The sequence below is a fragment of the Candidatus Moraniibacteriota bacterium genome (assembly GCA_016699875.1).
Classification (GTDB): Bacteria; Patescibacteriota; Minisyncoccia; order Moranbacterales; family UBA1568.
This window is the reverse complement of record CP064989.1, coordinates 692,058-749,728: the sequence shown is the minus strand read 5'-3', so window position 1 is coordinate 749,728 and position 57,671 is coordinate 692,058. Positions and strand designations below refer to the sequence as shown.

Annotated in this window: 43 protein-coding genes, 1 tRNA gene and 1 pseudogene (2 of these 45 cut by a window edge); 17 read left to right on the top strand and 28 right to left on the bottom strand. The window is 48.6% G+C overall.

All coding sequences use genetic code 11. The features are described from left to right. On the bottom strand, positions 1 to 5,380 hold the 5' portion of the coding sequence (locus IPK84_03665) for a hypothetical protein (protein QQS15441.1). The gene continues 563 nt to the left of window position 1, outside the view; 5,380 of the gene's 5,943 nt are visible here — the first part of the coding sequence; the start codon lies at positions 5,378 to 5,380; its stop codon lies beyond the left edge, outside the window. Between the two features lie 360 nt (positions 5,381 to 5,740). Next, entirely contained in the window at positions 5,741 to 6,502 is a 762-nt protein-coding gene (locus IPK84_03660) for a fibronectin type III domain-containing protein (GenBank protein ID QQS15440.1), read from the bottom strand. A 174-nt stretch (positions 6,503 to 6,676) separates the two neighbouring features. Between IPK84_03660 and IPK84_03655 the strand changes: the two genes are divergently transcribed. Next, a complete protein-coding gene (locus IPK84_03655) occupies positions 6,677 to 7,801 on the top strand; it encodes a mannose-1-phosphate guanylyltransferase (GenBank protein ID QQS15439.1) in 1,125 nt (374 codons plus the stop codon). 56 nt (positions 7,802 to 7,857) lie between these two features. Here the strand turns inward: IPK84_03655 and IPK84_03650 are convergent, their stop codons facing one another. From IPK84_03650 to IPK84_03640, 3 genes are all read right to left on the bottom strand, one after another. After that, positions 7,858 to 9,021 (bottom strand): ParB/RepB/Spo0J family partition protein, encoded by a 1,164-nt coding sequence (locus IPK84_03650; protein QQS15438.1) that lies wholly within the window; start codon positions 9,019 to 9,021, stop codon positions 7,858 to 7,860. 172 nt (positions 9,022 to 9,193) lie between these two features. Further along, positions 9,194 to 12,433 carry a fibronectin type III domain-containing protein gene (locus IPK84_03645; GenBank protein QQS15437.1) on the bottom strand — a complete coding sequence of 1,080 codons (3,240 nt, stop codon included), beginning with the start codon at positions 12,431 to 12,433 and terminating at the stop codon, positions 9,194 to 9,196. Between the two features lie 17 nt (positions 12,434 to 12,450). Further along, positions 12,451 to 13,878, bottom strand: coding sequence for a LamG domain-containing protein (locus tag IPK84_03640; protein QQS15436.1), 1,428 nt, complete (start codon positions 13,876 to 13,878; stop codon positions 12,451 to 12,453). A 102-nt stretch (positions 13,879 to 13,980) separates the two neighbouring features. Between IPK84_03640 and IPK84_03635 the strand changes: the two genes are divergently transcribed. Then, complete coding sequence (locus IPK84_03635) at positions 13,981 to 14,277, top strand: hypothetical protein (GenBank protein ID QQS15435.1); 297 nt, start codon at positions 13,981 to 13,983, stop codon at positions 14,275 to 14,277. A 72-nt stretch (positions 14,278 to 14,349) separates the two neighbouring features. Here IPK84_03635 and recQ read toward each other — a convergent pair whose 3' ends face one another. Then, positions 14,350 to 16,194: a DNA helicase RecQ gene (recQ, locus tag IPK84_03630; GenBank protein ID QQS15434.1), complete on the bottom strand. Its 1,845-nt coding sequence runs from the start codon at positions 16,192 to 16,194 to the stop codon at positions 14,350 to 14,352. A gap of 131 nt (positions 16,195 to 16,325) precedes the next feature. Beyond that, positions 16,326 to 17,975 carry an arginine--tRNA ligase gene (locus IPK84_03625; GenBank protein ID QQS15433.1) on the bottom strand — a complete coding sequence of 550 codons (1,650 nt, stop codon included), beginning with the start codon at positions 17,973 to 17,975 and terminating at the stop codon, positions 16,326 to 16,328. A gap of 165 nt (positions 17,976 to 18,140) precedes the next feature. Here IPK84_03625 and IPK84_03620 point away from each other — a divergent pair, with 165 nt between their 5' ends. The 3 genes from IPK84_03620 (at position 18,141) to IPK84_03610 (ending at position 25,395) form a co-directional block, all read left to right on the top strand. Beyond that, complete coding sequence (locus IPK84_03620; protein QQS15432.1) at positions 18,141 to 19,256, top strand: hypothetical protein; 1,116 nt, start codon at positions 18,141 to 18,143, stop codon at positions 19,254 to 19,256. Positions 19,257 to 19,346: 90 nt separating this feature from the next. Then, positions 19,347 to 20,669 (top strand): hypothetical protein, encoded by a 1,323-nt coding sequence (locus IPK84_03615; GenBank protein ID QQS15431.1) that lies wholly within the window; start codon positions 19,347 to 19,349, stop codon positions 20,667 to 20,669. 133 nt (positions 20,670 to 20,802) lie between these two features. Continuing rightward, entirely contained in the window at positions 20,803 to 25,395 is a 4,593-nt protein-coding gene (locus IPK84_03610; protein QQS15430.1) for a hypothetical protein, read from the top strand. 112 nt (positions 25,396 to 25,507) lie between these two features. Here IPK84_03610 and nth read toward each other — a convergent pair whose 3' ends face one another. Next, positions 25,508 to 26,161, bottom strand: coding sequence for an endonuclease III (gene nth / locus IPK84_03605; GenBank protein ID QQS15429.1), 654 nt, complete (start codon positions 26,159 to 26,161; stop codon positions 25,508 to 25,510). Between the two features lie 134 nt (positions 26,162 to 26,295). Beyond that, positions 26,296 to 26,976 carry a metal-dependent hydrolase gene (locus IPK84_03600; protein ID QQS15428.1) on the bottom strand — a complete coding sequence of 227 codons (681 nt, stop codon included), beginning with the start codon at positions 26,974 to 26,976 and terminating at the stop codon, positions 26,296 to 26,298. A 181-nt stretch (positions 26,977 to 27,157) separates the two neighbouring features. Here IPK84_03600 and IPK84_03595 point away from each other — a divergent pair, with 181 nt between their 5' ends. From IPK84_03595 to IPK84_03585, 3 genes are read left to right on the top strand one after another with little or no spacing between them, the layout of a single operon-like run. Then, complete coding sequence (locus tag IPK84_03595; protein ID QQS15427.1) at positions 27,158 to 27,775, top strand: sigma-70 family RNA polymerase sigma factor; 618 nt, start codon at positions 27,158 to 27,160, stop codon at positions 27,773 to 27,775. Between the two features lie 52 nt (positions 27,776 to 27,827). Next, positions 27,828 to 28,619, top strand: a complete 792-nt coding sequence (locus IPK84_03590) for a hypothetical protein (GenBank protein ID QQS15426.1) — start codon at positions 27,828 to 27,830, stop codon at positions 28,617 to 28,619. 10 nt (positions 28,620 to 28,629) lie between these two features. Then, entirely contained in the window at positions 28,630 to 29,127 is a 498-nt protein-coding gene (locus IPK84_03585) for a hypothetical protein (protein ID QQS15425.1), read from the top strand. Between the two features lie 100 nt (positions 29,128 to 29,227). On the opposite strand, the gene IPK84_03580 is transcribed toward IPK84_03585, so the two are convergent. Both IPK84_03580 and IPK84_03575 read right to left on the bottom strand, forming a co-directional pair. After that, complete coding sequence (locus IPK84_03580; protein ID QQS16257.1) at positions 29,228 to 29,698, bottom strand: FKBP-type peptidyl-prolyl cis-trans isomerase; 471 nt, start codon at positions 29,696 to 29,698, stop codon at positions 29,228 to 29,230. A 51-nt stretch (positions 29,699 to 29,749) separates the two neighbouring features. Then, on the bottom strand, positions 29,750 to 30,250 hold the full coding sequence (locus IPK84_03575; protein ID QQS15424.1) for a hypothetical protein: 501 nt from the start codon (positions 30,248 to 30,250) through the stop codon (positions 29,750 to 29,752). 167 nt (positions 30,251 to 30,417) lie between these two features. On the opposite strand from IPK84_03575, the gene IPK84_03570 reads away from it, so the two are divergent. The 5 genes from IPK84_03570 to IPK84_03550 all read left to right on the top strand — a co-directional run bounded on the left by IPK84_03570 (position 30,418) and on the right by IPK84_03550 (position 36,974). Next, a complete protein-coding gene (locus IPK84_03570; GenBank protein ID QQS15423.1) occupies positions 30,418 to 30,690 on the top strand; it encodes a metal-sensing transcriptional repressor in 273 nt (90 codons plus the stop codon). Between the two features lie 56 nt (positions 30,691 to 30,746). Next, positions 30,747 to 31,928, top strand: coding sequence for an efflux RND transporter periplasmic adaptor subunit (locus IPK84_03565; GenBank protein QQS15422.1), 1,182 nt, complete (start codon positions 30,747 to 30,749; stop codon positions 31,926 to 31,928). A gap of 15 nt (positions 31,929 to 31,943) precedes the next feature. Continuing rightward, on the top strand, positions 31,944 to 35,201 hold the full coding sequence (locus tag IPK84_03560) for an efflux RND transporter permease subunit (protein QQS15421.1): 3,258 nt from the start codon (positions 31,944 to 31,946) through the stop codon (positions 35,199 to 35,201). Between the two features lie 30 nt (positions 35,202 to 35,231). Continuing rightward, complete coding sequence (locus tag IPK84_03555) at positions 35,232 to 35,471, top strand: DUF2892 domain-containing protein (protein QQS15420.1); 240 nt, start codon at positions 35,232 to 35,234, stop codon at positions 35,469 to 35,471. A gap of 183 nt (positions 35,472 to 35,654) precedes the next feature. Continuing rightward, on the top strand, positions 35,655 to 36,974 hold the full coding sequence (locus IPK84_03550; GenBank protein QQS15419.1) for a glycosyltransferase: 1,320 nt from the start codon (positions 35,655 to 35,657) through the stop codon (positions 36,972 to 36,974). A gap of 117 nt (positions 36,975 to 37,091) precedes the next feature. On the opposite strand, the gene IPK84_03545 is transcribed toward IPK84_03550, so the two are convergent. Further along, entirely contained in the window at positions 37,092 to 38,063 is a 972-nt protein-coding gene (locus tag IPK84_03545) for a hypothetical protein (GenBank protein QQS15418.1), read from the bottom strand. Positions 38,064 to 38,658: 595 nt separating this feature from the next. On the opposite strand from IPK84_03545, the gene IPK84_03540 reads away from it, so the two are divergent. After that, positions 38,659 to 38,973 carry a hypothetical protein gene (locus IPK84_03540; protein QQS15417.1) on the top strand — a complete coding sequence of 105 codons (315 nt, stop codon included), beginning with the start codon at positions 38,659 to 38,661 and terminating at the stop codon, positions 38,971 to 38,973. A 296-nt stretch (positions 38,974 to 39,269) separates the two neighbouring features. On the opposite strand, the gene IPK84_03535 is transcribed toward IPK84_03540, so the two are convergent. The 16 genes and pseudogenes from IPK84_03535 to IPK84_03460 all read right to left on the bottom strand — a co-directional run bounded on the left by IPK84_03535 (position 39,270) and on the right by IPK84_03460 (position 55,806). Beyond that, positions 39,270 to 43,328 carry a DUF2341 domain-containing protein gene (locus IPK84_03535; protein QQS15416.1) on the bottom strand — a complete coding sequence of 1,353 codons (4,059 nt, stop codon included), beginning with the start codon at positions 43,326 to 43,328 and terminating at the stop codon, positions 39,270 to 39,272. 248 nt (positions 43,329 to 43,576) lie between these two features. After that, positions 43,577 to 44,008, bottom strand: a complete 432-nt coding sequence (locus IPK84_03530; GenBank protein ID QQS15415.1) for a hypothetical protein — start codon at positions 44,006 to 44,008, stop codon at positions 43,577 to 43,579. 334 nt (positions 44,009 to 44,342) lie between these two features. Next, positions 44,343 to 45,524, bottom strand: coding sequence for a hypothetical protein (locus IPK84_03525; GenBank protein QQS15414.1), 1,182 nt, complete (start codon positions 45,522 to 45,524; stop codon positions 44,343 to 44,345). A 455-nt stretch (positions 45,525 to 45,979) separates the two neighbouring features. Continuing rightward, on the bottom strand, positions 45,980 to 46,423 hold the full coding sequence (locus IPK84_03520; protein ID QQS15413.1) for a hypothetical protein: 444 nt from the start codon (positions 46,421 to 46,423) through the stop codon (positions 45,980 to 45,982). 213 nt (positions 46,424 to 46,636) lie between these two features. After that, complete coding sequence (locus IPK84_03515) at positions 46,637 to 47,527, bottom strand: Fic family protein (GenBank protein ID QQS15412.1); 891 nt, start codon at positions 47,525 to 47,527, stop codon at positions 46,637 to 46,639. Between the two features lie 242 nt (positions 47,528 to 47,769). Then, positions 47,770 to 48,364, bottom strand: a pseudogene (locus IPK84_03510) (IS5 family transposase). A 93-nt stretch (positions 48,365 to 48,457) separates the two neighbouring features. Next, the gene (locus IPK84_03505) at positions 48,458 to 49,627 is read right to left on the bottom strand and encodes a Fic family protein (GenBank protein ID QQS15411.1); all 1,170 of its coding nucleotides are present in this window, start codon (positions 49,625 to 49,627) and stop codon (positions 48,458 to 48,460) included. A 325-nt stretch (positions 49,628 to 49,952) separates the two neighbouring features. Further along, positions 49,953 to 50,246, bottom strand: coding sequence for a hypothetical protein (locus tag IPK84_03500; protein QQS15410.1), 294 nt, complete (start codon positions 50,244 to 50,246; stop codon positions 49,953 to 49,955). 840 nt (positions 50,247 to 51,086) lie between these two features. Then, positions 51,087 to 51,557, bottom strand: coding sequence for a (d)CMP kinase (locus IPK84_03495; GenBank protein ID QQS15409.1), 471 nt, complete (start codon positions 51,555 to 51,557; stop codon positions 51,087 to 51,089). 11 nt (positions 51,558 to 51,568) lie between these two features. Next, the gene (locus IPK84_03490) at positions 51,569 to 51,907 is read right to left on the bottom strand and encodes an SDR family oxidoreductase (protein QQS15408.1); all 339 of its coding nucleotides are present in this window, start codon (positions 51,905 to 51,907) and stop codon (positions 51,569 to 51,571) included. Positions 51,908 to 51,955: 48 nt separating this feature from the next. Next, positions 51,956 to 52,327: an SDR family NAD(P)-dependent oxidoreductase gene (locus tag IPK84_03485; GenBank protein ID QQS15407.1), complete on the bottom strand. Its 372-nt coding sequence runs from the start codon at positions 52,325 to 52,327 to the stop codon at positions 51,956 to 51,958. A gap of 146 nt (positions 52,328 to 52,473) precedes the next feature. Beyond that, the gene (locus IPK84_03480) at positions 52,474 to 53,184 is read right to left on the bottom strand and encodes a hypothetical protein (protein ID QQS15406.1); all 711 of its coding nucleotides are present in this window, start codon (positions 53,182 to 53,184) and stop codon (positions 52,474 to 52,476) included. 113 nt (positions 53,185 to 53,297) lie between these two features. Continuing rightward, positions 53,298 to 53,369, bottom strand: a tRNA-Asn gene (locus tag IPK84_03475). Between the two features lie 116 nt (positions 53,370 to 53,485). Next, positions 53,486 to 53,746 (bottom strand): HypC/HybG/HupF family hydrogenase formation chaperone, encoded by a 261-nt coding sequence (locus tag IPK84_03470; GenBank protein ID QQS15405.1) that lies wholly within the window; start codon positions 53,744 to 53,746, stop codon positions 53,486 to 53,488. Between the two features lie 81 nt (positions 53,747 to 53,827). Beyond that, entirely contained in the window at positions 53,828 to 55,198 is a 1,371-nt protein-coding gene (locus IPK84_03465; protein ID QQS15404.1) for a sigma-70 family RNA polymerase sigma factor, read from the bottom strand. A 299-nt stretch (positions 55,199 to 55,497) separates the two neighbouring features. Next, entirely contained in the window at positions 55,498 to 55,806 is a 309-nt protein-coding gene (locus tag IPK84_03460; GenBank protein ID QQS15403.1) for a hypothetical protein, read from the bottom strand. 164 nt (positions 55,807 to 55,970) lie between these two features. On the opposite strand from IPK84_03460, the gene IPK84_03455 reads away from it, so the two are divergent. The 3 genes in view from IPK84_03455 to sufB are tightly spaced (at most 15 nt apart) and all read left to right on the top strand, a layout consistent with a single transcriptional unit that may run on beyond the window. Then, positions 55,971 to 56,399: an Rrf2 family transcriptional regulator gene (locus tag IPK84_03455; GenBank protein QQS15402.1), complete on the top strand. Its 429-nt coding sequence runs from the start codon at positions 55,971 to 55,973 to the stop codon at positions 56,397 to 56,399. Between the two features lie 15 nt (positions 56,400 to 56,414). Continuing rightward, positions 56,415 to 57,158, top strand: coding sequence for an ATP-binding cassette domain-containing protein (locus tag IPK84_03450; GenBank protein QQS15401.1), 744 nt, complete (start codon positions 56,415 to 56,417; stop codon positions 57,156 to 57,158). 3 nt (positions 57,159 to 57,161) lie between these two features. Further along, positions 57,162 to 57,671, top strand: partial view of a Fe-S cluster assembly protein SufB gene (gene sufB / locus IPK84_03445; GenBank protein QQS15400.1) — the 5' end (the start) only. Its footprint extends 897 nt past the window's final position; only the first 510 of its 1,407 coding nucleotides appear in the window; the start codon lies at positions 57,162 to 57,164; its stop codon lies off the right edge, out of view.

Sequence of the window (57,671 nt, the reverse complement as noted above, 5' to 3'; positions counted from 1 at the left end):
GGAGTTGGCCATTCGTCATCACGCTCAAAGCGCCGATTGCCGAAGTGCCATTACCATAGAGAAGACCGCCGGAGGAAAGTGCGCTCGTGCCGGTACCACCAAGCGTCACATCAAGCGAACTCGAGACACTCCACACCCCACTACTAATAGTAGGCACTCCAGTCGTCGAACCACCGGATGTATCAAGTCCGGTTCCGCCATACGCTGCACCGATCGCTGTCCCATTCCACGTCCCACTCGCAATCGTGCCTGTTGCGGTAATACCGGTGAGATTGCCCGTAGTGATAATAGTTCCAGTGGCATCTGGAAGCGTATACATCCGAGCAGCCGTGAGATTGGCAATCGTGAGTTGTCCCCTTCCATCCACATCATAGAAGTAGAGACTGGTTCCCTGGGTACCACTTGCCGTAAAGGCATCCCCACTCGCTACATCTCCGATCGCGGTAATGTCACCGATACCGCCAGAGCCAGCGGATGTCCAGGAGAGTATGCCTGATCCATCCGTGATGAGCACCTGTCCGCTTGTTCCATCATCATTCGGAAGCGTATAGGTGATGTTCTGTGACTGTGCTCCCGGTTGGAAGGTAGTGGTATAGTCAGTTGCCCCTTGTTCGGAGTAGATGATGAAAGAACCGTCGGTGCCGTCGGTACCGAGTTGGAGAGTATTGACGTTTACAGAAGAAGCGAGGTCAAGAGTGGTTGTACTAATAGAGAGGTTGGAAGAAGGAGAAAGCCAAGTGACCGCTCCAGCAGAGTCGTCCCAGAAGAGGATGCGGTCAGCATTGGGGTCGGAGAGAGAGGAGCCGGTGCCGCCACGGGAAAGGGCGAGCGCTGTTTCATAGGTAAGCGTGTTGCTATCCACCCAGTAGGCAACAGCATCAGTTAAACCTGATCCATCGAGCGCGCCAACGCCAGACACCGATTGCCACGAAAGGTTCCCGGTCCCATCAGTGACGAGTACCTGACTCGCAGCACCATCATCCGCCGGCAGCGTATAAGTGATATTCTGCGTCTGCGTTCCCGGCTGGAAAGTCGAGGTATAATCGGTTGCACCCTGCTCGGAATAAATGGTAAGCACTCCGTCCGATCCGTCCGATCCGAGTTGTATGCTCGACGCGAGGTTAATGGTCGTTCCACTAATAGAAAGATTTGATCCGGCAGAAAGCCAATCAATCGCACCGACCGAATCGTCCCAGAAGAGAATGCGATCGGCTCCCGGATCGGAAAGCGTTGTTCCTGTTCCACCGCGAGTTAAGGAGAGGTATGGCTCGCCAGCAATCGAGTTCGTACTATCCCAATAGACTGCATACCCGCTCGTGCTTGTCCCTGTCACACCGCCCGCACCGGAAACACTCGACCACGAGAGTGCTCCCGTCCCATCCGTAATAAGCACCTGTCCGCTTGTTCCATCATCATTCGGAAGCGTATAGGTAATGTTTTGTGACTGTGCTCCCGGTTGGAAGGTAGTGGTATAGTCAGTTGCCCCTTGTTCGGAGTAGATGATGAAAGAACCGTCGGTGCCGTCGGTGCCGAGTTGGAGCGTATTGATGTTTATGGAAGAGGCGAGATCAAGAGTGGTTGTACTAATAGAGAGGTTGGAAGAAGGAGAAAGCCAGGTGACAGCTCCGGCGGAGTCGTCCCAGAAGAGGATGCGGTCGGCATTGGGGTCGGAGAGAGAGGAGCCGGTGCCGCCGTCGGCGAGCGACACATCAGTACCGCCCACACGGTAGATATAGGCGGAACCAATAGTAACCGCCGTCGGGATATCGGTCGAAAGCGAAGGAACATTCGACCCGTTCGTCACCAGAATACTATTTGCCGCAGCCGAAATAGACGCGAGCGTATTAGCAGTTGTCGTATAAAGAAGCGTATTTGTCCCGCCAAAAGTCGTAAGTCCCGTCCCACCATGCGCCACGGCAAGCGCCGCTGAGTCGACGCTCCATGCCCCGCCATTTATATATGGCACACCGGTTGAACCAATCGTATTGATGCCTGTACCGCCATAGGTCGCGCCGATCGCCGTGCCGTTCCATGTGGCGGAAGTAAATATTTGACCGCCATTCAGCGTTGCAATCGTTCCAGTCACATTGGGAAGCGTCAGCGTTCGATCTGCCGTTGGGTCAGTCAAAGTGACATAGGTCTCAAATGTATTCGCGGTCGCCCCTTCGAAGATGAGTCCGTTGGTTCCAAAGATAGCATTGTTTGCCGAAAGCGCCGGGTCACCCGTAAGCGGAGTCGTGTAGTCAAAAGCGAGCGAGAGCGACGCGCCCACCGATCCGCCGGACCCGCCAGTCAACCCTGTAAGTGTCGACGTACTCGCATTCGCCACGTAATTCCCTGAGGTATATGTGCCCAAAGCCACCTTCCCCCACTGCGGTTGCACTCCCACCCCTCCGGAGATAAGAACATTTCCGGTTGCGACATCAGCAAGTTTAGCGAGAGTCGTGGCTCCTGACGCATAGAGAATGTCTCCGGTGGTGTAGCTTCCGATTCCCGTTCCCCCTTGGGCAACAGTTACCTGATCTTCTCCGGAGAGCGTTGAGGTTCCGGTCCAATAGGCAACCTGTCCGCTGGTGGCGCTTCCGGTAACACCGCCTACTCCGGAGACGCTGGCACATTGCCAGACATTTGTAGAGTCGTTCCAAGAAAGGACTTCGTTGTTAGCACATCCTTGGAGGAGAGAGAGTTCATTGGAGCTGGTGCCTTGGAATTCGAGGCCGGAGTTGGAGGAGGTGGAGCCGGTGCCGTCTGCGGAGGTGAGGAGGTTGAGGGAGAGGGTGAGAGTTGCTCCTTCAGATCCTCCGTTTCCACCAGTGATACCGTTGCCATTGGTAATGGATTGGACGTAGTTGCCGGTGGTGTCGGTGGTGAGGGCAACACTGTTGGCAGCAATGGTGAGAGATCCGGAATTGTTGACCGTAGCGTCGCCGCCCAGAGTAACGAACGTAGGCACACCGGAAGCATTGGCTATGAGTATTTGAGCGTCGGTTCCGGCAGAAGTCGCTTGAATGGCGCCAGTACCGTTTCCATAAATGACTCCGTTGGCCGTGAGCGTAGTCGCCCCCGTTCCTCCATTCGCTACCGGAAGAGTCCCACTCACAGCACTTCCGAGCGCCACCTTCCCCCACTGCGGTTGCACTCCCACCCCTCCGGAGATAAGAACATTTCCGGTTGCAACATCAGCAAGTTTGGCAAGAGTTGTGGCTCCTGACGCATAGAGAATGTCTCCGGTGGTATAGCTTCCGATTCCCGTTCCCCCTTGGGCAACAGTTACCTGATCTTCTCCGGAGAGCGTTGAGGTTCCGGTCCAATAGGCAACCTGTCCGCTGGTGGCGCTTCCGGTAACACCGCCTACTCCGGAGACGCTGGCACATTGCCAGACATTTGTAGAGTCGTTCCAAGAAAGGACTTCGTTGTTAGCACATCCTTGGAGGAGAGAGAGTTCATTGGAGCTGGTGCCTTGGAATTCGAGGCCGGAGTTGGAGGAGGTGGAGCCGGTGCCGTCTGCGGAGGTGAGGAGGTTGAGGGAGAGGGTGAGAGTTGCTCCTTCAGATCCTCCGTTTCCACCAGTGATACCGTTGCCATTGGTAATGGATTGGACGTAGTTGCCGGTGGTGTCGGTGGTGAGGGCAATCAAGTTTGCAAGACTCGTCGCACCCGTTCCTCCATGTGCAACCGAGAGCGCCGTCGCATCAACGCTCCATGTGCCACCCGTTATATACGGTACGCCAGTTGAGCCGGAGGTATTAATGCCAGTGCCACCATAGGTCGCACCGATCGCTGTACCATTCCAGACACCACCAACAATCGTGCCAAAAGTAGTATTTCCGGAAAAGTCCCAAGCCCCCGTCACGGTTTCATCCTGACCAAGCCGAGCGATACCGGAATTTGCATAATCAATCGTCACTGTTGCTTCGCTTCCGAGTTGGGAAATACTGAAGTCATCCGCGTCAAATGTAAGCGTATCAATGCCAGTATAGGCTGTCGACCCTTCATTCACATTGATAATCGCCGTTGCACCACCAAGATCACTCGAACATGCCCACACCGAGCTTCCACTGTCCCATTTAAGTATTTCCCCATCGGAGCATCCGCCAAGAAGCCGAAGTCCCGATGCAACCAGCTCAAGTCCAGAATTCGACTGCGTTGTAGCAGTTGTGCCTGTCGTCGTCACGTCAAGTGCCAAGTTAATTGATCCTGCCCCATTCGAAAGCGCAAGACCACTTCCAGTCGAAAGCGTCGCAAGTGCAAACCCGGATCCATTCCCGATAAGCAATTCCCCATTCGCTGGTGTTGAGGAAAGTCCTGTGCCGCCCTGCGACACGCCAAGTGCCGAGGCAATGCTCCATGTGCCGGACGAAACAACTGGCACACCCGTCGAGCTTGATGTGTCGATACCCGTTCCACCACGCGAAGCTGAGAGATGTGCTTCCGATCCAAGCGTGCTTGTCCCTGTCCAGTAGGCAATCTGTCCGCTCGTGCCCGATCCATTCACGCCACCTCCAGAACCAGCATTGAGTGCCGTAAAGACCGAACCGTCATCGGAGAATTCCCACTGACTCAAAGAGCTGTTATATCGGAGCTCCGGTTTCGTGCCAGCGCTCGAAACAGTAAAACCAAAGTTTGATGAGCCGACTGCCGTATCGGATCCTACATTGAATGTCAGGGAGTCTGTCCCCGTATCGGTATTCTGCGCATGACTGTCGTTCTGAAGCGTTGAGACATCATCCAAGAGACCCGATACATCATCGAGCACTCCCGTAAAATCCTTATTGTTTGCAAGAAGCAACTTATTCCCGCTCGTTCCCGTCGGAAGCTGCTTGATATCAAATTTCCCATTGGTGCCATAGGTCGCAATATCTCCCGCATTTGTGCCAAATGTCCGACCACGCAAAAACTGCGAATTAATCGCATTGGTGAAAGTGCCGAACTTCTTCCGCGGAATCATTTCCGAATCCGTTCCCACGCGAACCCCAAGAAAGTATTCCCCGCCTTCGAAAGTAAGATTTCCAGGGAAAGGCGTCGTGACACCGAGATAGGCATTCATGATGCCATTCTTCACGGTCGCTGTTTGCGTTTCCTCCCACACACGAAGCGGGGCATCCGTGTCAGATGGATACGGATCGCTCGTTGTCCGGTCGGCACGGTAGATACTAAACCGCACTTCATACTCGCCATTTGGCACTGGCGATCCTTTGCCATCCAGAAGTATTGCCGAAGCACTGATTTGCTTCTCACTCCCCAGCACCTGTGCCGTGCCGGGAATTGCCTGCGCAAAAACAGACTGAGAAGCCATTCCCCAGAGACAAACTCCCGCCAGTATTCCTACCGAAAGAAGTACAATGAAATGCTCTTCTGCCTGCAACACCGAACGAATCAAAGTGAAGAGGCTCCTCTTTTTGTTTTGATTGAAGAAATGCATTCAGGATCGAAGTGCTTCGGGAGAACAAAAGCGTGTTCTCCTCGCCACTTCAGTCGAGAGCATCTGAATTAAGAAAATGCACCCATGTGCTTAGTCATAATAGTACTACAAAATTGATAAAAAAACAAAGCTCGTCCGAGCTCTGTCAAGAGAGATAAAATCCTTTCTCCACTACGCAAAACAGATTCCGTTCTCGGCGTTCGAACCAAATGATCCGTTGCTATTCTTCAGCTTCTTCGTGTCAAAATCACCTCGAATGATCCACGTACTCAATGACCCAAGGGAACCGCGCGGTTCCCACAGAGAATTTGATACTTGTTATTTCTTTACTGCCCACCCGAAGACCTCTTGCAACGCATTGGTAATAAGCTCGAAAAGCGATACGACGCGAGTCCCCGTATATACCGCATGCGGATCACTCGTCACCTCATTTCCATAGCGATCACGGACCGTCACCGTATAGAGATACGTCGAAGAAAGATCCAGGTTGGAAAGAACGGCGCTATGTGACATACCGAATCCATCCTCGTCAATGGACTTTTCGCTTCCGCCAGCCGTTTTACTATAAGTCAGGGTCGACTTTGCTGCCTTACTGGTTCTCCAGGTAATAAGCGCGCGACCCTCATTTTGGTTTTTACTGCTCAATGTTTCGCCGCGAATATCGTTTATGCCAAGCTCAGTCAGCTCATCACCCTGCGAGAGCAATCCCACATCGCCTCCAAGTACAATTTGCCCGACACGGTAATTCTCACTTGAAAGCACGCCGATACTTCCCAAATCATTCTCTCCCAGCACTTCCGCCACCGGATTCGATTCAACCGGCGAACCTTCTATGGCATTTAAAGCGCTCTCCTGTGATTTTCCATTCTCAACCGCCAGTAGCTTCGATTGTTCCGATCGACGAGCAAGCCACATGTTGACCCCGCCCGCTATTGACCCGCCAATCACCGCCACCCCAAGAAGAATCGCAACACTCCTCACAACACGACGAAACTTTCCCGACATCTTCGAGGGGATCTCCCGATCATCGTTCCATTGATCATCTCTCCGGCGCCAAGGAGATTTCAATTTCTCAATCATGTTGGCATTATAGCAAAACCCTTGCAAAAAACAGAAAACGCGCTATGGTGCGAATATCAGGGAAAGCTTTGGACGAAATTCAATCCCCTTAAGAAGACGATCTTCTCGAGGATACGCCGTTTGTTTTATCTCATCGTTTAACCTGTCATATCGCACATAACTTCGAAAAGTCCTATGCCGGAAGACACTTGCGAACAGCCTATTCAGTATCCACACTTCTACGCTGTCATCATGGCGGGCGGGAGCGGCACTCGACTCTGGCCGCTCTCTAGAAAATCCAAACCGAAACAATTCCATAATTTCTTGTCGGAAAGCGGATCGACCCTCCTGGAAGACACCTGGGAACGGCTTCGGAAGACACTCGCCGGTACCGGCAATATATTCGTGGGTACGAGCGACCGATATCGCCGGAAAGTTCTCGATCTTCTCCCGGAAATCGAAGCCGATCATCTCATTATCGAGCCAGCTCCCCGCGGTACCGCCGCCGCTATCGCTCTGGCAGCACAGGAAATATTTGATCGCGATCCCGACGCCATCGTCGCCACCATCGCTTCCGATCACGTTATCACCAATGGCGATGCATTCTCTCCGGCACTTCTTTCCGCATTCGAAACTGCGTCAAAATTCAATGACAAAATAGTCACTATAGGCATCAATCCCACGGCTCCGGACACTGGTTTTGGATACATAAAAATGGGTGAGGATCTCGGCGTTGTTCACGACCACCGAGTCTTTTCAATCGACTCCTTCAAAGAGAAGCCCGATCGAGAAACCGCTGAGGAGTATCTGAAAAACTGGGAATACCTCTGGAATGCCGGGTATTTCATTTTCTCAGCACGCGCTTTTTTGGCCCAAATAAGAGTCTTCACCCCGGAACTCTCACAGACACTCGAACGCATGAGAAACACCAGAGATAATCCCCAAGAAACACAGAAGCTTTTTGAAGAACTGCCGAATGATCCGATAGAACCCGCCATTATTGAAAAACTCCCCCCGGAAAAACGAGCTGTCATACCGGCACCACTCGAATGGAGCGATGTCGGCAACTGGTCTGCGCTCTTTGATCTTCTCGAGAAGCGGCATGAAGTCTCCATCATCGCACGCGGAAATCATATCGATGTGGGAAGTGAGAAATGCCTCATTCTCTCAGACAAAAAGCTCATTGCCACAATCGGACTCGAAAACGTCGTTGTCGTCGAAACAGACGACTGTATTTTAGTCGCCAGCAAAGACAAGGTTTCCGAAATGAAGACACTCTTGGAAAAGATACGGCAAGAAAAAGGCGATAATTACCTTTGAGCAGACCAAGAGAGACTGCGACGCTCAAAAGCAGAAAGCAGCGTCAAAAAAGGCGATCACATACTGCCGGTTCCGTCTTCATGTTTTCCGGAAAGTTTCGAGAAGATATTTTTAAACTCTTCATCGGAGAAATACTCGATGCGAATTGTTCCGCCGGAAGCTGTCTTGGCGATGCGAACTTTTGTGCCAAATATTTCTGACAAAGTATTCTCCCGACCTTCGATTTCCGGATCCTTCGATACTCTCTTCGGAGGTCGAGTCGAAACACCTCGAGACTTTGCTTCCGCTTCACGCACAGTGAGACTCTGCTGCACGATCATCTCAAAAAGCGCGCGCTGCTTCTCAGCATTATCGATAGCAAGCAATGCCTTTGCGTGCCCTTCGGAAATCTTATCATCAGCAACGGCGCGCTGTATATCGACCGGCAGCTGCAAAAGCCGCATCGTATTGGCAATAGCACTCCGGCTTCTCCCCATTTTCTTCGCTATGGATTCTTGCGACAATTGAAATTCTTTCGAGAGCCGATCATACGCTCTTGCTTCCTCGATCGGATTGAGATCGTGTCTCTGAATGTTCTCAATAATAGCCAGCTCAAATTTTTCCTGATTCTCCGCCTCGCGCACAATAACCGGCACTTCCGAAAGACCGACAATTCGCGCCGCCTGCAATCGGCGTTCCCCCGCTATAAGCTCAAAATTACCCCCTGAGCGCGTCACAATGAGCGGCTGGAGAATGCCATGCTCTTTGATTGATTGCGCGAGCTCCATGAGCTTTTCTTCGCTGAATTGTATGCGTGGCTGATGCGGATTTGGTATCACGTTCCCAATAGGCACTGACAGTGCCACCCCCTCTCCCGTCGATACCGGCGGATTTTCAACAGAACTTGATGACATTTCCGTAGGACTGCTCGGATTTTCCACCTGCACCGCCGGAATATCAAACACTGGAGAGGACAGACCCTGCTGTTTTTGTGATACACCCGAGGAGGCGCCCGATGCGATAGTTTGATCAGCCGATTTCACACTTTTCTCTCTTGTTTCAGAAGGCACAGGCGGCAGCTTCTGAAGCGGCGCCATCTTCACACCAAATGGACTCGCCTTTTGAGCGGTAGCTGCCGATGAAACAGGCTGGGGACTGTCCCCAGTTGATACTTCCGACTTCTTCTGATTTTGCGGAATAAGCGAAGACAACCCCCTCCCGAGTCCGTGTGGCTGCGGCATAGGCGCATCACAAAAAATATATGTCTTTATTGTACCATGGATATCTTTAACCAAAGAAATAGGTCAGCAGAGAAAGACAAGGCAACAGAAAAAGCACCTAACCCCGCCCAAAACAACACCACAAGAGACTCTCGCCTCTGTGTTGTCGCATTTCCCTTTTCCCTCTCCGATTTCAGAGTCCCGCCCCCTGCACCTGCCAGTAGAACGTAGAACACGTTGTGTCTCTGCATCCGCACTTCCACGTACCTCCCTGTATGCTACAGGTCATACCGACCAGGTAGGCGGGATCGGAAGCGCTTGCTGTAGAGATATCGGTATCGGTGAGAGTGGCAGAGACACTTCCTTGGCACCAGTCTCCATTCAAGGCTCCGGTACAGGTTCCGGTGAAGGAGGTCCAGTCAGATATACCGGGATCATAGTAGTAGCCTTTGGTGTAGACGATACGGGTAGTGTCTCCGGTAATACCGAGGGTAGCGTTTATCGTGTGGGTATCGCTGCTGGTACAGGTGGTGGAGATAAGAGGAGTGTTACTCACAAAGACGTCATAGGGAGCACCGTAGCCGGTGTAGGTTGAGGTGGTGAAGTTGGTGGGGGTGACGGTGGAGCAGGAGGTGGGGGTGGGTGTACCTTGAGTCGTTGTACCGACGACATTAGACCAGTCACTGGTGTTCCCTGCGGCATCGACAGCTCTTACATGGTAGGAGTAGCCGGTAGAAGCGGTCAGGTTGGAGTCTGTAAGGGGAGAGCTTGTGGTAGTTCCGACTTGAGTAAAGTTGGAGCATGAGAGACCAAGACAGCGTTCGACTTGGTAGCCAGTGACTCCAATGTTGTCGGTTGCTGGGTCCCAAGAGACGGTGATGCTGGACTCACTGGTGGCATTGGCAGCGAGGTTGGTTGGACTGGTGGGAGGGGTGGTGTCGGGGGTGGAGGTGTTCCCACACCCAATGGGCTGTGTGGAGACAACGATATTGTCGAGTCGCTGATCAGCTAGAGCATGCGTCGCATCACCACTGTAGAGCGATAAGTAGAGATTGTGTAACAAATTGTTTGCATTGTTTCGGAAATGCATATTGACCAGATTGCCTGCATAGGCGCCATCCCATGTAAGCTGAAATGTTCCATTTGACTGTCCCGCTGTTCCCATATCAACCGTTTCCTCGACACAATGCCAGTTACCAGCTGTAATAGTCGGCATAGTGGCTGTTGGTCGATCAACAGCTTTTGTACAGTAGGATTGGCCGCTGTCATAGACGCACGGGTAAGAATCTCCAAAGCAGCTTCCAGAGCTTGGACAGTCTTGATACATGCCAACATTGTATGAGTAAGCGTAGGGAATCGGATTCGATCCCTTATTGTACTGCACTCGAAAGTCCGCCCATTCGTCGGAACCACTTGGCGTTGCTGGATCACCAGGTCGATAGCCAGAGGTAGCGAGATGTGCTCGATCACCTGCGGTTAAGCCTCCTCCATGATTCCCCATGGTAAATGGAAAACCAGTAGCGTATTTGGTGTAGTAGCGCAGATAGAGTTTCTGATAGGAACTGCCAAAAACTTTGACAAGATCGGCACCGGCAGACGCATTCTGTGGAATGAGGAATTGGGCAACATGGTTGCTGGAATTCTGCGATGGTCCATTGTCCTGTGGGAAGTTGACGTCGGTCGCGCCGTCATAATCATCCCACTGTGCTCTTCGTTGCGTATCAGTGGTGACATTGGTATCGAAGTCATTGCAGAAAATCCAACCATTTTGCATTGTTGAGCACTCATTCATAGAAACATTACTTCCTCCACTCCCCACCGTTACCGTCGCGCTCTGATTGGTCGCTCCTCCCGTACCGGTACAGGTGAGGGTGTAGGTACTCGTTGTGGCGGGAGAAACAGACTGGGTGCCGCTTGTGGCTTTGGTACCAGACCAACTTCCGGAAGCCGTACAGCTAGTGGCGTTAGTGGAACTCCAAGTAAGAGTACTGGATTGTCCGGAGGTGATACTCGTCGGGTTTGCAGAGAGGGAGATGGTGGGCGTTTGTGAAGCGGCTTGAGTAGTTGCTCCCACAACATTGCTCCAGCCTGAAGTATTGCCGGCAGCATCGACGGCACGGACGTGGTAGTTGTAGAAGGCATTTGCTGTTAATCCTGAATCAATAAAAGGAGAAGATGTTGGAGTTCCTACTTGGGTAAATGTGGAGCAACCAGAAGGAGAACAATGTTCCACTTGGTAGCCTGCTACTCCGATGTTGTCAGTAGCAGCAGTCCAAGAGACGGTAATGCTTGATTGGCTGGTGGCATTTGCGACAAGGTTGGTGGGAGAAGTGGGAGGAGTGGTGTCACCACCACCTCCGCCGCCGATCGTCACCGGATAACCAGTTGTATTTGGTGTGCCGGTCGAGTCATAGACAAAGAGGTATGCGGTTTGACCGCTCGTGAACTTACCAAGATTGGAAGAGAGGCTGATTGACGTATCGTTCCATGCGCTCGGGATCTGGACTTCTTTAATGGTGGCGTTGTTGATATTGGGGTTGTTAGCAAGGACAATACGCTGGCGGGCAGTATCAATATAGACGTCAGCAAAATACATCCATTGGTTACTACTTCTCGGCATTGTATATCCGCCCACAGTAACCGTTCTCTGCGATCCAGATGTAGCATCTGTTACGCCACTATTATTAAAAACTTGTTTCCCATTTTCCCAAGCTTTTACATATCCTGATGCTGTTCTGTCGAATCTTATCTCAAGTTCGAGTTTGACCCATCCATTCATTGGTTTATAGGCATAATCACCCCATGTACTGAACATTCCCATACCACCATTGTTATTGGTATGATAGTTCGGATCATTGAATGGATCCGAACCGGTAGGTGTATTGTTTAAAGGCGGCGGATTATATTCGAAATACCAGTTGTCACTACCCATCGGCTCGGTTCCAATAGACCAATCAAACAATTTGTAGTTGTGTTCACTTCCTGTAAATACCCATGCCGGATCAGCTCTATGATACCAAGAAACATACATATAAGACGGGAATTGTACATTTGAAATTGTTTTAAATAAATCTGCATTATTGCCAGTATCAGCACCACCACCGCTTATACAACCTGCTATATATTTTGTAATGTTGTTGTGAGGTAGAGCGACTCCGCGCATTGGTAAATAATAATTCATTTGCGACGACCCCGCCGCTGACGTCGGCCATGCGCCACTCCAGTTATTCAAAATGTTACTCCCCGATGCATCATCCCACACTATCGGCGCCACGGTAGCCTTCGTACCAAATCCTAAACCACTCACTGTGATCGTGGACTTGTGATTCCATGTGCCAGAAACAGAAGAAATCGAAGGCGATGCAGTTGCTTCCTGCACCAAGAAGAAACTCATTAAAACTCCCATTGAACTCAAAAATACTTTCCTCCTCATAGTTTTTTCGTTATTCCCTATTTCCCCAAATTATACAAATTTGTGATTTCCGTTGTGGAAAGCGTGCGATTGTAGATGCGTACATCGTCAATTGATCCTTCAAAATATCCTCCGCTTGGATGTCTGCCGATATATGTTTTGTTCGTTCCTCCAAACGGTGAGAAATTACCTCCAGATCCAGCTTCATCAAAACCATTAACATAAATACCAGTAACACCTCCTGCTGTTTTGGTTACAACGAGATGATACCATTCATCCGTATTAAATCCACTCACTTGCCTGCTTTTTGAACTTGGATATGTATCTTCCACCTCGACTGCTATCCTATCTGAATTATAGAACTCAATTAAAATATAGTCGCTCGTTCCACCTGTCGATGAGAAAAAGAGCGTATCTTCATTGCCAAGTTCTTTAAACCAAAGACTGACTGTTTTGGTGCCGCTACAATCTAGCGCTGTTCCTACATCCACATAATCACTCGTCCCATTAAAACTGAGTGCCTGACCCAACTTCCCAATAGTCTTCGTTGCTCCCGTTATCGTCCCGTTATTCCCAAAGCTGCTTCTATCAATTGCGGTGGTCCCCTGTATATCCGTCCCATCAAAGGTCCAGTGTCCTACTAAGCTTGTATCAACGGGTTGGGTGGGAGCGGTGGTGTTGTACAGTTTCTTCACCTGCTCAGCACTGAGGGCATAACCATAGATACGGATATCATCGAGTTTGCCATCGAAAGGATTCCCAGCATCGGTTTCAGCACCAATGTAGAAAGCATTTGAGTTGGAAAGATCTCCCATACTGGCAAAGACGGTTCCGCTTCCTGACCCATCGGGTTTACCATCGATATAGAGAACGGCATCGGGAGCGCTTTCATTCCAAGAGAGAGCAAAGCTATGCCAACCGGTAGCCGTAAAGGTGGATGTGGATGTAAACGTTCTTGCATCGGTTGATCCATTTTCATCAAAGCGAATGATAAGCTGATCCGTTGCATCGTCAATATATGCGATGTAGCCATCACTTTCAGTAGACTGTCCGCTCTTGGTGGAGAGGATGGTGTGATCATTGGCAAATGTGTCTCTATTGAACCAGCCGGTCAATGTAAAGCTCGCTCCATCGGTAAAGTCGAGAGCGCTTGAGGGAGAGGCGATGGAGAGATACTGTCCACTTCCGGAGAAGTCGAGGGCGGAGGGACCAATTTGTCCGGTCACCCAACTTGGGGATCCAGTCATGGCAAGAGTGTTCCCATTGCCACTTGAGTCCGTGGCGTTGGTGCCAGTGCCGTCGTCGAGTTTCCAGTAGCCGCGGAGGGATTGGGAGAAGGGTGAGTCCGGAGAGGCATTCATTTGCATGCCCGCCTCTGACGGTGCCTCATATCGAAGAGCCACAACAAAAACCAACACCGCAAGAATGCCAACCCATTGAATGGCGCGTGTCCAGGAGAGTTTCATAGGAGAAAGCGGGAGAGAAAGAGAACATAGAAACATTGTATCATGTTTCTGAATGGTAGGGGCGCCCCTTGTGGGCGCCCTTTTGCATGGCGCCCCTTGTGGGTGTCCCATCTACATTATTCGCAAACAGACAATCGGGAACATGGCGAGGACAAGCCGTCGCCCCTACCGATCCCGATCGGCACAACCCTTGGAAATATTATTGGTGCCTTTAAATCGTTGACCGCAAATGAATACATTCAACACGTTAAAACCAAAGAATTCCCGCGATTTGAAAAATCAATATGGCAACGGAATTATTACGAACACATTATTCGGAATGATCGAGAATGGAACTTGATTGTGAAATATATCGAAAAGAATCCGGAAATGTGGAAGGGGGATGAATTGTATGGGTAGGGCGCCCCTTGTAGGTGCCCTGTTCCGATCGTGGATTGAGATGACGCAAGAAAAGAGGAGTCGGCGCCCACGCTATCTTCTTCGACTTCGACGCGAGCGAGCAGATACCTTCTCCGACATCCTTGATAAAAGGTTGTGTTCTGCGCAATACTTCGCAACAACGTTGAGAAATGCTTTTCCATATCGACGCGTTTTTACTTCGCCAAAACCTGAAATGCGAGGCAGTTCCGATATATTTGTCGGAAGAAAAGTCGCCAATTCGAGAAGCGTTGCGTCAGAGAAAATGATATAGGGTGGGACATTTTCCTTGCGAGCATATTCCGTGCGAAGCGCTTTGAGCTGATCGAATAATGTCGCTTCATACTCAGGAGCCTCCGATTTCACCTCCCTCTTTGTATTATCAGCCAATGCAGTAAGCATCACTCGTATCTCGCCACGAAGCACGGCCGCGCTCTTCTCGGTAAGAGAAAGTGTCGGATATGGCTCGCCCGCTTGCCTGAGGAACCCAAGCGCGATAAGATCCTTCGCATATCGGAACCAAAGCTCGCGAGAGATATCAGCGCCCGCACCAAATGTCTTCAGGACACGATGTTCAGGACGAATCTTCTCAGACTTCGAACCGCGAAGCACATCGATCGTATAGCCCAAGCCGAACCGCTCATGAAGACGAAACACCGCCGAGAGTAGTTTTTGCGCAATGAGCGTACCGTCAAAAGTCGTCTGTTCAGAAAGGCATACATCGCAAGCGTCGCATGACTGAGGAGATGATTCGCCGAAATACCGCAGAAGGAGGTGACGACGACAGACGGACGCCTCGCATAAATCCGCCAGCTGTTTGAGTTTACGAAGCATCACCGCCGATTGCTCCTCGTTTCCATCAACTTTTGCAAATCGCGCGAGCTTCCGCACATCCGCCGGAGAGTAAAAAAGAAGCGCCTCGCTCGGCAATCCATCCCGGCCTGCCCGGCCCGTTTCCTGATAGTAACTTTCGATATTCTTGGGGAGATCCATATGCACCACAAAGCGCACATTGGATTTATTTATCCCCATACCAAAAGCGATAGTTGCCACGACAATCTTGGTCTCGTCGCGCAAGAACTTCTGTTGATGACGGTCGCGCACGGCCGCATCGAGCCCTGCATGATACGGAAGCGCCGAGAACCCCGCATCAGCCAAGCGCTTCGCCACACTGTCAGCCGACTTTCTCGAAAGCGTGTAGATGATGCCGGAGTCACCGCGCCGAGCAGAGAGATAGCGGAGCAGACGATCGAAGCTCTTCGCTTTTGGTTCGATAGCGTAGCGGATATTCGGACGATCAAAGCTCGACTGAAAGCAGACGGGCGACCGGAGCGCCAACCGCTCAATGATATCTCGACTCGTGAGATTGTCTGCTGTAGCCGTGAGCGCGAGAGTCGGCGTTCCAGAGAAAAATTTTTTGAGATCGGAGAGAAATCGGTATTCCGGACGGAAATCATGTCCCCATGACGAAATACAATGCGCCTCATCAACCGCAAAGAGCGACACGCCCACTTCTTGCAAAAACGGCACAAGTGATGACGCGCCAAAGAGCCGCTCGGGAGCGATATAGAGAAGTTTCGTCTTCCCGCGCGCAAGCGAAGCAAGTACACGATCTTGCTCATCCATCGAAAGCGAGGAATTGAGATATTCCGCCGCAACACCCGCCACCCGAAGCACCTCCACCTGATCCTTCATAAGCGCAATGAGTGGTGACACTACCACAGTGACGTGAGGCAATAAAAGCGCCGGGATTTGATAGCAGAGAGACTTTCCTCCTCCGGTCGGCATAAGGACGAACGCATCTTTCCCTGCGAGTACCGCTTCGATAATCGCTTCCTGATGTTCTCGGAACGATTCGAATCCGAATTGTGTTTTCAATATATGAAGCGGCGTCGACATAGCACGAAGAAGTATAAAAGACTCCTCTTTGCACGATTCCCAAATGAGATTCGAAAAGAAAAGCTGACACTTTGGTCAGCATAACAAGGTGTCAATCACTGTCAAAGGCACGCGCCCTTTCGGTAAGAAATCTACATTTTCTCCGGTGCCGATACGCCGATCAACCGAAGTGTCTCGGCAAGCACATTCTTTGTCGCGCCCACAAGCGCCAGGCGCAACCGAGTCGTATTCATATCTTCCGTATCGATCACGGTGCATTCACCATAAAACGAGTGGAAAAGATCCGCCAATCGAATGGCATATTGCGGCAACTGATGCACAGCGGATGTTTCAGCAATCAGGCAGAGCATGTCCGGAAACTTCGCCAGATGCCGCGCCAGAAGAATTTCTTTCGAATTTCGCAAATGTGTTCCACTCTCTTTAGCAGAATATTGACTCGAATCTAGATCAAGTTCCTCTTCTGCTTTTCGGAAAATACTCGCCATACGAGCATGCGCATATTGCACGTAGAAGACCGGGTTCTTCTTACTTTGTTCCTCAGCGAGTCCCATGTCAAAGTTCATGTGCGTATCGGGAGAATACATAAGGAAAAAGAATCTTACAACTTCCGCATCGATTCGACCGAGCAACTCATCTACCGTCACGACGTTCCCGGCGCGCTTGGACATGCGGACTTCCTTGCCATCCTTCACGAGCCGCACCATTTGAACCAATGTGAATTTCACCTGATCCCGAGAGAATCCAAGCGCCTCCGCTGCCGCGAGGAACCTCGCCACATATCCGTGGTGATCCGCGCCCCACACTTCGTAAATTTCTTCGAAATCGCGTTCTCGTTTGTGGAGCAGATATCCGCAATCCGATGCGAAATAGGTTTTGATCCCATTCGCCTTCACAAGCACGCGATCCTTGTCGTCACCATACTGGGTCGTCCGAAGCCACAGTGCACCCGATTCCTCATACGTCAATCCTTTCTCCGCAAGCAGTGAAATTGCTTTATCAACAAAACCTGACCGGATAATGTCATCTCTCTCGGAAATGAACACATCGAAAGCTATACCCATTTTCTCACGAAGTGTTGGCTTGATATATTCTTCGAGAATAATGCTCCCCGCCCATTCTCCGATCGATCGCGGATCAGTCCCACGAAAACCTTCGCCCTCTCGTGACCATCTCTCAGCAAGACGGTCTATATAATCACCTGCATATACCGCGTCAGCATCTCGAAGCACACTGTGTCCCAGCTTGTCCACCTGTTCCCCGGCATCATTCACATAATATTCCGTGGCAATATTGGCGCCACACTTCCTCAAAACCCGCGCGAGCGTCTCCCCGAAAAAACCTCCCCGCGTATTCCCCATATGGAGCGGCCCGGTCGGATTGGCAGACACAAACTCCAAAAGGATCTTCCGTTGCTTATCGTCGGCACGAGATCCATATGTCCTCCCTTGTCTGCAGATATCAGCCACCATATCCGACAATGCTTCTGGAGTAAGAGAGAAATTGACATAACCAGGCGCAACGACTTCGACCGAAAATTGGCTCAATCGCTCGTTCTGCGAGAGTTTCTCTTTTAAGGTATGCGCGATATCAATCGGCAACTGCTTCAGACGACCAGCCAGAGACAGTGCAACACTCGATGTGTAATCCCCATGCAAATCATCTTTCGGAACCGTCACCTCAAATATCAGTCCCTCCCGCTGTTCTTGTGAAATCAAAAAGACACCTTCGCGACACAGCGATTGGAATGCCTCTCGTAGAGCCTGCTGCAATATTTTCTTCATACTCCCTATCCTAGCGGAGCGCCCAAGAAAAGTGAAGGGTAGGCAGCCTCTTGACACGCAGCATTTGTTCCTTTGTCGAAAAAACAGAAAAGCTCTATACTTATGTCACGCGAGAAGCACTCGTTGTGTGTTGTTTGGAAAGTGCCTCACTGCAAAACCAAAAATATGTCGTTCGGAGTGCACATTCAAAGAAATATTCGAGCGCGGATAAATAAAAGTATTGTAACCGGGGGGCTTGTCATTATCCTCTCTTTTTCTTTACTTTCAGCCGCATACGTACAAACCACATCCGCCGCCTCGCTCACCGCGCTCTCCGATACCCAGAGTCGCATCAAGAAAAACACCGCGGCCAACCACACACTTCTCTTCACTTCGACATCGGCCATGTCGAGTGGCACTATTGTCGTTACACTTCCCTCCGATTATGTTACGACTGGCGTTGTCTTTAGTGACATAGACCTTTCCTACGGAGCTGGCGGCACAGAAAACGACCAGACACTTGCCGGAACCGCCGGAGCGTCAACATGGGGAGCGGCTTTTGGTGGCACCGGCAATCGAACACTCACTCTCACTTATCCGACAAGTGGCGGCACCGCCATTACCGCTGGTTGGAAAGTCATCATTGAGGTAGGAACGAATGCTACAACAGGAGGAACAGGAACTCACCAAGTCGTAAATCCAACAACGGCTGGAACATATATTATCGGCATTGCAACCGCTTCAGATACAGGTCAGGTGGCAACCGCTATCGTAGATGACGATCAAGTAGTCGTTTCAACTACTATTGATCCCTACCTCACTTTTGCAATTTCGCAGAATACAGTCTCTCTCACCAAATCTGGCGGAGGAAACCCTGATTCATCAAATACTGGCTTTAATAATGGAACCGCCAACACACTCGCCGCCGCTACCAATGCAACAAGCGGTTACACCATCACCTACTACGGCGATACCCTGACAAGCGGCGCCAATACAATCAGCGCTATGGGCACAAAAACAACGTCATCGACCGGCACGGAGCAGTTTGGTATCAACCTGAAAGATAATGCAACACCAAATACCGGTACCGATCCTTCCGGCGGATCTGGTGCAGCAGCAAGCGACTACAATACTGCCGACCAATTCCGATACATCACTAATACTACGACCACGCTTGCAAGCGCATCCGCTGCTTCAGCCAGCACTACTTATACCGTTTCCTACATTGTCAACGTCGCCGCTACCACCGAGGCTGGTAGCTATTCAACGACTATCACGTACATTGCCACGGGGAATTTCTGAAAAATTTTAGATGTACAATAATTCCACTCTTACATATCATGTAGAGACGCGGGATTTCTCGTTTCTACATCAGTCACCCCTATTGCCGGTATGTATCGCTTCTTTCTTCAAAAATTCATCCTTTCCATTGCCGCCCTCGCGGCATTTTTTGGATATACGGAATACGCTGAGGCTCAATCCGCCCCCTTCAAAAACGACGCCGAGGGCATGACACTTTCCCCGCCGTCTTTTGAGATGACGCTCGATCCTGGCACGGAAACTGCCTATACTATACGCATTACCAATCCAACAAAGAACCTTGTTGAACTTTACCCTTCTGCCGGAAATTTCTCGGCAGGTGGCGAGGGTGGCGAACCGAAATACGAGATTGGCGACAAGGCTATTGAGAATGACTCTCGCTACTCTATCGCAAGTTGGGTAAGCTTCTTTGATCCGAAAGTCGCCATTCTTCCCGAGCAAGTCGTGGAATTCCGCTTCCGCATCAAAGTACCGCGAGATGCCGAGCCGGGCGGACACTATGGTGTGGTTTTTCTCGGAACTAAACCGCCTGCCGATAAAGAACAAGCTTCCCAAGTGGCGCTTTCCACTATGGTCGGCAGCCTCCTCCTGGTACGTGTGCCTGGCGACGTCCGTGAATCGCTCGATGTGGATGAATTCTCGGCGCCCTGGTTTTTCTTTGCACCACCAGTTGATTTTACCCTTCTCCTCCGTAATACGGGTAACGTGCACACACGCCCAACAGGCGATGTTGTCATAACTGACTGGCGTGGCCATACACGAGAACGGCTCGAGATAAACAGCATGAAAGGAAGTGTGCTTCCAGACAGCCGTCGCGAATTCAATGTCTCATGGAATCCCGACACATCATTCTTCTGGAATATCCCCATCGGCAAGTTTCACGCAAATTTGAAAGCCGTCTATGGTGAAGAACATCACACGCTTGAAAGAAGCATCGCCTTCTGGATAATTCCTTGGTGGATCATTATTGCTCTCGGTTTCTTTGTTCTCTTTCTCATAATCTTCATCACATTCTTCATCATACGAAAGAGACGAAAAAAACAGATGTTACAGAGAAACAACAGCGGTTTTTTTCCAGCATTCAGTCAAAAAGCTCATTTTGATTCTCAAAAGAAACCATCGGAAAACAATTATCGATCAATAGGAAGAAATTGGGAGCTAGAAACACAAGGCCGGGAATCGGAAAGAAGCCAAAAAACCATTCCTCTACACCAATCAAAAGAAACGCCCTTTGAAGAAACCGGATTCTCAGCACAACAACACAATTCTTCCGGTCTACATAGAATCCGAGAGTCACATGAGCAGCCAAAACAATTCCAAGGAAATCAAACGCCCCGCCCTATGCAGGAAAACTCGAAAATTCCTCCACGGAATAGAAAGAAGCGCATGGTTTAGCCCTGTCTATTTCCCATACTTTATTCCCCATTTCTTAACTCCTTGCCCCTTGTTAATCACCTCGCCACATCACACCTCCAACTTCTTATTTCCAACCTCCCATCCATAAGAGTGGTATAATAGGAAAGCAAAAATGCTTTCTTTTTCATTGCGAACCGAGCACATTATGGCGCATTATTGCCATCATGCCGAAGCGCTCCGCGTTCCCGTATTTTTTTCCCGACGAAACGTTTTCTTCGGTTGTTTTGTGTTATTCCTCGCAGTATTCTCCGGAACCGCCTTCGTCCCAAAAGCCGAGGCGCACACTTTTGATGCCAGTAGTCACCAAACACGCACACGAAATACCAGTGGCGTCACTTTTAACCATACGTGCGGATCAGGAACAACACTTCTCACACTCACCATTGTCGTCGGTGGCACTACCGCACGCACTGGCGGCGCCCCCACCTATAACGGCGTTTCCATGACTCAGGCAGATCAGAATGGTCAGGCGCCATCCGGCGCAGAAACCATCGTTGAACTTTGGTATCTTCTCAATCCAGGAACCGGCAGTGCCTACCAGATAAATATTCCCGATAGCAATAATGTCTATTTGACCGCTGATGCATCTTCTTACAAAGCAACATCCGGCTATAAGACTGTGCTGAAAACTGATGATGACAATGGAAACACATCAGTTAACCCAACCGGACCATCACTTACCGGGCTCGTATCAGGCGACGTACTCGTCGCCGTTGTAGGAAGCGGCGCCACTACTTGGGCGCCCTCAGCACGCACCGGCACCCAACTCTATGACGTAGACGATGGCTCCTATGGCGACGGTGCACAATACCTCATCAAAACAGATTCGTCCGACACGGCTATGGGGTGGACATTTGGCACGTCTGACGACTGGTCAGTTGTCGAAGCGGCATTCACAGAAATTTCCCCAATCGAACAAGAAGGCTTCCGATTCAGAAATGACGATGGCAGTGAGTCAGCTGCTACATGGATGCAAAATCAGGATACCAACGCCAGCCAATATAAAAATACGAATGTTCGTCTTCGTATGCTCCTTGATACGCCATCCGATCCGATTTCCATTCCATTTCGACTCGAATACAAAAAATCGACCGAGAGCGTCTACAAAAAGGTACTGGCGAGTGAGAGCGGTTCATCCACACATGCTTTCGTCAATTCAAAACGATGGAAAGGAAACGGATCGCCCTCTGCCCGTGCATTCGACTGCGGCACAGATGCAACATTGCTTGTCCTCACCATTGTTGGTACTGGCACAATACAAAGGGCTGGCGGCGCCCCCACCTATAACGGCGTTTCCATGACTCAGGCAGATCAGACCCGTGGTGGTGCTACAGGCTATGAAACATCCGCAGAACTCTGGTATTTGATTGATCCGCCATCCGGAGCAAACACGATCAGTGTCCCAAATACCGGCGCCATCACCCTCTATGCCACCGCCTCTTCTTACAGCGCAGGTGACGGATACACTTCCGCCTTTGATGCTTCCGGCTTCAGTGAATCGACCGCAGGTGCAAACCCATCCGCAAGCGTTTCAGCCTCTGTTGCTGGCGATGTATATGTTGCTGTCCTCGGTGACGGACTCGCCACTGCACCAACCGCCAGAACCGGAACTGCACTTGCCGAAGTGGATGATGGCGCCTATTCAGACAATCACCAATACTACATCAAGGCTGGAACCGGATCACAAACAATCAGTTGGACAATCGCCTCGGACGACTATGCCATGGTGGTCGCCGCTTTCAAAGTTGTTGCCGTTTCTCAGCCTATTCTCCTTGGCGACTCCAGCTACATCTCGGCAGGCGGAGGCACGAACACAACCGCACAACTCACTGCGCCAAGCGGCAAGACCACTTCCAACTTTACCGCTGGCTATATCCAAGACGACACCAATCCAAGTAATTCTGTCGACATCGCCAACAATTTCTACACCGAAATGGAATGGTCATTAAAGGCAACCGATACCGCTATCGTCGGCGACGTGTACCAATTCCGCATTACCAGAAACGGCACACCAATATACACCTATTCTGTCACACCCCAGCTTACCATCATCGGTGCCACAATTAGCATCACCGGAAGCGCCAATGGTTCAAATGGTTCAACTGTCAAAGTCGCCATTAATGGAACTCTCAAAGCACAGACCGGAACCATCTCATCAGGCACATGGAGCATTTCCGGTGTGAGCGAACCAACTTCGGGAGACGTAGTTACGGTTTGGATTGATAGTGTAAGCGACAGCGCCGAAGCAATCGGCGTCACAAAATATGCCGGATCCAATATTACCGGCATGGTCTTAAACGCCCTTACATTTTCACTCGGCAGCAGTGACAATCAAACTATTTCCAATACCAACATTTCCCAATATGACAACAGCGTCAGTGGCAATGAGGATATTTTTTATGACGTAGACGGTAATGACGACCTCACAGCTTGTTCTGCATCCGGCTCAACCAGCTGTACGCTTTCCGTTCTCTCAGGAAATACCTATCGCTCCGATAGCGGAAGCTCTGGAAACATCACCGCAGAAAACCTCTCGAATTCCGGAGCACTCACTCTCGACGGCAATACACTCTACGTTTCCAGTTCACTTACTTCAAGCGGAACATTTAATGCAAACATTTCGACAGTAGATTTCAATGGTGCGGGATCACAAACCATTCCAGCGCTGAACTATAATAACCTCACTAGTTCATCCACTGGTGTGCGCGTTCTTGCAAACTCCGGGACTATCGGCATTGCGAGCACCTTCACACCGGGAAGCAATTCTTACACCATCACTGGATCAACGGTAAACTTCAACGGAAGCTCGGCGCAAACCGTAAATGCTGATTTTACTTACAACAACTTGCAAGTAGAGCCATCAGCCAATAGCATCACCACCAACTTCGCTGCGGGAACCGTCACGGTAAACGGTGATCTCACTATCGGGAACGGCACAAACACGAGCGTTGTCGTAAATGCTAACAATGCCTCAACAACACTAACTGTGGCAGGAAGCGTCTCTATTTCTGCCAATACCACCCTTCAAGCAAACGCATCGAACAGCTTCACAATCGGCGATGACTTCACGAATAATGGAACCTTTACTCACAACAACGGCACGGTAGTTTTTAATGACAATACGAAAATATCCAGCTTGAACTATTCCGCCAACACAACTTTTTACAATTTATCCATCACGACCGGCGGGAAAACAGTCGAGTTCGATGAGAGTCAAGGCACTATCGTAACACATGCATTCACTGTCACTGGATCTGGCTGCACAACCGGACGTGTCTTTCTGAAATCTGTCACCAACGGCAATCAATGGGATATCACCGTAACTGGAGCAACTGTCAGCGTGAGTTATGCCGATGTGCACGATGGCAACGCCGTCACCACAGCAATCACCGCAAGCAATTCAACTGCCGACAACGACAACAATACTAACTGGACCATAAACGGAGGTGCGTGCGGTGGAAATGCGAATCCAGATGCGCCGACTTCGCTCACCCAGAAGAACTCAAGCAATGCCTCTATTAGTGAATCCGCGTGGACCACAACAAACACACCGAAACTCGGCTTCACTATCACCGACCCAGATACCGACACCGTGAAGTATGAAGTACAAGTCGCAACGGATTCCGGATTTTCCGCACTTGTCCTTGATTACACACATGGATCCTTCTCAGCTTCCGGTACAACATTCGAATTTATTGTTGGCACATACGGCAGCGGATCCTGCTCTGGCACATGCCCATCGACACTCTCCGACAGCGCAACTGGCTATTGGTGGCGCGTCAAAGCTATCGATAGCAATAGCGCCGAGTCCGCCTACGTGGAATTCGGCGTCGCGGGAACGATGGATTTCAAAGTAGATGCAACCGCGCCAACTGGCGGAACGGTAAACGATGGCACAAGCGGTGACGAAAACTGGAACAATGGCACACTCACTTCCCTCTCTAGCAATTGGAGCGGGTTTGATGCAAATGTCTCCGGTCTCAATACATACGAATATGCTATTCGCCGCGCATCAGACGACTACTACTGGAGCGTCTGCTCCGGTGCAGGAAGCTGGCAGGCAAGTGCCAACTGGTGCGATAATTCAACGAGCACTTCCTACACTCAGTCGAGCCTCAACCTTGCAACCGGCACAACGTACTACACAAGTGTCCGGGCAACGGACAATGCTGGCAATGTTGGCACCGCCGTTAATTCAAATGGGGAGCAGGTCTTACCAACACTCTCTTTCTCGTTGAGCACCAATACCATCACGTTCAGCAATCTCAATAATGGCAACAGCTACACCGACACCAAAACGCTTACCGTCACCACTTCAACCAATGCATCAAGCGGATATACGGTGAAGGCTTACAATACTGCCAATCTCACCTCACTCGAAAATCCAAGCGATACCGTGGGCAACTTCTCCGGAAATTGGTCGACACCGCTTACCTGGAGTGGCGGCACGTATGGATTCGGCTACACCTCAAGCGACACAGACGTCCAAGGATCAAATCGCTTTGGAGGCGGGACGAAGTATGCGGCATTTACACAATCCTCCCCTGGTGATGTGGTTGCTGATCACACCAGTGCCATAGATGGTTCAACTGGCGCCGTTTCAAATGAGCAGTTCACAGTTACCTACAAAGTCTCGGTTTCAAACGCTCAGCCAGCAGCCACCTACCAAACATCCTCCGTATATATCGTAACGGCAAACTACTAAAATGGGAGTAAGTAGAGGAAATGAGGGCGAGCACTAGTCCGAAACAAAGCTTGCTTCTTTCCCGATTCCAGCCTTGTGCTTAATTTCCTCTTCTTCACCCCCTCTGTCATGATCATGGCAGATTGCCTATCGATTCCCTTCCAGATGGACAGAGCTCCAACAATGCACACTCTCCGCATTTTGGTCTTCTCGGAGTACAAATAGCGCGACCGTGCGTAATAAAGTACTCATTGACGTGGAGATACTCATTCGTTGGAAACAAGCCTTCGAGATCTTTCGCGATCTTCTCTTGTTCAGAGTGCTTTGTCAGCCCGAGCCGGGGCGCCATACGCATCACATGTGTATCAACAGCAACGCCCGTGTATTTCCCAAACGCTTTCGCCATCACGATATGCGCCGTCTTCCGTGCAACGCCAGGAAAGGTAAGGAGTGATGTAAAGTCACCTGGCACCTCTCCGCCAAATTTCTCGACAAGTATCGCTCCGATAGCCCGGAGATATTTCGCTTTTGATTTATAGAATCCGGTTTGATAGATATCTTGTTCCAATTCTATCGGATCAGCATCCATATAGTCCTTCGCCGTCCTGTATTTCTTGAACAGATTCTTTGTTACGCGATTCACTCGTTCATCCGTGCACTGCGCCGAAAGCACGGTTCCCACTACCAATTCGAGCGGACTTGACCATTCGACAAACGGTCCCGGTTTCGGATATATCTTTTTCAATCGATTCAGTATTTCTCTTGCCCGTTTTTTTATATCCATCATAGAAATTTTTCGAGTGTTCCCTATCGCATCATGAAATGCCGGAGGAGCGGACATGGAAAACTCATCTCAAGAATAATTTCGGAGCGATTTTGAAAATTTTTCGAGATAAACTCTGGAGATTTGATGGGAAAAATTTAGTGCAACGCATTCACCAGATGTTTCCCGAGACGAAATATCTCTCCATTACTTCGCACAATCAGCAAAGTAATGCTCCCATAAACCAGCATATTGATTCGCCAGCTCTTTGAGTAGAATTTGAGCGCACTCCCCAATGCTTTGTTTGGTACAAAGGGCACGCCGTGAAAGTTCACAGCCGCATAAACCTCATCAAGCACTAAGTGCACAATATATCCAAATGTCATCGCAACTCCCAAGAGAAATGACTGCCATTCGTCAAATCTCCAATAAGAAGCGAGTGAAAAGACACAGAGTCCGACAAGCACAGCGCTCGGAATCGAATGCGCCATGCCGCGATGCTTTGTAAACCTCCGAAAAAGTGTCCCAACAATCCCCCACATAAAAATTGCCGATCCAATAGTCCATTCCGCAATACGTAGAGGGTTTTGCGGGACGTATTTGTATGCCACAAGAAACGCCAATCCGCCAGCAATAATCGACAGCGCTCCGAATGTTACATGGAACGGTATCCCTGAATCACTGTCCATATCCGGCAAAATGGCGCCGATGGTTACCATGAGCCACAGGAGCACAAAGAGACTCCACGACTGTGGCACAAGCATAGAGATTACCAACAAGAACACACCGAGGACACCGCAAGCTATTCCCCACGAAATGTGTGTTCGGAAACTCGCCATAAGAACTTTTAGAAAAACGACACTCTCACGATACCACGTCGCAAAATACCCTCAAAATGCTCTTTGTTCATATCAGAACTCTATTCTTGAATTAGACTTCTATTTCGGTATACTTTGAAAAGAATGCAAACTTAGATATGCCGGTTCGTATAATAAGAGATCGATCAAACAGACCTCATTCATGGTAATCAAAGAGAATCTCCAAGAGAGCCAGCATCACGAGCTGAGCGACAGCGATATCGTAATTGCTTCAGTTGCTAATCCGGATGCTTTTTCGGGTATCGTCGAACGATACTGGGACCGGTTGTTTCGATATGTCCGCCGAATATCATTCTCCTCCGATGAAGACGTGGAAGATATTCTGCAAGAAACATTTATCAAAGTTTATAAGAATCTCAACGCATTCGATGACGACCTCGCATTCTCTACATGGATCTACCATATCTGCCGAAACACCATCATTGATTCGATACGAAAGAAATCCTCCCGACCAAAGACAATCGGTCTCGATACGGAGGATTTTTCCCATCTCTTTCAAGATCCGGAAAATATCACGCACACCATAGATATCAAAAACCAACTCCGGAAAATCTCCGCCATAATAGAATCGCTTCCACTCATCTATCGGGAAGTGCTCATCCTGAAATTCCTCGAAGAGAAAAGTTATGAGGAGATTATGGACATCGTCGAAAAACCGAAAGGAACTGTCGCCTCCCTCATAAACAGAGGACGAAAGCTGCTCAAAGAGCAGGCAGAAAAACAGGGAATTTACAGCCGCCTCACTGACGATACGCCCTAGCACTTGCCTGTCGTCGCACATGAAATTATCACCCCTATTTCTCCCTCTCCGTATGAATCAACACTCCATCACCGATATCGTTGAAACTATAAAGAAAAAACGCATCACACCGACGCCACGGTGGGTTATTCTTGCCAAGAACGCAGCTTTTTGGATACTCCTCGGAAGCATGGGGATTATTGGCGTAATATTTCTCTCTCTGGGATTGATTGATATTCTCGATATCGGACCGGAAATATTCCGCTCTTTCGGACTTCAGCATCCGCCACTCTTTCTCTTTTTTTCCACGCCGATTATTTGGATCAGTCTTTTCGGCATTGCCGTTCTCTTCGGCATTCTCACATTCCGAAATACCAAGCGAGGATATCGCTATCGGACAATTTTTGTTGGCAGCCTCATCACGCTCACCATTCTCACGGCGACACTTCTCGCACATTTTACCAAAATCGATGAGCGAATAGATCGAGCATTTGAAAACAGGACTCCGGAAATGTTCCGCGGAATCCTCCCTCCAAGAGCATCTCGATGGTCATCTCCGCAAGACGGCGCCCTCGCCGGGAAGATAACAGACGTACAGTCAGACTCGTTTCTCTTGCAAACACCAAATACTGAAGCCTGGACCATACAGGTGAATGGCAACACTCGCATAAGCCCGAGAGCGCGCATTCAATCAGGTGAGGATGTACTCGTGCTCGGAACACCAGGAAAGAACAACACTATTCAAGCACTCTTCATCCGACCGCTCAGAGAAAACTTGAACGATAGGCAAGAACCGAATGCAAACTCATTTCCAAATGAATCGTATAAAGGAATGCGTGGCGCACACGACCGATATAATCGCTAACAAAATTCTTATGATTTCAATACGAATACTCGCAGCACTCGTTATTGCATTTGGAACGCTTGCCGCAGGAGGATTTTTCCTCATAGGCAATGCCTCGGCGGAAGGGAATGCTCCGAGGACATCCCTCATCGAACGAATCGCCAGCCGATTCAATCTGAGCACCAGTGACGTACAAAGCGTCTTTGACGAAGATCGGAAGGAGCACCAAGCAGAAATGGAACAGCGATTCGAAGAGAGACTCTCCGAAGCCGTCGCAAACGGCACAGTTACCGAAGAACAAAAAGCTCTTATTCTCGCAAAGCACGAGGAACTTCAGAAAGAACGTGAAGCGAATTTTGAATCGCGCAAAGATATGACACCGGAAGAACGCCGCGCAGACGCCGAAAAACATCGGGAGGAAATGAAAACCTGGGCGGAAGCAAATAACATTCCCGATGAGTTCGTTGGTCCTGGCATGGATGGTGGCATGCACGGTCCCGGAGATGGGATGGGTCGCCGCGAAGAGTAGGTCACACGCAGATCATAGACAGAGTCAACAAAACAACAAAAACTCCCGCAATGTCGCGGGAGTTTTTGTTGTGTACAAGATCTATTTTCTCCCTATTTCCCTACTTGATAGAAATGAGCTCAGTATCGAATATAAGCGTCGCATTGGGCGGGATAACGCCGCCAGCTCCGGTTGCGCCATAGCCTTTGTCTGCCGGAATAGTAAGCGTCCGCTTCTCCCCCACCTTCATGCCAAGGAGTCCCTCATCCCAGCCCTTGATAACTTGACCCGCGCCAATGGTAAAAGTAAATGGTGTTCCGCGATCGACGCTTGAGTCGAACTTCGTTCCATCCATCAGTCGCCCCGTATAATGAACAGTGATTGTATCGCCAGATTTTACTACCTGATCACCGGTTCCCTCTTGCGTCGTTTCGATTTTCAATCCCGAGTCTTTCCCTGTAGCTGACTCATCTGACATCATAGCGTTCTCTGTTATCTTATTAACGTTTTGTCTTCCCTGTGCATCCGATGACCGATAGAACAACATCCCGACTCCCAATACCGCCAACCCCATCACGACAGCAAATATCATATTCATATCTTCATTTTCTCTCAAAAATTTAGACTCTCCTGAAACTTTCTATCATTTCCCCGTCCATGAGTACCATTCGAGAGCATCGATTGCAACCGGCTTATCTGATCGAATACGCACCGAGCGAAAACTTATATTTTTATCAATGCTCGAAAGATCGTCTTCCGAAAATCCGAAACCTACCGCAGAACCGACACTCGTAAGAATGAGCACATATTCTCTTCCGGACGCATCTTCCAATGAGATAGACACCTTCCGTGTCGAGCCATCTTTCAAGAGTAGCGTCCCTTGAACAAGGTTCGCATCGCTGATCAGCTGAGATCGCAACAACACTTTTCCCGATGTCCGAGTGATCCGAAGAGATTCGTCCGGAGTAAACGTCACGCCATCCTCTCCTACGGTTACCGGTCCGGAAATCGGGACTGTTATAGCGGAGTCTATTCCGCCGCCAAATCCCAAAAACCGCGCAAAGAGAACGAATATACCGAGGGATGCCACAACAACCAGAACAAAGAGCACGAATATCATAGACTTTTTGTATTTCTCATTCATATCGCTGGAAGATACTCTTACGGCGCTATTCTGACATAAAACAAAGTTTCTGACAAAGCTATCCTCGTATATCGTGATTTGCATCCGAACTACCCCATTTGACACGCCGATGCTCTTCATGTATACCTACACCATAGGTATAGGATAATACTTCACGCGGAAGCCTTATGGAACGAAAAGATAAAATCGCTATCGCTCTCAAGAAGGCCAAGACCAGCCTCGAGAAAATTCTCTTTGTTATCGAGTCGCAAAATGTTGACTGTTTCCCGGTCATACAGCAAAACCTCTCCGTTATCGGACTCCTCAAATCAGCCAATCTTCTCATGCTCGAGAGTCACATGGAACATACCGCGCAGAGTCTTTCAGGCGCTCAAGCAAAGCAGATCCGAACACTCCACAAAGAGCTCCTCAAAATCGTCAATATAGCACAGAACAAGTAACCGGGTTCAAGTAATCACTCTCAGCATCAAAGCAATTCCGACTCACAACAACCTTTATGCAAATCATTTCCGAACGAAAGCACATGAAGCTCCTTCTCCTCTTTCTCGCGGGTACTCTCGGGGCAGTCATTTCTTGGAACGCCTCCGCTGACCCGGAAGTCCAGCATGAATTGGCAACAGTATCGATGCCCGTACAGACCGTGTCTGTTTCCCGTTCGCAGATTCAGCCAACTGAAACCTTCTCCGGATTTGCTCGTGGCATTCGCCATGCGGATATCAGTCCGAAAGTATCGGGATCTGTCATAGCGCTCCTCAAAGAACCCGGGGATTCTGTTCAATCCGGGGACCTTCTTGCAATACTCGATGGAAATGAGCTCATAGCTGGAAATCAAAGCGCTTCGCTCTCACTTTCAGCTGCTCTCACCTCACTTGACCGGATGGAGAAGTATACAAAGCAACAGGTCGATGCCGCAGAGACGGCCCTCTCGAAAACAAAGGATGATCGAAAGCGCGGAATAGCAACCGACAAAGACGTCCGTGTCGCCGAGGATGCCGTTCGAACCGCCAAGAAATTGCGTGACACCGAAAACGCCCAAGCAGCCGCTTCCGTTGCTGCTCTCCAGGGTTCTGAAACAATATCAAGAGCCGCTCTCGAAAACCGCTTCGTCCGAGCGCCATTCTCAGGAATTGTCGCGACCAAACAAACATCTGTCGGTTCATTCGCAAGTCCAAATAGCGTTCTCTATTCCCTCGTCTCACCCAATGACATTGAAATTCCCGTCTCCGTACCAATCCGTCTTGCCGCGTCAATCCAGAAAGGATCGAGTGTCTCTATACTACCGGAACATTCAAATCAATCTATCGACGGCGAAGTATTTTCCATTGCACCCGTTGCCAATCCGTCAACCGGCGAAACCATCGCCATCATACGACTACTCGCACATGACGACCCATCTTCGACAATATTCCCCGGACAATACGCTTCGGTTGAACTCCCAACCGAACCATCGAGAGATACACTGCTCATTCCGGATTCGGCGCTGATCCGACAGTATGGCGAAACATTCGTTTTTACTGTTACTGATTCAAAGACACATAAGCAACCGGTTGTCGCCGGAAACCAATACGGGGACTCGAGAGAAATACTCAACGGACTCGACATCAGCGACACAGTCATTACTGAAGGCTTGCACTCCCTGCAAGAAGGGATGTCTGTATATGCCGTTCATCACGAATAGTCCGACACTATCACTATGAAACATCCTTTCGAAACCACTGATGTGCCTGTCGGATTTGCCGGAAGAGCTACGCGAATTTTTCTCTCCAACCAAAAAATTTCCCTGCTCACTATCGGCATACTCATCGTTTGGGGAACGCTTTCGTTTGCACTCATGCCAAAGCAGTACAACCCGGAGATTGTCGCGCCTGCGTTTACCATAACAACCGAACTTCCCGGCACCTCAGCCGAAGAGGTCAGCACTCTTCTCACAAAACGAGTGGGAGACGCTGTGTCGGGAGTGCCGAAAGTAGACGATATTTCCTCACAATCAATTGCCGGAGGGAAAAGCGTTGTCGTCGTGAAATTTCTCGTCGGATATTCCGAAGAAAGCGCGACACTCGCAATTAATCAGAAGCTTCAAGATATACAAACGACACTGCCATTCGGCGCTTCAACTCCGCTTGTGCAATCAATACGTCCCGACGATGTTCCCATCCTCGACATTGCCCTGACATCGCCAACACTGTCAGAGACGTCCTTACGCGCACTTGCCATCGACATTGCCGACATACTCAAACTGGTACCGGGTATATCATCGGCAGACATTCTCGGCGGACATACGGAGCAATTAAAAATAACACTGCACGCCGACGCACTCACCGCCAGAAATGTCACCATCGCCGACATTGAGAACGCCATAAGGAAATCAAACGGCTCCCTCTCCATAAGCGAACTCCAAAATATCGGTAAGAATCCATTTATAAGCATTGTTGGGATCATAGAGAACCCCGATGATCTCTCACATATCTCTATCCGAGAAGCAAGTGATTCGATACTCCGACTCGGAGATATCGCCGATATTTCCCTGGAGCCCGACGACATACGGGAATATGTCCGCATATCGGAGCGGTACGAAAACGCCAGTGAAACAGTCCATATTACTCTTTCGAAGCTCAAGGGAGAAAACGCGACTACGGTGTCGACCGAGGCACTCAAAAAATTAGAAGATCTTCAAAAAACTCTCGTACCGGACACAGTCAAAACATCGATTCTGCGCGATGAGGGCGCAACAGCACACGAAGAAATTTCCAAGCTTTCTTTCGATCTCGTTAAATCTATTGTCATTGTCGGCGCGCTCCTTGCACTGTTCCTTGGGCTGCGCAATGCCTTTGTTGCATCGATATCAATACCGCTCGTGCTTCTTGCTGTTTTCGGCATGGGACTTCTTGCCGGTCAGACAATAAATCGCATCACACTCTTCGCCCTCATACTCTCGCTCGGACTTCTCGTTGACGATGCTATAGTCGTGGTAGAAAATATCGCACGATCCTTTCGGCTCTTTCCAAATGAGAACAGGATCAAGCTTATCGTACAGGCTGTGGACGAAGTGGGTGGCGCGCTCGCCCTTTCAACTCTCACTATGGCACTCGCTTTTCTCCCTATGGCATTTGTCAGCGGCATGATGGGACCCTATATGGGACCGATCCCCTTCTTCGTGCCGGCAGCACTCTTTGCGTCACTCATTATCTCCGTCACGCTCAATCCGTTTCTCTCCCTCCTTTCCATGCCAAGAAAAATCCTTGCAGATACAGAGAAAGACAATCTCTTCGTACGAACGTTCAAAAGAATTGAAAAGATATACGAACAAACACTGTCCGCACTTCTCATGCACCGCAAGAAACGCGTCTTGGTGCTCGTGACAACCGGAGCGGCGCTCATTATCGCGCTTATACTCCCCCTGACGCCACTCGTACCTTTTCGGATGCTTCCCAAAGCTGACAAAGATCATTTCTCCGTATACCTCGACCTTCCGGACGGCACAGCACTCGATACAACCGATGCTGCGACGCACGCCATCGAAACAATCCTTCTCAAAGATTCCGATATTCTCCAAGTAGAGAGTTTCGTTGGTACGGCACCCGTAGTTGATTTCAATGGACTTTTCAAAGGAAGCTCCCAAAGAACCACTGAGAACCAAGCAACGCTCGTAGTTCACCTCACAGCATCGAACAGTCGCAGCATCACATCAGAAGCAATTGCCTTTCGCGTACGGGAAAGCCTCACCGATTTCCACGAAGCATTTCCTGATGCTGTCGCGCGCATCATTGAAGATCCACCCGGGCCACCAGTTCTCTCAACCTTTCTTCTGAAAGTAAAGGGTTCGAATAGCGAAATTCGAGAACAAATCGCCCGCGACCTCGCCAATGCTTCCGCAAATATAGATGGCGTCGTCGACATTGACACTTCGATTCCCGAACGAGGTATCAACCCAACCTATCGAATAAATACAGAGAAGGCATCTCGTCTTGGCGTCTCACTTCCGGATATTGAGATGTCAATTCAAACAGCATTCTCCGGATCAAACATGGGACTCTTCCACAGCACGACGCGCGAGAATCCTGCCAAAGAACCGCGATACATCGTTATACGGTTTGCGCCGGAAAATCGCTCGCAAGAACAAGATCTGTCACGTATAAAAATCTCTGGCAAGTCCGGCGATCTCATACCGATTACCGATCTCCTTGAACCGGTCAACTCCCCGACAGAGCAAGCCATACTCTCCGATAATCGTCTGGAAACAACGTTCATATCCGCCGAGATGGGCAATCGAAGCATCGTCTATGCCGTGCTCGATATATTCCCCACACTTCTCAGTTATCATCTCCCGGACAATGCTGGGGAGAGGATTTCCTGGTCGCCACTCGGCGTCACCTATCAAGATCGATCGACCGGCGAACAGTATCGCGTAGAAATCGGCGGCGAATGGAAACTGACCATCGAAGTGTTCCGTGACCTGGGCATTGTCATGGGAGTTGTCCTGTTTCTCATATTCTTCGTCTTGGCAGCACGAACAAAGTCGCTCATCATACCCGGTCTCATCATGATAAGCATCCCGCTCGGACTAATCGGCATACTTCCCGGGTTTGCATTCTTACAAGCAGTCAAAGGGACGTATTTCAATGCCACCTCGATGATCGGCGTCATCGCGCTTTCCGGGCTCTCCGTAAAAAATGCTATCATCTACTTGGAATACCTCGAGCCACTCAGACATGCCGGCATGCCAATGCGGGAAGCGCTTGTAGAAGCCGGGCGCATTAGATTGCTCCCCATTGTCCTAACTTCGCTTGCCGCCATACTCGGTTCGCTCACTATCGTAAGCGATCCTGTCTGGGAAGGACTCGCCTGGTCCATTATCTTCGGACTCTCCGCGTCCACCTTCCTCACTCTCATTATCTTTCCTCTCCTCTATTTCATCTTCGAGCGAAAACACTGGGAAGAAAAAGCTTCTTAAGCCACACGTTTATTCCTAAAAAATAAGCCTATGCCGCCACTTTTCTATCGCGCCGAAACAAAACGCTGGACCGTTGATCGAATCATCTTCTTAATTGCCGGACTCTTGGTCGCCATACTGACACTGCTCGGAATCTTCCTTCATCCGGGATTCCATTGGGCCGCACTCTTTGTCGGTAGCATGCTTATGTTTTTCGCCATAACCGGTTATTGTCCGGTGGCAATGCTTGTTCATGCGATTCTCGAAAGAGAAAAGCCCTCGTCGTATTGATCCGAAAACTATTCCCTGATGTCATTCCGAGCGAAGTTGAGGAATCTCAGTCGCAGAACCGCGCTTTTCAAGTTCTTACACATCCTGTCCGGAAATTCCTCCGCCTTGTCCCTCCAGTTACTCCAGTCAAAATGACAGAGAGAAACATTTGTTCGCTTCTTTCTCGGTTGGTATACTCTTCGTATGCCCACACTAAAAACAGTCACTCCGGATTCCTTCACGCAAAGCGCGCTCACGACATATGCCGCCATCAGCCCAGATGACGCGTCCTCTCTCAAGGAGATTACTTCATCACTTGCCGGCAAACGAATACTGCACGTCAGCTCCTCAGCGCAAGGCGGCGGCGTTGCCGAACTTCTCAGAAGCGGTTGCGCATTCGAACGCGCGCTTGGCATTGAGAGTTCCCGGGTCGTTATCGAGGACGCTCACGATTTTTTTGTCATTACCAAGAAAATTCACAATGGTCTTCAGGGTGCAGCCCACATGATTACTCCCACTGAACAAGCAGCCTATCTCGAAATCGCCGCAACGCTCCATGAACGATTTGAAACTATCGCGCGCGACTTTCAACCGAATCTCATAGTCCTTCATGATCCGCAACCGCTTCCGCTCATATCTCAAGCGCGTCAATACGCGCCTGTTATCTCGCGGCTGCATATCGATCTCTCAACCCCTTACAGACCAATTGCCGAATTCCTCATGCCGATGCTTCAACAAACCTCCGGCATCATCCTTTCGAGCGGTAATTATCGCTCAGCAATAGATACATACTCCAAAGATCAGACTGTCATTATCCGCCCCGCCATCGATCCGCTCGCTGAGAAAAATTCCCCCCTCGATAGAGATTCCGCTCAAAACATTCTCGAGAAACACGGTATCGATACGGCACGCCCCATCATTACACAGATATCCCGCTTCGACACATGGAAGGATCCTCTCGGCGCTATCGATACTTATCGCATTGCAAAACAATCCTTGCCAACGCTCCAGCTCATACTCGCCGGATTCATCGAAGCATCCGATGATCCGGAAGCACTCGAGTGGGTTGCCAAGACCACTTCTGCGGCATCGAGAGATCCCGATATCCATATATTTTCGGATCTCTCCCAGCTCATGCATGACACAAGCAATGCCCTCTTCATCAATGCCGTCAATACACTCACCAAGTGCACGCTTCAGATGAGCCGACGCGAAGGCTTTGGACTCACCATCACAGAAGCTATGTGGAAAGCCCGTGTCGTCATCGCCCGCCCCTCTCGCGGAGCCGAACTCCAAATCACCCATGGCGAAAACGGCTACCTCGCCGACACTCCGGAAGCAATCGCGCAGCACGTCGTCGAGACGCTGTCCGACACAGCGAAAGCACAAGTTATCGGTCGTGCCGCGCAAGAATCCGTCCGCACGCACTTTCTCCTCCCCCATTACGTCCGACTCAACTGCCAATGCTATCTGGATATATTATTAGGACGACCTCTTACGAAAATTGAAACACACAACAAGTAAAGTAGTCTTGAGAAAAATTCACAGAGGTCATTCCCACACTAAAAATTCGGTTTTGGCACAGAAAATAAAACACCCTCAAGCCTTGTTAAAGACTTGAGGGTTTTGGGAGTTTCCCTACTATCGTACCACTCCAAGATTTCCGATAGTCTCTATCTTACCATCGTAAACACGGAACACCGTCCAGCGATCATCCGCCTGCCGCTTATCAAGTGAGGTCACATAAGTACCACCACCCAGACCGCAACCACGCGCTTTGCGAATATCATCCATGCTGGCATACACCAACACTTTGAGATTCTCTCCGTCACCCGCATTGCAAACAGTCATCTTCCGTATGGCACCTTCCATGGCAGACGGTCGTACAACATTATCAGGACGCCATTCCGGAGCAACGGGAGTTACAAAAGTTCGAACGAGTTTTCCTTGACGGTCAGTCACCACTTTAAATGCCTCGATCGGTTTTTCATGCAGTCCGGACGCATCATCAAATCGTTCAACCGTCACTGCATAAGTTCCGGGTTTAAGATATCTCCATTCATTGCCGACGACCGGAATCCCCGAGAGAACCCTGCCGTCTTCAGACCGAACTGTTACGCTGTGTCGTCCTCTGATGCAGCGTGCCGATTCCATCCAAGCTTGCCGACGGGCAGCATGAGACATTTGTCGACGGGAAGGCTCCGGCTTGTTTCCGCTCATCACGCTGGCGGCTTCGGCGTCAGTCAAATAATATTCCCGCTCAAGATGTTGAGCGGCAAGTCGTTTCAATCTAATACTCCGATGCAAATCGACAGGACTATCTTTGCCAAGCGACGAAAAGGCGATGACTTCCATCACCCTACCTTCCCGGCCTCGTTCAACCAACGCAATTACCGCCTCATCACCCACCTGTTTCAACAGCGCGAGCCCCTGAAACGATTTCGGAAATAGCCAGAGAATTTGTCCATACTGGTCGAGTACTTTCGCCACCACGAAATCACCCCGAGAAGATACCTGTTTCTTTCGGAGAGTATGGACAACAAATGTCAGCCCATCCTGCTCAAGCACGCTCACCCGACCATAAACATTTGCTGTTTCAAACGTTTGAATCACACGAACAGAAGAAGTATTCACTGTTTATTCTCCGGTCTTTTCAGAAGAAATTGCCTCTCCCGGATACATATCAAGAGAGGACACTTTGCACAAGAAGCGAAGCTACTTATTGTCAACGAGCACGCTATTACTGCCCTAAAATATACCTATTTATAGATATATGTCAAGTTGAGAACATCTGTATACAAACAACGATACAAAACTCAATCGAATCTCCTTTACACACCATTTCATACTATTCAAGATACTCCGCCAAGACGAAGATTGACAGTGACTCGAAATAATGCTACGTTCGCGCAAGTTGTTTTCCTTCAAGAGGAGCGTGACCATGTCACTGTCACCGGCGGAAATATTCAAACAGGCATTTGTTCTCAATCAAGAACATGTCCCCTCGGAATTGGTCTGGCATCATAATTGGAGCGCCCTTTGGCAGATTCGATGGCACCTGATCGATCGAGCGCGTGCAGCAGCGCGGCAAAGAGGTCGGTCATATCGAGGCTTTCGTGTCTGAGCAGCCGCATTTCTAACAAGCACGGAACCAGAAGCGCTTCATGCTCTTGGAAGATCCGGTTACGCCATATACACTGGAGCAAATTTGAAGCTCGAAAGAGACGCGCGGAATACCTGCGCTGAGCAGGAAGTGGTGGCGCAAATTCGTCAGCAAGGACATTTGTTCCCGACAGAGAGAATGCTCGCACTCGTCGTGGCAGGTGAACCGCAAGACGAGCCCGATGGAGAAAGCGGGGTCATGACGTGCACGCTCCATCCCTGCCGGCACTGTCGGCGGCTTCTCCGGGAAATACCGGAGATGAGGCCAGACACTATCATCATTACCGTGAAACTTGAAGTAGATTTCTGGGAAATACACTCCTTCCAAGAAATACTCGAACTTCACGGCATCGCCACATAGAACACTCTGTTTCCACTTAAGCAACTTGGGACAACCTAAAATCAGCACATAGCAAAGCTCTCTTTTCGAGAGCTTTTTATTTTTTAAATCCTATTGCTCGAAAACGCCTTCGCGCGTCCATTTCTGCCAAACGACTTGCTGTTTTTTTAGAGTCTTCAATATGCTCCGAAGCAACTGCTCAATGCTCTTCTTTGACAAAAACAGGAGCCGGGCAACTCCTGTTTTCTCAGTTGTCTTGTTTCAATACAGTAAACCTCTTTAGGGGTATTCATCTTCCCTCTTTGGGCACTCGTATATCAAAACCAACTCAGCGGGTTCCACCAGCGGGCATCCTGCGAATTTTCTGATTCACTATTCGTCTGCGCTGTATCATCTCGCTCATCGGAATGCGAACTTTCTGGCATGCCGGAAGAACCATCACATCCGAATACGAGAGACTGCCCGACGTGCAGTGTCCCTTTGGAAATATCAGGGTATCGCTCCATATTCTCCCGAACAATCAATGGGTAGGCTGTCGCATCTCCATAGACCTGCTTGGCGATAGACCAGAGCGAGTCTCCCGCTTCAACGGAATATGAGCATACATTCGGCGTTCCCGCTCCCAAGTATTCCGGCATTTCCTCAATATTCGGCTCATCCTCTTTCCCTGAGGGGACAGACCCGCCCGTTGGCGCATCTTGAGAGACGCTCTCATATTCGTCTTCAAAGTCCAATTGTTCAAGATCGATTTTCTTGTCCGCTTCCTCCGCTTTGGTCCCCGGATTCACTACTTTGACAGACCTTTTGTTTCCCACTTTTACTTTCAGCAAATCGGTCAAACAAAAGCCTGCCACGATCTTCCGGCTCGATTTTCTCTCCACCCAGAGAGCCTTCTTTCCTCCGATTCGTACCTGTGGATGCTTAGCAAAATCGTGCCCGGTGATGACCAGCCTCACACGCTCCGGGCATGAACTCGATGGCACAAGCACGTTGTAGAGGGAGGCGCTCCATGAGTTTATATCGGCCTTCTTTACCTCTTCCGTGTCATTGTCATTGGAGGCATCCTCGCCGTCCCCCGTCCCACCCTCGCCTATCTCCGATCCAAACACGCCATAGGAAGAGAAATGTGACAACAGGCAGGTGAGCGTATGAGCGGTCGTATCAAGCGTACAGTTTTGTTTTATCCACTCTCCACCGGAGTAGCGGTATATATCCAGCGTCCCCTCCTCAAAAGAATCTTGCACATCGCTCCCGTAGTGCACAACAAACGTGATATCTTTGTCAAAAGCAGTTATCGGCACATCATCCTCAGATACCGCCAAAAGATCGAAAAGATTATCTCCTACCAAGCCCGTCCCCGATGGCTCGGAAGAAACACTGTCCGTGTCGAGCGTATTGATTTGAAAGGTTGCCTCTTTGGGAATCCCACCGGAAGTATAGAAATCACCGGGAATCGTAAGGGACGCCGTTCCTTTTGTGGTATTGGTAGAAACTGTCCCTCCGCTGGTGGGCACAGATTCTTCCCCGCCGTCTTCGATCGCAGAGGTGTCGCACCCAAGGGTGCTAAAAGTGAATATACTCGATGTTGCGGTATTGCTCGCGGCATCATCCGACACCAGGCGCACAAAGTAGCGGGCACACGCATGGAGTGAACCTATGTTCACACTATGACTGCCAACAAGCGAACTGTCTTTGGCAGTGGAAGATCCGAGAGACGATGTCAGTCCATACGATACCTGAGACGTGCTCGCTTCGTCTGTGTTCCATGTGATATCTACCGAGCTGTCCGTTGGCACAGCAGATGCTCCGGATATCGTCGGAGCACCCGAATCAACAAAGAGAGCCGAAACGGAAACATCCGTCGTAATATTCGTATCGGTCCGAGGATTGTCAGTCGCATCATCGCTCCATTTGGAAAACGCGTAACCACTCGACGGGACCACCTCGACAGCGCTGCCATCCGATCCATACGAGACGGTCTGCGTTGCCGACCCACTAAGAGACCCGCCCGTCCCGGCAGCGTACGTGAGCGTGAAAGTATCAGGCGAAAAATTGGCAGTAACAGAAACACTGCTCGCAACATTCGTATCGGTCCGAGGATTGTCAGTCGAGCTGTCGCTCCAGTTTACAAAATGATATCCCGTACTCGGTACCGCCGTTACCGCCGCACCGCTTGATCCTGAAGAGACAATTTGAAATGTCGTCCCGGAAACAGTTCCCCCCGCCCCGGCAGCATATGTGAGCGTTCGTTCGTTTGATGCGAGTAACCGCGGGTATCCGTCATTCGCTCCGCTTTCAATACCCCACACGGAGCCGAAATTCCACCCCGCCCCGGTAAACGTGCCCACAGTCTTCATCTGCGCGATTGTCTTGACGGTTGCGCCCAGAGCGCTTGATTGGTTTGATACTTCGCCGTCAAAAAAGTTAGCATCATTGGTAATGTTTCCTCCGCTAAATCCTCTGTCTGTCGGGTCGGATGTTCCGGCATAATATACGTTCCCCGTACTGTATGAGGTGTGAACCTCCGACTGATCGTCATACCAGCCGCCCATAAAGGCTCCGAGTGTTGCGCTAGTTGCTCCGGAGCTGCGCGTCACATCTCCACGAGCATACGAGTTTCGGATAATGCCGCCATTCATCACGCCTACCAGCCCTCCCGTGTAGGTGGACCCGCCCACCACATCACCCAAACTGAAAGAGCTGAGAATCTGAGACGAATCCGTAGCATCATCCCACATCTGCCCTACCAATCCTCCGTTGCGATATCCTTTTGCTGTCACCGTCACATGTGCCCAAGAGTTTTGGATTTTTGACCGGTAACCCCTTCCCGCAAGACCTCCGGCATTGGTCCAGTCGGTGAGCGAAAGAGCATCGCTGGTCACGCTCCCCGTGGCATAACAACGATCAATGAGCGCTGCATCAAAAAATCCTGCGAGGACACCGATCATGTAGGTTCCTTGTACCGTGGCATTCGTCAGTCCCACATTTTTTACTTCCGCCGTATATGGCGAAGACCCCTTTATATATCCGAACAACCCTCGATAATTTCCGGTTTGATTGATTGAAAGATGGTCAATCACATGGCTGTCTCCGTCGTATGTCCCGCTAAACTGAGCCGTACCGTCGCCGATAGGATGGAAACCATCACCGCCATTCCACGTACTCGTAGCAGAGGCATCGATATCAGCCGTCTGAATAAAATGACTGTTCAAACATGTTCGCACACTCTCAAGCTCATTGAGTGTAGCCACATGGTATGGATCCGCCTCCATTCCCGACCCTCCCGAAAAGTTCCCGGCGATGCACGTTGACACACTCTCCTCGCTCGCCACACTGCTCACGCTCGGCTCCGTTGATACATACTTCCTCACTCTCGCCCAATCCACCCTGGACGACCCCGCACTCGACATCGCATTGCCCAGATACATGTGGTATGAACTCAAACTATTGACACTATCACTCCCCGTCAGTTTTTGGCTGTAGTTGACAAAGAACTTCTGCGAACCGGTCGAAGGCCAAGCAAAAGACCAGATGCCACTCGTGTCCGACCCGAGCGATGTCACTGACACCGACCAACCGGCTGACGCGTTATCCCCCACGATACGATAGCTCGTACCCAGGGCATCGGCAGAGTACTCGCTATACAGATTTCCATTGTCTCCACGCGGCGTAACGCCAGTCGTTTGTCCCATACGATACGTCGCTCCGGACGGCGAAAAGGAATCTACTTTCGTTTCGGACAACGTTGGTATGCTGTATGTATTTACTGAGTCAACCCACACATAGTCAGACGTCGAGGTGCTACTCAACGTCAATTGCGAACTCCCGAGAGAGACAGATCCTCCCGCAGAACTTTGCTTCGCCCACTTCCCCGTATCCAAACTCGCTCCATCGAAATCGTCAAACAGCAAAAATGTATTGTCGCCGCTACTCACATTCGATGCACCCTCATTCCCGTAATAGCAATCGATAGTCTGAGTAGATGACAAGTTATCGGCCACCTTCACCCACACTGTCGCCGTACGATTTGGAGACGATCCCGAGATACTTTCCACCCAAAATGAAAGAGCTGTCGAACCATCATTATCGGTAAAAAAGAGATCGCCCCCCTGACCTTTCCCGGAGGGGAAGTTCGCAGCATTTCCCCCAAGATTAAAATTCGCACCCGATGATCCGGCGCTTTCTCCAATGAGAAGCTTCATCTGAAAATCCGTTCCCGCGCCTGATTGACCTGTGATGGTAATTGCCTTTCGATACTGCCAGTTCGCCAACCATTCAGCTGAAGCGCTTTTAGGAAAGATACAGAGAAAAATGCCCGCCACAAAAACAGGTCCAAATGACCAAAGTAAACGCGCGCTCAACTTTTCTTGACTCATACAATCAAAGAAGTCTGATACTCGATATTATACCATCAGAATCCTCTGAGAGTGTGGACAACGAGAGAAGCGTGATTACGGTACTACAATTACGAACGGATTCATTTATCCTTAAACGGACTGACTCCTCGTGAGAAAATGTTACAAAGTGTTACCCTTGAGTGTTAACTGTACATATGCATGTGGAAAATAAAAAACGACCTCTTTTGGCGGGTCGTGTGCCACTTATATTTGAATTTATAAGGGAGTCAGTCATTCAATGTGAGAGCTCGATAAAGTCTCTCGAGAGTCTGCTGCAACACCTTGTTGTATTCAAGAGCATCCGCATGCTGTTCTCTAGGCAGCACTTCATAAGCAAGTGGTTCGATCATCTCAACATCATCAAACCCTTCCTTAAGGAACGTTGGGGATCGAAGCGTCGGGTACTTGAGACCATCTTTGACGCGCTGTTTATTCTTGCCAACAGCAAGGAAATCCTCTCGAAGAATTAATCTACGATCTTTGAATATACTCTCGCGACCAAAATATACAACTGTCCCATCGGGCAGTTCACAGAAGTACAAAAGATAATTAATTGGTATGCCGTTTGGATTGAAATCGACTAAAGCTTGTTCCGTCTGCACATTTCCCAGCTCAACTTCAGCAAGAACACGTTCGAGCGTTGAGGGTATTTTTTTCATTACACCCGCTCCTTTTGTTGTTAAAGAAGTCGAATTCTACATCAGAAGTACTACCAAGGTCAACCCCGGAATTATAAACCTCGATCCAAGGTACAAAATAGGGAATCATACAAGTCTCTATTTGATCTGCTCTTGGATGGACAGCCTTCGAACGTTTGAGTGGGGGAGGATATTTCCTGATCCAGAAGATACTCTGTTACAGACTCAAAATCTCGTGGCACTCGTTTAATGCCCAAGCGATGGAAGAAGTTCGAACCTCTTTAAAAAAATAAAGCGGCAGACATGCTAGTCTACCGCCTGATAAAGCTCCTTTTAGAAGGATGCTAACGGACTATTACCATTCCCTGGCTATCTGAGCCAACTGTTCCCAACTCTTCCGTTCTATGCTGATGGTGTTTCCCATACCCGATCCTTTTGTGACAGCACCTGGAGCAAGGTAAACAACGCCGGATTGATTCATACCACTTACTTTAAAAGAATCCAGCACTATAACACAGACTGACTGATTCATTCCAGAAACAGCAACAGTCGAAAAGACACCAACAAGTTTTGAATCCATACCGGACAAAGTACCAGCACCCTGACACTTCGCCCGGACAAAAGACTCCGGGTCAAGCGCTGCGCCACGAGTCCGCTGTTCAGCAGCGACACCGCCAATCGTATCACCCTTACCGTTGGTATTGGTAGCAGTAGGAGCCTTCCACGCCAAGCTCACACCCAAGGCCGCGGGATCTTCATCCTCGACCGCCGCGTTGTAATCATCCAAAATACCTTGCCAACGCCGCGGCAGCGGCTGCTGAGAAATTTCCTCAAAGGCTGAGAATGGATCGATGGCGGCTGGGAAGAACCTATGTCGAGTGAATCGCGCCCACAAAATCGCTTTCATGAGGATACGATCAGTCTTCGACCAGTCATTTCCGGATGCATCCAAACCCTCAACCACCGGCTCGCCCGTAAATGGGTTAACCAGGGTCTTCTCGACAACGCCAAGGATGACATGGATGCTCTTGGGACGACGTCCCTGATACAGGCGTTGGGGAGTTGCCCCTGGCTTACCGAGATAGCGAATGTACGCCATTGTCGCGTCGACATCCAGCTTCGTTCCACCAGTGCCAGGAATAGCCCATGAATCCGTCCTAGCCGAAGCAGCAATCACTTCCGGCTTACCTAGCAATGTCGACAACGCATCTGCGTTACTGGTATCAGCGAGCTGTGAGAGAAGTTCGGAAGTTCCCATTTGATCGAACGATTTCGGCAACGATACCTCGACCTTGATGGGCTGCTTCGAAGTAGATTGATCCAAATCTACTGATTGACCGCCAGAACGTCTACCGAACTTTTCTGCCAAAAGCGAGGCTGGACGACCCTTGATGCCTAGTGCCAAAAAGTCATTGACATCAAGGTTAGTCAACTGGCTGACATCAGTGTATTCGTTATCGATCAAGGCAGCAATCGCCACATCGCTCACACCAACTTCGCGCAGAGCTTCTTCAAAGAAAATGGTGCTGTTACTCATTCTGTCTAGTCCTCTGTTAAGTTACTATCGGGTTTTGTCATACCTGGATTTCCAGACTGACAACTCACTATACGACATGAAGTATAAATTGTCAATATAGTTTACCCGGGTATCCCTAGTCAAAACTGCCAGCTAAGCAAAGACCACCTTCCTAGAGGAAAATATCGAGCAAGAGCAGCAATTTCTTAATTTTGTATCCTCTCGAACCAAGTCTTAAAGAAGAAAAGCTCTCCCGAGTACAGAAATCATTTATCTACAGGATAAAAACAAAGATTAATATAAACAAAAAATCTGCCTTGGGGACAAACCATCCAAACTAGCTCCACATGTTGGACGAAGTACGAACCCATGTATTAAGGGGATCAAGCACCGAGTTCAAATCTACATGCTGAGCATTTGAAATTGAAAAGCTCCCGCCGGATAGTTATCCTTTGGGAGCTTCTTCTCAGGGAGAATCAGTCGACAATTCCCTCCAATACAAGGTACTCTATGACCTCCAAGTCTTTTTTGTCGTCGTCGCGTACATACATCCGACCCCAGGCGTCCAGAGGATTGTCTGGGTTGTAGCAGTCCTTCCAGACGAGAACTCTGGCAATCATGATTTTAGGAGGATCCATTTTAGGATTTTTCACCTCGACAAGGATGGGTCCGTTGTCAGTCGCATGCCTTAAAGACTCACTCACATGCACAGAAACTTCAAGGAATGTCCATCCGTGATAATGCGGTGTTTTGAAGTGCACCTGCACGGTCAGGTTGACAATCCAATTTGACCCTTCACGGTTTACAATAGTCCCATGAATGACTACAAATCGGTCTGACCAAATTACATGAAGCGCTTTTGTTGCACTTTCATACAACGATGTGAGTAGATTCGGGAGGGTATATTTTTTAAGTGACATGATTGCAATCCTCTTTCAGGAAGACATTGCGGAAACATCCCAACAATGGTCAGTCATTTCAACTGACCTCTAATAATAGCATACTTTGTTGCTTCTGTCCAGACCGTTTAAATCCTCCTTCGGTAACAAAAACAAAGCTCTATTAAGCCTTGCTTTTACTAGCTCCGAGCTCTCAAAGAAGTTCGAGCCTACTTGAGAAAACAAGTAAATCCTCTACCGGTCTTTTTTGAATTTCTCACCGATCTTCCAAACTCCCTTCTCTCGGAAAGCCGGAATATTCTGTCGACGAGCTGCATTCGAGAGGGCGGGTGACGATTCGCCATGTTTCTTAGCATATTCGGAAAGAGTAATAACGTTCTCTCCTTTCAGGTAGGTGATACGCTTATGCAATGATTCTGTAAGAGCCAGGGAAAACATTTTTTCCATAGTTTTCGAATTCTTTTGATCACGATAATCTGAAAATGCTTTATAATAAATTTCTTTCTCTTTATTTCGAACGATGACCAAAGGAAATCCCAATCGAAGCAGTTGATAACAGACAAGAGCCCGGCCAATCCGACCATTACCATCGCAAAATGGATGAACATTTTCGAAATGTAGATGGAACTTCGCTATTTTATCAAGAAAATATGAATCATGATCGCTTCCGTATTCGGAAAGGATCGAGTCAAGCATCAGATTGATATGCTCCGGAGCCGGAGCGATATATGTTCCCACTCGAACATACTCTCCTTTATTTCGGAAACGCCCCGCAATCTCATCTTTAATGCCTCCAATGAGCATCTGATGCAAGAGTAAAATTACATCCCTATCAATTTCTTTTTCCTGGGACTTTGTACGGATATAGTTGATAACACGAGCGAGATTCTTCGCTTCAAAGACTTCCCGCACAGATACATCTCGCGATACGGCAATATCAAGGAGTATTTTTTCGGTCTCCTGGAGCGTCAGCGTTGAATTCTCAATAGCATTAGAGTTGTAGACACTCTCCGGAATTTCAGCTTCATCAATAAGAGTCAGAAGCGACTCCTTTCCCTTTCTTAAAGCGTCAAATTCTTTCTTTAATTTTTGAATACGATTCCGAATTGGTTTAGTAATGGCCATATTTTTTAGTGAATATTATGTGTTTATTATATTCTATTCACTATATTCTGTCAATTTACAGTTAACAAAATGCATAAGTATCACAATATTCACTGTTTTTTATTGATACGACTGAATCTGCTTGGTAAGAGCATAAAAACAGAGGCTTGTATGAGCCTCTATTTCATCTGCTCCGAGCACTGGACGATGTCAGAACCTGTCTTATAAATAATTAGGCTTACTTAAGACGTCTTAGAACCTGTTTACAATCTTTTCAACAACAATCGATCAAAACTTAAAACCATCATCTGTAAGCTCGAATCCAGTGTCCGTTCGCAATTCTTCCAGAGCCTTCGGCATTTCTCCAGCCAGGAGAAACTTCTCTTTCGATCAGTGACGTTAGCAGTGGTTACCGTGAACGCATGCGGCAATCCGTTGGTGTCAACGAGAATATGTCGCTTGATACCGGAAACTTTTTTTCCTGCATCATAACCTTTTTCTCGAGCCGTATCTGTATTCTTGACACTTTGAGCATCAACGATGCAGAAACTGGTTTTGCATTGTTTGCCATTTTTCATACGTTCTTGTTCGACCAATTTTTTTTAAGACTTGCTCAAGCATACTCTCTGTCTGTTTGTTTTTTCGTTCCTTCCAGACAAGGAAGTGTCGATAGACACTCTGCCATTTTGGATAATCCTTGGGAAGTGCCCTCCATTGGCAACCCGTGACCAGAATGTAGAGCAGAGCGTTGAATACGTCATAGGAATCAAGTGTCTTTGGTTTGGTTCTCTTCCTGGTTGATTCGAGAAATGGTCTGATGTGTTCGAATTGTTCTCGGGTTATGTCGCTTGGATACATGGTTCTTTTGGTTTGAGGATTATGTCCTCAGTGTACCGGAAGATTGTAAACAGGTTCTAATAATAATTCGTTCATAGCAAAAAACTCCGAAACCTATTCAATTGCTTCATTTTTTTCTCTTCGAGCGTCATAAAAAATATCAACATAATCTTTGTAAATATACGACCGTCGATATTTCCGATTCTCATCGCGAATATGCAAAATGCCGAGATCAACGAATCGATCAACCAGCTTTTGCGCCCCGTTCTGACTAAAACCGGTCCATCTGCTCACTGTCACAATATCGATAATTGGCAAGGCAAAGAGTTGCGGGAGTACAACTATAGCGCTCTGCGAGGATCTTTTGTCCAAACCTTGTATCTTCAAAATATCTCGTTCGCGCAGCTTCGTAATTCGATGTACAGTTTCAATTGCTTCCTGTGCCGTTTCCGCTACACCAGTCAAAAAGAATCGCACCCATTCCTCAACCTCACCCGAGTGATACCCTTCAAGTCGAGCATAGTATGTCTTTTGATATCTCTTAAAATACGACGAGAGAAACAGTGTTGGTTTTTCGAGAAGACCAGCTTCATGAAGGTAAAGCGTGGTTATCATGCGACCAGTTCTTCCATTACCGTCTCGAAATGGATGAATGGTCTCGAACTGTCCATGCAACATAGCGGCCTTGGTAAGCGGAAGTAGATTATCATCTTTATGTACGAATTTTTCCCAATCGTCGAGCGCTCGCTGCATTTCGTGTACCGGCGGCGGAACAAATTTCGCATCCTGAGGTTTCGTACCATTGATCCAATTCTGATCATGACGAAACTCACCAGGAACGGCATCATGGGTCGATCGCGCTCCTTGCATCAGCTCCTTATGAATCGATTTCACAAGTCTGCTACTTATTGGAAGTTTACCAAGCATTTCCATGCCCTTGTTAAGTGCATTGATATAGTGAACGATATCGTCGACATCATCAGGAAGGTCAACATCAATCTTAGCCTCCGCTTCCAGGGCATGAATCATGGTAGCACCCGTACCTTCAATCTGGCTTGATGACGTCGCATCTTTCAAGATATACATGAAAATGAAAAAGTCGACATCGGGAAGCAATTGAGTAATTCCATCAAGCTTACTTACTAAATGTTGGGCTTTTGCATCTTGTTTCACTATGTCCGGAGAAAACGAAAATCCGCCCTTTGGAGGGAACTTGTCTGGTATAAATGCCTTATATTCGCCTATACTACCGGTATTTTGTCGAATAAATTTCCCTAAAATCATACCTTTGCAATTTAGTTACATTTTATCTACCCGATACTAACTATAGTACATCTTAGTTATATTCTATGCAAGTAAATATAGCTAAGCTGTAAATCAAAATCATTTTTTGTTTCTCCCAACAAACCAGAAAGCCCTCCACAAAAACAAAAATTAAAGCTTTTTTAAAGCCTCTATTTAGCGCTGCTCCGCCTGGTGGACAAACTTAGAACTCTGGATTTGGGAGAAATTATGAAAGTGTTTCGGAAATTGGAATGGACTTTGACATAAAAAGCAAGAACCCACCGAGGCAGATTCCTGCGGTGGGTAATCAGTTATTGATCATCGCTCACCTGTATGAGGGGGGGGGCAACTGATACCTTTCATCTTTCTCAATTTTCGTAATAGTTTCCCCGTCAGCATCAGCCATTTTCCGAGCTAGTTCGCTAATGGAAGCCTCTGGCATATTAAATACTTCCCTCGCAACACTTGCATTTTCGGAATGGTACACAAGGTGATGCGCATACATGGCACTGTCCATGTCATCCACGAACACCGGATCGAGGCCAAGCTGCGCTATTGCCTGATCCACATACTTTTTGATATCCTCTGCCGGAACAGCGTAGGTTCTTCCGTTTGACATGGTAGACCTCCAACGTAGTGTTGTAAAACAAAAAAACAAATTTATCATCTGTTGTTGAAGTATTTATTGTGCCATAAGCCAAATAAATAGACCTCAAAACAACGTTTTAAAATAGCACATGTTAAAATTTATGTCAATATGTTTTAGTATGCATTCAGAAAAAACAAAAAAGAGGCTAATCTAAGCCTCTTTTTTAAATGGCTCCCTCTAGTGGATGAACTTAGAACTTTTGATTGGGGAAATATTCAGAAAGACTTAAAAGAATTGGAGTGGGTGGTGGTATAGAAAAGCAAAAGACCCAGAACAGCAGTCTTCTGCTTACTTCTGGGTCAGACTATCCCTTTATAAGGACCTTGTAGTAGTCGGCCAACTCCTCCATTGTCATCCGATGGTCATAACGGTCCGTATTGGGACAGAACTCGGGATACACTCGGCCATCCGTATCTCTTGGGCAGTCGTCGCATGTCCCCCAGCGTCCATTTCTGGCAAACTGGAGAAACTTGTCTCTGTCCGTTCGAGACAAATTACAATATTCCGCCATTGCGTTTATCCTCCTAAACAGGTTCGACTCACCACAACGCGTGATGTTTGTCGCGTCTATTTAGGAAGGTCAATGAATAATATATCTTAGCATAATTTCATCTTTGAGTCAATACTCCCAGGCAACAAAAAATGGCTATACTAAGCCATTTTCTGAAGTAAGCTCCGGGTACTGGATGATGTTAGAACCCGTTTGGTTAATCAACCTGGTCTACAAATGACTTTGACCCCTCGAGAACAACATCAGCATAGTTCTTAGGGTTATCCCTCTTCATATACACTTCTTCCTCAGCAAACCACTTATTCCACATTTCCTCGAGCTCCTGCGCTGTTTTCCCAGTGCCAGAATCTCTCTCTACTCCTCTTTGCAAACAAAGGTGTATCTACAAAAAAACCTAGGCTGATGTAATTACGAAATTCCTTTCTCAAAGAGCTCACTCCCTCAAGAATCATAATTTTTGTTACTGGCTGGTCAATAACTGGCTCTGGATGATGATTCTCCCACCACGATGATCGAGGATAACTTAAAGTCCTAGCTCCTTTTTTTATGGGATCAAATACTTTCTCAATGACAAGTGGCCACCAGTTTAGCGGGTTATCCCAGGAGGCAAAATCATCTGTCTGAATAATTTGTGCATCTAACTCTTCTGAAAGCCATTTTGCAAATGTTGATTTTCCAGAACCACCATGACCATCAACTGCAATAAAGATCGTATCCCCAACTTTTGCTTCTTTTTCAGAAAGTAATTTTTCTAATGAAATTTTAGCCATGCCCTTGATTTCTAACGTTCAGCGTGAATTACTTCTCCACTTTTATACTGATTTTGAGTAAGAATCTTTACGACCAGCTTTCCGATTTCTTCTGGGGTAGTTATAAATCCTTTTTTAGAATCCTTCAAAATCATCTCTTTTACTTCTTCTGTCATCCAACCAGTGTCAGTTGGCCCTGGATCGAGCGAATTTATAGAGATTCCGAGATTTTTCAATTCAGGAGCGAGTTGCGGTGCTAGCATCTCTAAAGCTGCCTTCGTAATAGTATAAGGAATTTTATGACCTCCCATACTACCGAGAGACTGGCCTGATGTCATATTGATGATATGTCCAGTCTTTCCTCTTTTCACAAACTCTTTACAGAGCATCGTAACAGCTCTGACATTCACTACATAATGCTAGTCCAATATCTCTGGTGAAAGTTCCGTGAAGTCAACTTCAAAGTCATGGCAAGCATTATTTACGAGAACAGAAGGAGTGCCTAACTTTTTTTCTACTTCCTCAAAGAGCCTCTCTGCAGAGTCAGGTTGAGACAAGTCTACTTCCCTGCTCTTCACTTTTACACCAAGTTGCTCTAAATCAGTACTAAGAGCTTGCATATTGTTTTCACTATCAGGATGAGTTTCCTGATCGTAGGGATGCCAGTAGGTGAAGAAAATATCTGCCCCATTTTTGGCAAGTTCACGACAGATAGCCATACCAATCCCCTCCTTTCTGCCAACACCAGTAACGAGAGCAACTTTAGATTGTAGTGATTTAGAATTTTCCATAGTACTTTTAGTATACCAGGTTAGAACCCCTTGTATCAAAAAAGAGGCTTAACAAAGCCTCAAATTAGCTAGCTCCGAGCCTTGGAGGAAGTTCGAACTTCTTTCATTAATTCATGAGACCCAGATTGGATGATGCCAGAACCTTATTATCTCAACTTAAAACTAGATAGCCTTTCTTTTTGAGATTCCATCTCCCCTCTTAGACGTTTTATTTCTGAGGTTATTTCTACATGTTCCCCCTCTTTGACTCTAAAAATATATTCTTTTTCAATTTGAGAGGGATCTTTATAATTATCCAAATAGAATTCGCCAAAAAGATTTCCATCATCTTTTAGTCTTCCAGTCGAATCAAATCCACATTTGAGACCTGCCTGTAATGTTTCTAAGCTCCTTTGGGATACCAAGTGATACTCTCCAGCTTCATTATCACTATCTATTTCTAAAGCAGTTTCTGCATATTTCAATTTTCCATTTTCATCTTTCTCCATATATTCAAACGGCAGATTTTTTCCAAGTTTAACTTTAATTAAATCGATTTCAGCAATATACAATACATCGCCTTCTTTTTTCTTTTCCTTGAGAAATTTATTTTTTGCATGCTCCAAGTCTTTAGCTAAATATACGGACCATTTTCCAACAGGCATATTATATTCACGGGACATAACGCCCATACCCGATCCATAATGATCTACCATTTTCCATTGATATGCCGCATGATCAGTATCGCTATCCCAATCATTTCCAATTCCAATACCTTTCTTTGCAAGCTCTTCATCCGTAACGGTTCTTGTGTATGGATGAATACTTCTCACAACATAAATTCTTGTATTATTTAATTTTAGAATTTTATCTTCCATGATTTAATTTCCTTTGCAAATAATAAATAAATCATAGCATCTTAAACAAATTGGTTCGAACTCCAGTCCGGGGTAACAAAAAATAAGGCGTGTTTAAGCCTTATTTTCATTTGCTCCGGCGGCAGGATTCGAACCTGCGACCTGGGGATTAACAGTCCCTCGCTCTACCGCTGAGCTACGCCGGAATAGAATTGTGGAAAGCCGTCTGTTTCAGGCGACTCCCACAGTATAGGCAACCAAGCCACCCTTGGCAAGCGACTCGAGAGCCAAAAGAACGTATTTTTAAACCAAGGCGGTGGTTTTACGCCGGCAATGCTTCCTGCACAACTTGCTTCCCATACTCTCCGGAATGAAACTGCCGCGAAAAAGAAAGTATTTCTTTCGCCACCTCAGGAGCATGCCTCTCCCGCGCATAGCCAAAGAAGACTGTCACATAATCTCCGACAGTCACTTCCTCTAGTAGCAACGCCGTAGATACAACTTTCTTTTCTCCTCCAACCATGACAACTGCTTGATCGCCACCAAGGAGAGAAATGACTTCAACCGGGAAGATGCTACACATACCTTGCTCCTTTCCGGAAATATCCGGGGAAAGTTGGGGATGGATTGCACTGAAAGAACAGACTTACTACAGCTAACACTCTTAATAATCTTTGAGCTTCTTTACAATATCATGATCGCGGATTTTTTCGAGTGCTTTGGCCTCGATCTGGCGGATACGTTCGCGCGTCACGCCGAATTCTTGCCCGACTTCTTCGAGCGTATGCACGATGCCGTCTTCGAGTCCGAAGCGAATCTTGAGAATCTTCTGCTCGCGTGGCGAGAGCTCGTCCAAGACTTCGGCAATATGTCCGGAAAGCAGTTTCCGCGCCGCTGACTGGTGCGGCATAATCGTCTCGGTATCTTCGATGAAGTCGCCCAAGACACTCTCATCATCGTCCGACCCGACACTCGTCTCAAGCGAGACGGTTTCTTGAGAAATCTTCTGAATATGCCGGATTTTCTCTACCTCAACGCCCATCTCAACGGCAATTTCCTCGGGAAGCGGCTCTCGACCGAGCTCTTGCACGAGACGGCGAGTCACTTGGGAATACTTATTGATCGTCTCCACCATGTGGACCGGGATGCGAATCGTGCGCGACTGATCAGCAAGCGCACGTGTGATCGCCTGGCGAATCCACCAGGTCGCATAGGTCGAAAATTTGAAACCCTTACGGAAGTCGAACTTCTCAACGGCACGAAAGAGCCCGATATTCCCCTCTTGCACCAAATCAAGCAATGAAAGATTGTGCGAACGCCCGACATACTTCTTGGCAATCGAGACCACCAGACGAAGATTAGCCTCGGTCAGGCGCTGTTTGGCAGACGCATCGCCCGCCTCCATCGCTTTCGCAAGTCGCACTTCTTCTTGTCCGGAGATAAGCGGCACGCGGCCGATCTCTTTGAGATACATCTGTACGAGATCCGACGAATCGCCCGAGCCCTCTTCAGGACGATCAACGCCACCCATGAGACTCGGGGCATCTTTCGTCTTCTTCTTCAACTTTCCTTTCTTATCCGAGAATGACTCGCCGATCTTGTCAGTCTCGAGCTTCAACATGTCGTTTGAGTCCACGACTTTGACGCCACTTGTCTCGAATTTTTCGTAGAGATTTTCGAGATTTTCCAAATCCTGCTCGATATCCGGCAGGATGTGTATGATTTCGTCTTCCGTCACAAAGCCGCGTTGACGTCCGCGAAACAGCAACTCTTCAAACGCATTAGCTCGCTTGCTTTCCCGTTCCTGTTTCTTCACTTCGCGCTCTTGTTTGGTAGGAGTCGGCTTCTTCTCAAGAGCAGCCTTTCGATTTAAAGAAGCCTTTGCTGACACCGGCTTCTTTGCCTTTGCCGGTTTTTGCTTTGGCGATGATTTCTTCGCCGGCTTTTTTGCTGGTCTCGCCACGGATTTCTTTTTTGCGGGGCGCACAACCGCTTTCTTGGTCGATTTCGTTTTCTTGGTCTTGAGACTCTTCATGGATGTTTTCGATGTCTTGGATACTCCCCGAACCGATCGTCGAGCCGACAACAGCACAGACTTCTTCTTATGAGAAGAGGGGGCTGTGCGATTCTTCTTCGACAGAGCCTTTCGAGAAGATGGTTGACGCGCCATAAGATATGAGAAAAAGAAAGAGACTCTATGTATCGTTTCATCCTCTATTCCCGAGCATAAACCAGCTTTATCCTACACGAGAGTAGGAAGAGAGTCAAAAGGAAAAGCCACCCGGAGATGGCTTTTGTTGATTGTAGCTTAACTCACTTCAAGCATCACACCTTTCAGCTACTGTCATTATTAGCTTCTGACTTTCCGACACCGAAGAATATCGGGTATTGCAATCCAATGCCCCAAGCGCTCTGTGCTGCCCGTAACAACTTCAAGCATTCCAGGGGAACACGTTCTTCCCGAAGAGGCATAGGATCATCTGGAAGATTCGCCAGAGAAATCACTACGCTATCATTGCCTACAGAAAGAGCACACGCTTGTAGGTCGTCGCCAATTTTATTCGAAAGAACCAGTCCGAAGCAAATCCCGTAGCGTTGAAAATTGGCGTCGAAGAAATCGCCCTGCTCAAGTTCTACTTTCATCTGAAACCCTCCACAAAACTTTCGACTCGAAAGCACTGAACTTCTATCATAATTCCAATATAGAGTCAATGTTCCATATGCAGATGAACTTGGCATAAAAACCTCCTTGACATATCACTCCTCCTCATCTACACTCAAATTCGGACTAAAAGAGTCCGTTTTCTATGAAAATATCTCGAAAGGCATCGTATGGACTGAGCGCACTTGTCGCTCTTGCTCGGCATCCGGAGGGTTGTTCGGTACACGCTCTTGCTCAAGAAGAACACCTTCCCGAAGACTACCTTGAGAAAATCCTTCAGCATCTGAAGCGAGGTGGCTTTGTCGTGTCCGAAAAAGGTGCGCGAGGTGGATATGCACTTGCCAAGTCTCCGCACAGCATCACCTCGTGGGACATACTCGAAACACTCGATGGCGGCTTTGAAGAAGCCGAGCGCCCCGCATTCTCAGGAATACTCTCTCCATGCCCCGTCATGACTCACTGTCAAACCAAGAGCGTTTGGGAACAGCTCGAAAGTACCGTTCGGAACACGCTTTCCCGGGTCACATTGGCTGATCTCGTACCGCACGAAGCTCGTGCGCAACAGCCCCGTTAATACCTTATTCATACTATGCTGGAAATCAAACACCTCACGGCATCAATAGAAGAGAAAACTATTCTCAATAATATCTCCCTTTCATTTCAAACCGGAAAAACCTACGCCCTTCTCGGACCAAACGGGTCGGGAAAGTCGACACTTGCAAGTGCCGTGCTCGGACACCCGAACATACGGGTACATGACGGATCCGACATCATCTGGAACACCCAATCAATACTCTCACTCTCTCCCGATCGGCGAGCACGACTCGGCATTTTCGGCTCTTTCCAGTCGCCACCTCCTTTGCCAGGCGTTTCTATTTTTGCATTTCTCCGATTCGCCCTTCCGACGGTAAGCGCTCTGGACGCTCGGAAAAAAGTAGGGGAATTCGCAAAAGAACTCGACATCCCCGCTCCGCTTCTGCATCGCGGTCTTCACGACGGATTCTCCGGTGGAGAAAAAAAGAAATTCGAAGCACTGATTTGGGCCATGCTCGCACCAAAGATCGCCTTTTTTGACGAACTCGATACCGGTGTCGATGTCGATGCGCAAAAGATTATCGGCAACTTTCTCAAAACTCATCGGACGCCCGAACAGACATCTGTCTTCATCACACACTCGCCCGCCTTTCTTTCAATCCTTCCTCCGGACAAGACATTTGTCATGAAAAACGGCGGCATATCCCGCACCGGCTATGGATCGCTCGCTCGAAAAATTATCGAAGAAGAAGGATTTGAGAAGAAGGAAGAGGAGAGTGAGATAGAAGATGGGATATAGAATATGGAAGATGCGTCTAAAAAACACGGGCTCGACTTCGACTATTCGTTCGGGTTTTCCATGCCGGAGGTTTCATCGCACAAATCGGGGCGCGGGCTCAACAAGAAAACGGTCGAGGAAATTTCTCGCATCAAAAATGAACCCGAGTGGATGCGAGAATTCCGACTGAAAAGCTACGAGACATTCAAAAAGAAAAAGCTCCCGGCATGGGGTCCGGATCTTTCGGCGATTGATTTCTCCGACATCACCTATTTTCTCAAAGCCACCAAAGACCGGTCTGATTCATGGGAATCACTCCCCGATGAAATCAAAGAGACCTATGACCGGATCGGCGTCCCCGAAGCGGAGAAGAAATTTCTTTCCGGCGTTTCAGCTCAATACGAATCCGAAGTGGTGTACGAGAGCATGAATCGCGAGCTGGAAAAACTCGGGGTCATTTTCTGCGATATGGATACGGCGGTTCGGAAACACCCCAATATCGTTCGGAAATACTTCGGTACGCTTATCCCGCCG

Bases quoted from the DNA above. Each gene is read 5' to 3' on its own strand.
- IPK84_03645 (QQS15437.1), bottom strand. From the start codon at position 12,433: ATGAGGAGGAAAGTATTTTTGAGTTCAATGGGAGTTTTAATGAGTTTC.
- IPK84_03500 (QQS15410.1), bottom strand. From the start codon at position 50,246: ATGTCAAACGGAAGAACCTACGCTGTTCCGGCAGAGGATATCAAAAAG.
- IPK84_03525 (QQS15414.1), bottom strand. From the start codon at position 45,524: ATGAGTAACAGCACCATTTTCTTTGAAGAAGCTCTGCGCGAAGTTGGT.
- IPK84_03560 (QQS15421.1), top strand. From the start codon at position 31,944: ATGAAACATCCTTTCGAAACCACTGATGTGCCTGTCGGATTTGCCGGA.
- IPK84_03655 (QQS15439.1), top strand. From the start codon at position 6,677: ATGCCGGAAGACACTTGCGAACAGCCTATTCAGTATCCACACTTCTAC.
- IPK84_03520 (QQS15413.1), bottom strand. From the start codon at position 46,423: ATGTCACTTAAAAAATATACCCTCCCGAATCTACTCACATCGTTGTAT.
- IPK84_03485 (QQS15407.1), bottom strand. From the start codon at position 52,327: ATGGAAAATTCTAAATCACTACAATCTAAAGTTGCTCTCGTTACTGGT.
- IPK84_03615 (QQS15431.1), top strand. From the start codon at position 19,347: ATGTATCGCTTCTTTCTTCAAAAATTCATCCTTTCCATTGCCGCCCTC.
- IPK84_03455 (QQS15402.1), top strand. From the start codon at position 55,971: ATGAAAATATCTCGAAAGGCATCGTATGGACTGAGCGCACTTGTCGCT.
- IPK84_03555 (QQS15420.1), top strand. From the start codon at position 35,232: ATGCCGCCACTTTTCTATCGCGCCGAAACAAAACGCTGGACCGTTGAT.
- IPK84_03595 (QQS15427.1), top strand. From the start codon at position 27,158: ATGGTAATCAAAGAGAATCTCCAAGAGAGCCAGCATCACGAGCTGAGC.
- IPK84_03505 (QQS15411.1), bottom strand. From the start codon at position 49,627: ATGATTTTAGGGAAATTTATTCGACAAAATACCGGTAGTATAGGCGAA.
- IPK84_03590 (QQS15426.1), top strand. From the start codon at position 27,828: ATGAATCAACACTCCATCACCGATATCGTTGAAACTATAAAGAAAAAA.
- IPK84_03535 (QQS15416.1), bottom strand. From the start codon at position 43,328: ATGAGTCAAGAAAAGTTGAGCGCGCGTTTACTTTGGTCATTTGGACCT.
- IPK84_03565 (QQS15422.1), top strand. From the start codon at position 30,747: ATGCAAATCATTTCCGAACGAAAGCACATGAAGCTCCTTCTCCTCTTT.
- IPK84_03495 (QQS15409.1), bottom strand. From the start codon at position 51,557: ATGGCTAAAATTTCATTAGAAAAATTACTTTCTGAAAAAGAAGCAAAA.
- IPK84_03650 (QQS15438.1), bottom strand. From the start codon at position 9,021: ATGCCGCAGCCACACGGACTCGGGAGGGGGTTGTCTTCGCTTATTCCG.
- IPK84_03515 (QQS15412.1), bottom strand. From the start codon at position 47,527: ATGGCCATTACTAAACCAATTCGGAATCGTATTCAAAAATTAAAGAAA.
- recQ (QQS15434.1), bottom strand. From the start codon at position 16,194: ATGTCGACGCCGCTTCATATATTGAAAACACAATTCGGATTCGAATCG.
- IPK84_03470 (QQS15405.1), bottom strand. From the start codon at position 53,746: ATGTGTAGCATCTTCCCGGTTGAAGTCATTTCTCTCCTTGGTGGCGAT.
- IPK84_03465 (QQS15404.1), bottom strand. From the start codon at position 55,198: ATGAAGAGTCTCAAGACCAAGAAAACGAAATCGACCAAGAAAGCGGTT.
- IPK84_03450 (QQS15401.1), top strand. From the start codon at position 56,415: ATGCTGGAAATCAAACACCTCACGGCATCAATAGAAGAGAAAACTATT.
- IPK84_03580 (QQS16257.1), bottom strand. From the start codon at position 29,698: ATGATATTTGCTGTCGTGATGGGGTTGGCGGTATTGGGAGTCGGGATG.
- IPK84_03640 (QQS15436.1), bottom strand. From the start codon at position 13,878: ATGAAACTCTCCTGGACACGCGCCATTCAATGGGTTGGCATTCTTGCG.
- IPK84_03575 (QQS15424.1), bottom strand. From the start codon at position 30,250: ATGAATGAGAAATACAAAAAGTCTATGATATTCGTGCTCTTTGTTCTG.
- IPK84_03585 (QQS15425.1), top strand. From the start codon at position 28,630: ATGATTTCAATACGAATACTCGCAGCACTCGTTATTGCATTTGGAACG.
- IPK84_03570 (QQS15423.1), top strand. From the start codon at position 30,418: ATGGAACGAAAAGATAAAATCGCTATCGCTCTCAAGAAGGCCAAGACC.
- IPK84_03625 (QQS15433.1), bottom strand. From the start codon at position 17,975: ATGAAGAAAATATTGCAGCAGGCTCTACGAGAGGCATTCCAATCGCTG.
- IPK84_03550 (QQS15419.1), top strand. From the start codon at position 35,655: ATGCCCACACTAAAAACAGTCACTCCGGATTCCTTCACGCAAAGCGCG.
- IPK84_03610 (QQS15430.1), top strand. From the start codon at position 20,803: ATGCTTTCTTTTTCATTGCGAACCGAGCACATTATGGCGCATTATTGC.
- IPK84_03530 (QQS15415.1), bottom strand. From the start codon at position 44,008: ATGAAAAAAATACCCTCAACGCTCGAACGTGTTCTTGCTGAAGTTGAG.
- nth (QQS15429.1), bottom strand. From the start codon at position 26,161: ATGATGGATATAAAAAAACGGGCAAGAGAAATACTGAATCGATTGAAA.
- IPK84_03460 (QQS15403.1), bottom strand. From the start codon at position 55,806: ATGAAAGTAGAACTTGAGCAGGGCGATTTCTTCGACGCCAATTTTCAA.
- IPK84_03480 (QQS15406.1), bottom strand. From the start codon at position 53,184: ATGGAAGATAAAATTCTAAAATTAAATAATACAAGAATTTATGTTGTG.
- IPK84_03620 (QQS15432.1), top strand. From the start codon at position 18,141: ATGTCGTTCGGAGTGCACATTCAAAGAAATATTCGAGCGCGGATAAAT.
- IPK84_03660 (QQS15440.1), bottom strand. From the start codon at position 6,502: ATGATTGAGAAATTGAAATCTCCTTGGCGCCGGAGAGATGATCAATGG.
- IPK84_03600 (QQS15428.1), bottom strand. From the start codon at position 26,976: ATGGCGAGTTTCCGAACACACATTTCGTGGGGAATAGCTTGCGGTGTC.